Source organism: Arthrobacter sp. P1_H7, from assembly GCF_056405215.1.
The window spans coordinates 510,185-564,291 of sequence record NZ_JBFUCO010000004.1 but is presented as its reverse complement, the minus strand read 5'-3'; the positions used below and the strand labels follow the sequence as shown (position 1 = coordinate 564,291).

Below are 54,107 nucleotides of genomic sequence, written 5' to 3'. Positions count from 1 at the left end.
AGCGGGTGGCCCATGGCGATCGCGCCGCCGTGCCGGTTCACGATTCCCGCATCGATGCCCCAGGCGTTGATGCAGGCCAGGGACTGCGCGGCGAACGCCTCGTTCAGTTCGACGGCGCCGACCTGGTCCCAGCCGATCCCGGCCTTGGCGAGGGCCTTGTTCGCGGCCTCGACCGGGGCGTAGCCGAAGTACTGCGGATCGTTGGCGTGCGCGCCGCGGCCGGCGAGCCGGGCCAGCGGCTCCATCCCCAGGATCCCGGCGGCGGCCTCGGAGCCGAGCCAGGCCGCGGAGGCGCCGTCGGAGAGCGGGGAGGCATTCCCGGCCGTGACGGTCCCGTTCTCGGCCCGGAACACGGTCTTGAGCCCGGCGAGCTTCCCGGCCGAGGACCCGGGCCGGATGCCCTCGTCGCGGACCAGGTCCGTGCCCGGGACCGGGGCGACCAGGTTGTCGTAGAAGCCCTCGTCCCACGCCGCGGCGGCGAGGTTGTGGGAGGCGGCGGAGAACTCGTCCTGCGCCTCACGGCTCACGCCGTATTTTTCGGCCAGCCGTTCGGTGGCCTCGCCCAGCGAGATGGTCCAGTCCGCGGGCATGGCCTGGTTCACCAGGCGCCAGCCCAGCGTGGTGGAGGCCAGGGTCAGGTCCCCGGCCGGGTAGGGCTTCTCGGTCTTGGGCAGCACCCACGGGGCGCGGGACATCGATTCGGCCCCGCCGATCAGCATCAGCTCGGCGTCGCCGGTGGTGATCTGGCGGGAGGCGATGATCGCCGCGTCCAGGGAGGACCCGCAGAGCCGGTTGACCGTGGTGCCCGGGACCGAGACCGGCAGCCCGGCCAGCAGGGTGCCCATCCGGGCGATGTTGCGGTTTTCCTCGCCCGCGCCGTTCGCGTTGCCGAACACCACCTCATCGATCCGCTCGACGTCGAGGGCCGGGGCGCGCTTCACGGATTCGCGGATCACGTGCGCGGCAAGGTCATCCGGGCGGACCCCGGCGAGGCCGGCACCGAACTTCCCGAACGGGGTCCTCACGGCGTCATACACAAAAGCCTGATTCATGGGTTCTTGTCCGTTTCTGCCTCGTCCCTGGCCGCCTCGTCCATGGAATGGAAGACGTGCTGGGCGGTCTTGAAGGCGGTATTGGCGGAGGGGACCCCGCAGTAGATGGCGGTCTGGAGCAGGATTTCCTTGATCTCATCCCGGCTCAGGCCGTTGGTGATGGCAGCGCGGATGTGCATGGCCAGTTCTTCCCAGTGCCCGTGGGCCACCATGGCGGTCAGGGTGACGGCTGAGCGCATCTGGCGGCTGATCCCGGGCCGGGTCCAGATGCCGCCCCAGGCGATCCTGGTGATCATGTCCTGGAAGTCCTCGGTGAAGGAATCCTTGTTGGCGTTGGCGCGGTCCACGTGCGCGGCGCCGAGGACCTCGCGGCGGACTTTCATGCCGCCGTCGTAGATTTCCTGGCTGGTCGCGCCGGGCTGGACCACACCGTTGCGTTCGGGCCCGTGGAATTCGGCACTGCTGGTTTCGGAGCGAGTCATGCTCCCGCTCCCTGGGTTTCGGTCCAGGCGATGAGGCCCTTGAGCAGCTCGGCTACGTGGCCCGGCGCCTCGAACGGCGCCAGGTGTGCCACGCCCTCCAGGCTGACGGCCGTAGCTGTGCCGCCGCCGGAGGTGATGCCCGCGGCGACTTCCCCGGCCATCGACGGCGGGGCGACGGCGTCCAGGGCGCCGGCCACTACCTGGGTGGGCACGCGGATGGTGCCGAGCTGGTCCCGCACGTCGAAGCCGGCCAGCGCCTCGCAGCAGAAGGCGTAGCTGAAACGGTCTGCGTCCCGAAGGCTGTGCAGGAGCCGGCTGCTGAGTTCCGGGTGGCTCTCCATGAATCCCGGGGCGAACCAGCGCTGCGCGGAACCCTGGATCATCACCGGGGTGCCCTGCGTGCGCACGGTTTCGGCACGTTCCAGCCAGCCCTCGGCAGTGCCGAGCTTCGCGCCGGAGCACTGCACGGAGAGGCTCTTGAGCCGGTCGCCGTGCTTGATGCCAAGCTGCAGTCCGGTGGCGCCGCCCAGGGACACCCCGGCGTAGTGGAAGCGCGCGCCCGGGGCGATCGACTCGACCAGGCCGATCACGGCATCCGCGAGGTCGGCGACCGTGAAGGCCTCCTCCGCCGCGGGCGAGACGCCGTGCCCGGGCAGGTCCCAGGCGATGACGTCGACGTCGGGGCCCAGCAACGTGCCGGCCTGGCTCCACAACAGGGACGATGTTCCGAGCGAGGGCCCGACGATGAGGAGGGGTTTGTCGCCCAGATTGCGCTGGGGCGAAAGCAGAACTGCTTTGACGGTGGGTCTAGCCACGGGAGGCTCCGTTCTGGAGTTGGTGGGCAATGGCGCCGGTCTGGCCGGTGTATTCCGGATACGCCGCGAGGATGCGGCGGGAGATCTCGACCGCCTGGCCGAGGTAGTTGGCCGGGTTCAACAGCTCCTCGAGGCGGGCTTCCGTGAGCAGCTCTTCAGGGACAGCCGCGCGGAGCAGTGCCCGGTAGGTGTCCGCCTGCTCCGCAGCCGGGGCCCGGAGCGTTTCGTCCACGACGGCCTGCAGCCGCTGTTTCCCGGTCCGGCCCGCTCCCGTCCCGGCGCCGCGGCCGTCCAAAAGTGGTGCGACGACGGCGTTGACGGCTTCGGAGAGCAGCAGCGGGCCGCCGAGCCCGAGGTTGCGGCGCATCGCCCCGGGGAAGACCGCCATCCCTTCGGCCAGTTCCCGCAGTTGTCCCGCGGCGCCGAGGGCCAGGCGGAGTAGCTGGCGCAGGGCGGCCCATTCGCTGTGCCAGGCGCCGTCGGGGCGTTCGTCGTTGAAATTGGCGGCCGCGAGATGCAGCTGGGCGGCCAGTGCCGGTGCCTGCAGGGCGGCGCTGCGGATCAGCACGGAGAGCACGGGATTCTGCTTCTGCGGCATGGCCGAGGACACGCCGCGCCCCGCGACGCGCGGTTCCGCAATCTCGGCAACTTCCGGCCGGCTCAGGAACAGGACGTCGGCGGCCATCTTTCCGGCCGCGTCCGTCACCGCCGCCAGCGCGTCGCCGAGCGCGGTCACTGCCAGCCGGTTGGTGTGCCAGGGGGCAGGAACGGGCGTGAGGCCCAGCCGGGCGGCCAGCCGGTCGGCGAGATCAAATGGGGACAGCGGCTCCGGGGTCAACCCAGCGCCGTCTGTAAGTCCAGTGCGGTCAGTAAGTGCAGCGCCGTAAGTAAGTACAGTGCCGGAGGCGAGCGTCCCGGCGGCGCCGCCGGTCTGTACCGGCAGTTCGAGGGCCTCGAGCCGGCTGGCCGCGGCAGCCAGCCCGCTGAACCACTGCGCGGCCCGCAGCCCGAAGGTGTAGGGCAGCGAGTGCTGGGTCAGGCTCCTGGCGACACAAAGCGTGTGCGCATGGGCTTCGGCGAGGCCCGCGAGGGCGGCCGTTGCCGCGCGAAGCTCCGCGAGCAGTTCGCGGATGGCCCCGGCGGCCAGCACCATCAGGGCCGAGTCGAGCACGTCCTGGCTGGTCAGCGACGTGTGAATGGCCTGGACGGCGCCGAGTCCGGCGGTGTCCAGGTTCCTGACCTGTTCACGGAGGTCGGCGAGCAGCGGGATGACGGGGTTGCCGCCGCCTTGGGCCCGCACGGCGATGCCTGCAACGTCGTACCGCTGCACGTCCGCGGCGGCGGCCACCACTGCGGCGGACCCCGACGGGGCCAGGCCAGCCTCGTCCAGGACCGCCGCCCACGCGGCCTCGACCTTGAGGATGGCGCCGAGCACTGCACGGTCCCCGGTCAGCGCCGCCACAAGCGGCGACGCCGACACGGGACTCAGCAGGCCCAAGTCGCCGTGCAGGCCAATGTCACCGTGCAGTCCCAAGTCGCCGTGCAGGCCGGCGTCGCCGTCGGTTTCGAAGAAGGTCACTTCGAGGCACCCTCGGCGCCGCTGAAATCCAGGAACACCGTCTCGCCCTCGCCCTGGAGGCGGATGTCCCAGGTCAGGCCGCCGTCGGAATCCCGGCGCGCGATGAGGGACCGGCGGCGGTCCGGTTCGAGCGAGCTGAGCAGCGGATCCTTGGCCAGGGCCTCCTCGTCCTCCGGCAGGTAGACGCGGGTAAACAGGCGGTTCATCAGGCCCCGGGCAAAGACGGCGACGGCGATGAACGGCGCCGCGCCCTCCTCGGTGGGGCCGGGGTTCACCGTGGTGAAGGTGAAGACGCCGGTGTTGCCGACCGCGCTGCGGCCAAAGCCGGTGAAGGTGTAGCCGTCCCGGACGAGGGAGCCTGTACGGTGCGGAACGTTGCCGTCCGCGTCGGCCTGCCAGATCTCCAGGATCGCGTCCGGGATCGGGTGCCCGGCGCCGTCATAGACGGTGCCCTGGAGCCGGATGGAGCCCGGGGAGCCAGGAGCCAGGAGCTCGCGGTCCTTGGTGTAGGGCAGGGCGTAGCCGTAGAACGGCCCCACGGTCTGGCCCGGTGTCGGGGTGAGTTTACTCATGGCGCTCCTATTCATTTTCGTCGCCTCCTGCGCCCAATGCCTCGTTTTCGGTCCAGGTCCGCTTGGAGCCGGTCAGCACGATGTCCCAGTTGTACGCCAGAGCCCATTCAGGCTTGGTCTGCTCGTGGTTGTAGGTGGCCACGAGCCGGTCGCGGGCATCCTGGTCCACGATCGACTGGTAGATCGGGTCCAGCGGGAACAGCTGGTCACCGGGGAAGTACATCTGGGTGACGATCCGCTGGGTGAACTCCTGCCCGAACAAGGAGAAGTGGATGTGGGCCGGGCGCCAGGCATTGAGGTGGTTCTTCCACGGGTAGGCGCCGGGCTTGATGGTGGTGAAGCTGTAGGAGCCGTCCGCGCCCGTGATGCAGCGGCCGACGCCGGTGAAGTTGGGGTCCAGCGGTGCCGGGTGCTGGTCCCGCTTGTGGATATAGCGGCCGGCGGAGTTCGCTTGCCAAATTTCCACAAGCTGGCCCGCGACGGGGCGGCCGTCGCCGTCGAGCACGCGGCCGGAGACCACGATGCGTTCGCCCAGCGGTTCGCCGTTGTGCGCGATGGTCAGGTCCGCTTCCAGCGCGTGCACGTCCATGTGCCCGAACGCCGGCGAGTAGAGCTCGATGGTTTCCGGGTCCGCGTGGTGCAGGTCCTTGGTGGGATGGCGCAGGACGCTGCTGCGGTACGGCGCGTAGTCGAGACGCGGCTGGGTTTCGGCGGGGGCTCCGCTCTTGAGGGCCTGCGCGTAGGCGTCGCCGATCGCCTTCATCTCGGCGCTGAGGTCCGCCTGCGACTCCGCGGCAGTATCCAAGGCAGGGCCAGCGGGCGCATACGTGGCTTCGTCGGACACGTCCTCGGTGATCGGGTCGGCGTTGAAGATGTCGAGGCTGATTTCTTCAGGCACAGCAGCCTCCTTTCGTTGGTGTGTTTGCTATTCGAATGGGGTCAGGAAGTGCGGGTCAGCTGGTGAAGGTGGTCGTATTGGACGGCGTGCCGGACCGGGGCGTTCGGAGCGCCGTAGCCGTCGTAGGCGCCGCGGCGTTCCACCATTTCAAAGAACACACTGCCCACGGTGGCCGTGTAGAAATGCAGGAATTCGCCGTCGGCGTCGCGGTCATAGAGCAGGTTGAGTTCGCGGAGCGTGGCCAGGAATTCCGGGTCAAGGGCGAACCGGGCGTCGAGGTCCTCGTAGTAGTTCGCCGGGATCTGCAGGAAGTCCAGTCCGCGGTCCCGTGCGGCCCGGGCCGTGGCCACGAGGTCATCCACGGCGAACGCCACATGCTCCTGGTACGTGCGGCGGTGGCCGGGCCCGGCAGCGCCGGGTTCTTTTGTTCCGTCGGCGGCTTCCTGCTGCAGCAGCGGCGCCAGGTTCAGCACCAGGCGGACGCCACGGTCCTCGGTGAGCATCACCTGGGACCGGACCAGGCCGGTGGGGCTGGCCACCTCGGCATACGGCTGCGGTTCCAGCGCGAGGGCGCTCGTGTAGAACAGCACGGCTTCGTCAAAGTGCTGCCACGGCTGGGCGAGGTTCACGTGGTCGATCACGGCGCCGGCCGCGGCACCCGCGCCGGGAACGGGGCCGGCCCCTGGAGCGGCGTGAGGCAGTTCCTCGCCGGATTCGTGTGGCTCGCCGAATTCACCGACCCAGGCCGCGGTGCCGTCGGGGCTGCCCTGGCAGAGGAAGATTTCGGTGGAGTCCGGCGCGGCGAAGCCCTGGAAGACTTCCTCGTTGGCCTGGCTCTTGCGCGGTACGGCGGGGGCCTTGAGCTGCTGGGCGCGGGCTGCGGCGATGACGGGAGAGTCGACGTCGAAGCCCAGGGCGGAGATGGCAGGGGCGGCGGGAGCCGGCTGGCCGCTACCGGCAGCAGGGACGCCGCCGGCAGTGGTCGCTGCGCCGAAGGGTGCGGGTTCCTCGTTGATGATCACGCGGGCGTGGCCCATGGTCCACAATTGCACATCCTTGGTCCGATGGCGCCCGTTGAACGCAAAACCCAGCTGGCCGAGCAGGGTTTCCAGGCCGGCGGTGTCCCCGGCCCGGACCTCGGCGAAGTTGAAGCCGGCGGGCTCGGCCACCCGGGGCAGCGTGGCGAGCTCCATCGGGTACCGGCGACGGGCCGCCGCCCCGGACGACTTGCCTGCGGCGGGGGCCGGATTTGCCTCCAGCCAGCGGGCGCTTTGCTCTTCGAGCCAGATCAGCGACCGCATGGCGTCGACGGCGGTGCGTTCGACGTCGGACTGGCGGAAGACGTCGTTGAACACCTCCAGCGACACCGGGCCCGCGTAGCCGGCGCGGACCACGTGGCCCATGAACTTGGCGAGTTCGAACTGGCCCTCACCCGGAAACACCCGGTAGTGCCGGCTCCAGGACAGCACGTCCATGGACAGCTTGGGGGCATCGGCGACCTGGACGAAGAAGATCTTCTCCGGGTTGAAGGCTTCGATCGGCGCGGTGTCCCAGTCCCGGGAGAGGATGTGGAAAGAGTCCAGGCAGGTGCCCAGGTTGGGGTGGTCCACCAGGTCAACCAGCCGGTGGGCGTGCTCGTAGTCGTTGACGTACTTGCCCCAGGCCAGGGCCTCATAGGCGACCTTGACGCCGTGGTCACCGGCGAGGGCCGCGAGCCGGGAGAGCTGGGCGGCCCGGAGCTCGTCATCGTCAATCGTGGCGGTGCCGACGTTGGAGCAGAGCAGCATGGTGTCCATGCCCAGGCGGGACATCAGCCGGAACTTGGCGTCCGCGCGGCGCAGGTTGGCGGCGAGCAAGTCCTCGGGAACGCTGTCGAAGTCGCGGAACGGCTGGTAAAGGTCCAGGGTGAGGCCCAGGTCGGCAGCCAGTTTTCGGACGTCTTCCGGGCTCAGCGGGGACGTCACGAGGTCCTGTTCGAAGATTTCGATCCCGTCGAACCCGGCGACGGCGCAGGCCTGCATTTTTTCCCGCAGGGTGCCGGAGAGGCAGACGGTGGCGATTCCGGTGCGCATCAGGCTGCCACTTCTTCTGCGGCCACAAGTTCCAGGAAGTGGGAGCGCATGCGGTCGGCGTCTGCCTCGCGTCCGGTGAAGATCCGGAAAGCGTCCGCCGCCTGGCCCACGGCCATCCGTCCGCCGTCGAGCACCTCGCAGCCCTTGGCCCGGGCGGCGCGGACGAGCTCGGTTTCGATCGGCCGGTACACGATGTCGGCCACCCAGTGCCGGGACTCCACGAGGGACATGTCCAGCGGCACGCCCGGGTGGGCGGCCATGCCCACGGGGGTGCAGTGCACCAGGCCGTCGGCCTGCGGCATGAGCTGCGGCAGCTCCGCTGTGGTCCGGGCGGTGACGGTCCGGTCCGGGAAGAACCCGGCGAGTTCGGCTGCCCGGGCGGTGCAGCGGGCCGCGTCGGTGTCTACAAGGTCCAGCTCGCGGACCCCCGCGGTGAGCAGGGCGTAGGCGACGGCGGATCCGGCGCCGCCGGCTCCCAGCTGCACCACGCGGTCCAGGGTGGCGCCGGGGAGCCCGGAGGCCAGCGCCGCCGCGAACCCGGAGAAGTCGGTGTTGTGGCCGATGAAGCGGCCGTCGCGGATGACCACGGTGTTTACGGCGCCGAGGCGCCGGGCGTCGGTGGAGACCTCGTCGAGGTGCTCGAGCACGAGCTGCTTGCAGGGGTGCGTGATGTTCAATCCGTTGAACCCGAGGCTCCGGGCGCCGGAGAGCAACTCCCCCACGGCCTGGCCGGGCAGGCCGAGTTCGATGAGGTCGATGGGGCGGTAAAGGTACCGGAGGCCCTGCACGTCGCCCTCGCGTTCATGCATATAGGGCGTGAGGGAGGGCATGACGCCGTCTCCCACGAGGCCCACGAGGAAGGACTCTGCTCGATTGCTCATCCGGTTAGCTCCTTTGACAACGGCACTCGGCGGGGGCGACGCCTGCGGCGTCTGCGGCGGACCGGGTGACAGGGGTTACATTACAGATTTTGTTCACATGTTGCACTGTTGTTCGAATGACGAACATACTATTACGACGGCGGCTTGTTACGACGGCGGCTTGTTTACGACGGCGGCGCGTGTCAGTTCCCGCCGGCGTCACCGCTGGGGCAGCCGGGCCGACAGCTCCGCGGCCGCCGCCTGCAGCAGCGGCACGAGCGCCACGAGGGCCTCCAAGCTCAGGCGAAAGACCGGGACCGCCGTGGCCAGCGAGGCGAAGGCGTGCCCCTGGGCATTGAAGACCGGGACGGCGACGGCGCGCATGCCGAGCTCGTTTTCCTCGTCCATGGTGGCGAAGCCCTGGCGCCGGACCTGCTCGATTTCGGCCCGGAAGGCCTCGCGGTCCGTGATGGAGAGTGCCGTCAGCGGCTCCAGGGGCAGCTCTTCAACGAGCTGGGCGCGCGTGGCGTCGTCGGCGAACGCCACCAGCGCCTTGCCCACCGAGGTGGTGTGCAGTGCCCCGAGATGCCCGGGATCGCTCGTGACCCGGAAGGTCTGCGGGCCGTCCACCTTGTTCACCGTCAGGTGGTGGATGCCGTCGCGCACGGAGAGGATAGTCGCCTCGCCCGTCTCCTCGGTCACGCGCCGCAGGATGGGCAGCGCCGTGCCCGCGAAGCCGTGGTGGTTGGAGACGCGCTGGCCCAGCTGGAAGACCCGCAGCCCCAGGTGGTAGCGCCGGCCGTCCGGCTCGTAGTCCACGAACCCGTCCCGGGTCAGGGAGCCGAGCAGGCGGTAGGTGGTGCTGAACGGCAGGTCCGCGCGGCGGGAGATCTCCGCGGCGCTGGCGCCGCGCGGCTCGTCGCCCAGGAGGACCAGCAGGCCCAGGGCCTTGCCCACCATGTCCGTCCGCGAGTCCTCCCTGGCGGCCTTGGCAGGCTTCGAAGGGGCCTCCGCGGGATAGCCGGAAGCGGCAGGAACGTCTGTGGTTTGATTCACACTCATGCATTGATGTTCCCACATAGTGAGAGCTATTTCTAGATGGTGAATATTTTTGTTGACAAGTGACTGTGCTCACAGTCATGATTGCTACATCGCACAAGTAGCTTCCACCATGTGGCTACTAGTCCGGGTCTTTCCACGGACCTCCGGCTGCACCACACTTAAGCAAGCGGCAGCCGAGACCTTCCTGATCCATCCGCGACAACGTCGTCACACCAAAGGAACACCATGAGCCACACTGTCCCGTCCACGACGCCGGGTATAACCACAGGAGGGACGCCGAAGAAGGCGGCCCTTGCCAGCTTCCTGGGCAGCGCCGTCGAGTATTACGACTTCTTCATCTTCGGTTCCGCAGCCGCGCTGATCTTCCCGCATGTCTTCTTCCCCGATGCGGACACCAACGCGGCGATCATGTCGTTCGCCACCTTCGGCTTTGCCTACGTGGCCCGTCCTGTCGGCGCCGTGGTCCTCGGCCACTTCGGCGACAGGGTGGGACGCCGGAAGGTCCTCATGTTCACGCTGCTGCTGATGGGCGCCTCGACGTTCGTCATCGGCTGCCTTCCGGACTTCAGCACAGTCGGCTGGTGGGCCCCTGCGCTGCTGGTGCTGGCCCGGCTCTGCCAGGGCCTGTCCGCAGCCGGCGAGCAGGCCGGCGCCTCGTCCATGACGCTCGAGCACGCCCCCGACAACCGCCGCTCCTTCTTCACCTCCTGGACCCTGACCGGCACCCAGGGCGGCCAGATCCTCGCCGCCCTCGTCTTCATCCCGGTCCTCGCCCTGCCCGATGAGATCAAGTACACGATCGGCTGGCGCATCCCGTTCTGGCTCAGCGCCGTGGTGGTGCTGGTCGCGTTCTTCATCCGCCGCACCCTGCACGAGCCGCCGGCGTTCGAGGAGGCCCAGAAGACCAAGCAGATCTCCAAGCTCCCCGTCGCGGACCTCCTCAAGAGCCACTGGCGCGATGTCGTCCGTGTCATCGCCTGCGCCTTCATCGCCGCCGTGTCCACCGTCTTCGGCACCCTGGCCATCAGCTACGCCAAGAACGTCGCCGGCGTGGACGGCACCACCACCCTCTGGCTCGTCGTCGGCGCCAACTTCCTGGCCCTGGGTACCCAGCCGCTCTTCGGCATGCTCGCGGACAAGATCGGCCGCAAGCCGGTGTTCATCTACGGCGCACTGTCCAGCGCGGTCCTGACTCCGGTCTTCCTGCTGAGCCTCGAATCCGGCAACGTCGCGCTGATGTTCCTGGCCGCCATCGCCTTCTTCTCCTTCGGCTACGCGGCAGCGAACGCGGTCTGGCCCTCCTTCTACGCCGAGATGTTCAGCACCAACGTCCGCTTCTCCGGCCTCGCAATCGGCACCCAGCTGGGCTTCCTGATGGCCGGCTTCGCTCCCGCAATCGTGGCGGCCATGGGCGGCATCCAGCCCGGCGGCTGGGTCCAGATCTCCATCTTCACCGGCATCATCTGCCTGATCGCCACGGTCTCGGCGCTGACTGCCAAGGAAACATTCCGGGTCCCCACCAAGCAGCTCGGCCAGCACTAGCTAGCCCGGCAGCGGATTTCAACCGCGCGCCCGTCCCTTTGGGGGCGGGCCGCCGTCGTTAAGGCGCTAATCCTTTGAGGCATCGAGGCGTTGAGGCGTTGCGGTGGTTGGCGGGCTAGGGTGCGGCGCCCAGAACTGCGGCGAGATCGAACTTCACCGGTTCCTCCAGCTGGTCGTAGGTGCAGGAGCGCGGATCACGGTCAGGACGCCAGCGCAGGAACTGGGCAGTGTGCCGGAACCGTTCGCCCTCCATGTGGTCATACTTCACTTCCACCACGCGCTCGGGCCGCAGCGGGGTGAAGGACAGGTCCTTGCCGCCGCTCCACCGGCTTCCTTCGGCTTTCCGCGGAGTCCGCGCCCCCTCCTCCTGCCGGGCCCAGGCCCAGGGGTGGTCGTCGAAACTGGTGACCAGTTCCTGCAGCTCGGCAAAGAGCTCCGCGCGCCGGGCCATCGGGAAGGCTCCCACTACGCCGACGTTCGCCAGCACCCCGGCGTCGTCGTAGAGCCCTAGGAGCAGCGAGCCGATCCGGTCGGGACCGGAGGTGTGCACGCGGTATCCGGCGAGCACGCAGTCCGCCGTCCGTTCGTGCTTGACCTTGACCATCGCGCGCTTGTCCGGCTGGTAGCTGCCCTCCAGCTTCTTGGCCACAATCCCGTCAAGACCGGCGCCCTCGAACTGCCGGAACCAGCGCTGCGCCGTGTCCCGGTCGGAGGTCGCGGCCGTGAGGTGGACCGGCGCCGCGCTGGCTGCGAGTGCGCGTTCGAGCTGCCGGCGGCGCTCGGAGAAGGGTTTGCCCGTGAGATCCTCGTCGCCCAGGGCCAGCAGGTCGAATGCCACGAAGCGCGCCGGGGTCTGTTCCGCGAGCAGCTTCACCCGGCTGGCGGCCGGATGGATGCGCTGCTGGAGCGCGTCGAAGTCCAGCCGGTCCCCGGAGGCCGCCACCAGGATGATCTCGCCGTCCATCACACAGCGTTCCGGCAGCTCCGACTTCAGCGCCTCGACAAGCTCGGGGAAATAGCGCGTCATCGGCTTGCCGTTCCGGCTGCCGATCTCCACCTCGTCGCCGTCACGGAAGATGATCGAGCGGAACCCGTCCCACTTCGGTTCAAAGAGCCAGCCCGTTCCGGCGTCCGGCGACGGCAGTGCCGGGAGTGCTTTGGCCAGCATGGGCGCAATGGGAGGCATCAACGGCAGTTGCATAGCGCCCATTCTTGCGCCGCGGACCCGGCACCGCCACCCCCACGCGGTGGTTGCCCGTTGAGGGTGTCCTCAACGGGGTTCCTCGACACGGGCCCGCCCCGGCGGTAAACATGGGTGATGGCTACCATCGGGTTCCACGCCTCGCATGAACAGATCAGCCCCCGCCGCCTCCTGCAGGACGTGCAGCTGGCCGAGCAGGCCGGCTTCGATGCCGCCATGTGCTCGGACCATATTGAGCCGTGGTCCGCCCGGCAGGGCCACTCCGGTTTCGCCTGGTCCTGGCTCGGGGCAGCGCTGGCCACCACCGGTCTGCGCTTCGGGGTGGTGACGGCGCCCGGACAGCGCTACCACCCGGCGATCATCGCGCACGCCTCAGCCACCCTGGCGGACATGTTTCCCGGCCGCTTCTGGATGGCCCCGGGCAGCGGCGAGTACATGAACGAGCACGTCACGGGTGAGGCCTGGCCGCCGAAGGAGATGCGGCAGCGCCGGCTGGAGGAGTGCGTGGACATCATCCGCCGGCTCCACGCCGGCGACGTGGTCACGCACCACGGGCTCGTCACGGTGGAGCAGGCCCGGATCTGGGATGTGCCGGAGACCAAACCGCCGCTGATTGCCCCGGCCGTGAGCGTGGAAACAGCGCGCCGGGCAGCTGCCTGGGCGGACGGACTCGTCACCGTCAACCAGCCGCCGGGAAAACTGAAGGACATGCTGGCGGCCTACCGGGACGCCGGTGGCCGCGGGAAGGCTGCCCTCCAGGTCCACCTGTCCTGGGCGCCGACGGAGGCAGAGGCCGTCGCGATCGCCGAGGACCAGTGGCGCACCAACGTCTTTGCGCCGCCGATTCCCTGGGACCTGCCCACGGCGGCCCATTTCGACGGCGTCAGCACCGGTGTCCAGGAGGACCAGGTGCGGGCGGCCGTCAACGTCTCCGCCGATGCCGGGCAGCACGCCCAATGGCTGGCCGCCTACCTGGACCTCGGATTCGATGAGCTGTACCTGCACTTTGTCGGCCAGGAGCAGACGCCCTTTATCGACGCCTTCGCCGAACATGTCCTCCCCCAGCTCCGCCCGGCCGGGCAGACCCAGGCCGGAACGGACGGTGCGCTGTGAGAATCGCCGAGACCTCGGACCTCTGGTGGAAGAACGCGGTGATCTACTGCCTGGATCCGGAGACGTTCTTCGACGGCGACGGCGACGGCACCGGGGACTTCGGCGGGCTGATCCAGCGGGTGGACTACCTTGCCGCGCTCGGCGTCACATGCATCTGGCTCATGCCCTTCTATCCCTCCCCGGACCGCGACGACGGCTACGACGTCACCGACATGTACGGCGTGGATCCCCGGCTCGGCAGCCTGGGGGACCTGGTGGAATTCATCCGCACCGCCCACGACCGCGGCATCCGGGTGATCGCGGACTTTGTCATCAACCACACCTCCGACCGGCACCCGTGGTTCGTCCAGGCGCGGAAGTCCGTGGACAACCCCTACCGCGACTACTACGTCTGGCGGAAGGACACGCCGCCGGACACCTCGGACCAGGTGGTGTTTCCCGGCGAGGAAACGTCCATCTGGACCCAGGACAAGGCCACCGGCGAGTGGTATCTGCACATGTTCGCCAAACACCAGCCGGACCTGAACGTGATGAATGCCAAGGTGCGGGACGAGATTGCGAAGTCGATGGGATTCTGGCTGCAGCTGGGCCTGGACGGCTTCCGGCTGGACGCGGTGCCCTTCTTCCTGGAGCTGCTCGGCGAGCCCAAGGATGAAGCCGCAAAAATCGACCCGCACCAGTACCTGAGCGCCCTGCGCAGCTTCCTCAACCGCCGCCATGGCAGCGCGGTGCTGCTGGGCGAGGTCAACCTTCCGTACAAAGAGCAGCTGAAGTACTTCGGCGGCCCGGCCGGCCACGAGCTGAACATGCAGTTTGATTTTCTCTCAATGCAGAACATGTACCTGTCACTGGCCCGGCAGGACGCCCGGCCGCTGGCCCGGACGCTCAGCAGCCGTCCGAAGATCAATCCTGACAACCAATGGGCCATGTTCGTCCGGAACCACGATGAACTCACCCTGGACAAGCTCAGCGATGCCGAACGAGAGGAGGTCTTCGCCGCCTTCGGCCCTGATCCCGACATGCAGATGTACGGCCGTGGACTGCGGCGGCGGCTGCCCACCATGCTCGGCGGCGATCCGGCCAGGATCCGCATGGTCTACTCCCTGATGTTCTCGCTGCCAGGCACCCCGGTGCTCTTCTACGGCGAAGAGATCGGGATGGGCGAAGACCTGCGCGCGAAGGGCCGCTCGGCCGTCCGCTCCCCCATGCAGTGGGACCACACCGGGAACGGCGGTTTCTCGACCGCCCCTCCCGGGGACCTCGTGGCCCAGCCCGTGGACGGACCGTTCGGGCCGGCGCACATCAACGCCGCAGCCGCCAAACGGGATCCTGATTCGCTGTGGAACTTCATCGCGACGCTGATCCAGCGCTACCGGGAATGTCCCGAGCTCGGCTGGGGCAGGTTCGACCTCATCAAGCAGGCCGCACCGGCGGTGCTGCTGCACCGCTGCACGTGGGATGGCTCCACGGTGGTGGCCGCCCACAATTTTGGCGCCGACCCGGCGTCTGTGACGGCCGCGCTGGGGGCGGCATCGCCGCAGGAGCGCGAGGAAGGCGGGCCAGGGGGTCAGGACGGAAAGGCCAGCACGGGGCGTTCGTACGCCGGGGCCGTGCTCCGGGACCTGCTCGGCGGCGAGGAAATCCCGCTCTCCGACGACGGCGCCTTCGAAGTCCCGCTGGACCGCTACGGGTACCGGTGGTTCCGGGTCGAGCGCCCGGGCGAACGCCACCTCCCCTGAGGCGCCCCCGCCCTGACAGGGGGACGGTATGGGCCGCGCCCCCGAGATCTAACGGGCCCCTTACCGCGCCGAAACGCGGACGCAACATTGGCGCAGGAGACTGGAAGTGCCAGCAAGAGCAGGCACCAGCTCCAGTCCAGGAGGCCCCGCCATGTTGAAGGAAGCGAAAGCCCATGTAACCCGCGTCCGCGCCCTTGACCAGCTGCACCGCGGCGATGAGATCGAGGCCCGCTTGCGGGTGGGCCCGAACTACGATGACGTCGTGATCCGCCGCGGCAGCGTTCAGGAAACAGCCCCCGGAATCGGCGTCGTCTGGATCATGGACCGCCACACCGGCATGCGCAAGGCCATCAACGCTGACGAATGCAGCGTCTGGCGGGTCGCCTGAGGGGTCAGCCTCCCGCCACCGACTGGATGATGAGGACTTCCTGGCCCGGTGCCACGGCAGTCACCAGACCCTGCAGCCGCCGGATTTCATTCCCGTTGACGTATATATTCACGTAACGGCGAACACTTCCGGTCTCGTCCCGCAACCGCCGCGACAGCGCCGGATAGTCCCCGGTCACCGTATCCAGCACCCACTCCACCGTCACCGCCGCCTTGGCGGGCGCAGTCAGGATGGACTGCCCGCCGGCGAGCGGTTGGAGGACGCTGGGCAGGACCACACTGATCGCCGAGTCTGCCGGCATGGTTTCGCCGCTGATCACACCGCTGGTCATGCGCTTCTACCCCTTCATGGCTGTGCCGGGAGCAGGGCCGCGGAGACCACGGCTGCCCGCACGCACAGGACATCCGGCAGGTGCGAGGCGACCTCGGTGAAGTGTTCCCCCTCGTCCGCACTGGCGTAGACACTGCCGCCCCGGGTCCCGAAGTAGACGCCCGCGGGCTCCGCACCGTCGACGCTGGCAGCATCACGCAGCACGGCGTTGTACTCGGCCTCCGGCAGCCCGGCATCGAGCCGTTTCCAGCTGGCGCCGGCGTCATCGGTCCGGTGCACGGCCAGCTTCCCGTCCGGCGGGATACGTTCGCCGTCAGCCTTCAGCGGGACCACCCAGGCGGTGCCGGCGCGCCGCGGATGCGTCAGCATCACAAAACCGAAGTCCGCCGGCAGCCCTTCGGCAATCGACTCCCACGATTCGGCATCGTCGTCGCTGCGGTACACGCCGTGGTGGTTCTGAGCGTACAGGCGGCCGTCGACGGCGGCGTCGGCCGCGATCTTGTGGACGCACTGGCCGAATTCCGGATTGGGATCCGGCATGAAGTACGCGGAAATTCCCTTGTTGCGCGGCTCCCAGGAGGCGCCGCCGTCGAGCGAGCGGTAGACCCCTCCGGTACTCATGGCAACGTGGACTTTCTCGCCCGTGGGGTCGACGACGATTGAGTGCGCCGCAGCGCCGCCATAGCCTGCGCCCCATTCGCTGCGGTGCGGATGCTCCCAGAGGCCGCGGTTGAGCTCGAAATGCTCGCCGCCGTCGGTGGATTTCCAGACCGAGATCGGCTCGCAGCCCGCCCACACGACGCCCGGGCGGGAGTCGGCGTCGGGGTGAATCTGCCAGATCCGTTCCAAGGCGGCGTCGGTGCCGTCAGGGAACGTGATGGCGCCGTTTTCGGGTTCGGTCCAGGATCCGCCGAGATCATCCGAGTGGAAAACCGTGGGACCCCAGTGCTCGGAGCGGACCCCCACCAGGATCCGGGTCCTGCCATCGCGGGTATCGATGGCGATGCTCGGCACCTCACTCATCAGAAAATGCGGTCCGGACAGGGACCAATCTTTCCGGTCCGGGCTGGTCGCCAGCCAAAGGCCTTTCTTGGTCCCGATCGCCAGGACGTAACTCTCTGCAGTAGCCATGCGTCCCATGCAACCATCCCCGCCGGAAGGCCGCAACGGTTTTCTACCGGCAGGTTTTCTACCGGCGCTGCCGGGGTGCGCTACCGCGCCGGTGGCATGTGGGTCAGTCGACGAACTCCGACTGCGTCTCGATGAAGTCCCAGTCCGCGGCCGTCAGTATGGCCGCGCCGGCGGCGGACGGTTCAGCCGGACGGGGCCCGCCGGCGTCCGCGATTCCCCGCTGCACGGCCTCGGGCAGTTCGATGGTCCGCAGGTTTTCCCGAAGCCATTCCTTGCTCGCCAAATCCAGATCCAACCACCACATGTAGATCTCCACGGCGGCCACCTCCTCCTGTGTCCTTCAACCGTAGGCCCCACCCGCGGGCTGTTCAAGGGAGGCCGCGGCATTCGGCGCCGGTACCGTCCCTGGACGGGCAAACGGGAAGTAAGCCCCTGTTCAGGACCGCACCCCGGCGCCAGAATGAAGTATGCCTGACGACTCCGCCAACGGCCCGGCGCCTCTCGTAGTGGGTGTGGTTCCGGGACAGCATCCGGAAGTGCTGCAGACGGCGGCATCCCTCGCGAAGTCCCTCGCCGCGCCCGTGATCTGCGCCTACGTGGACGAGGCCAGCTACCTCGTGGAATGGGATCCGGGGCGGTCCGCACACCGCCTGTCCCTGCACCCGGACGCCGACGAGGCCCGGATCCGGGCCACCACCCAGGAGCTGCGTTCCGTCGTTGAGGCACTCTGCGCACCCCTGGGGATCGACTGGACGCTGCGCATCCTGGCCGGGGACCCGGCCCGGGCGATCGGCAGGCTGGCCGCGGACACCAACGCGTCCGTGATCGTGGTGGGGACCCCCGAACGCGGCCTCGGCCACCGCATCTCCGCCGCGCTCAATGGCTCCGTGGCGGCATGGCTGAGCCACCATCAGGAGCGTCCAATCCTGATCGTTCCGGCGGCCGCTCCGGCGGGAAGAAAATAAAGCGAAAGTACTTATTCGGACCGCTGGTGTTATCCCACTACCGGCGAGTAAGCTCGATCTGTAGGCCGGACGAACGGCCTACCCCAAAGCTGCTCCGGAGTGCGTATCCCCCAATAACGCACTCCGGAGCTCTTTGTTTTGCGCAACGTTCCACATCGGCGCCGTCCCGGACCGCAGGCTTGAAACATACCCCTGGGGGGTATATGTTGAGGGCATGAGCGAGTCAGAAGATCCCGGCACGGCGAGTCTGGACACCGTTCCCCTTGACGCCCGGCCCCCTGTGCACGGCTACACCTCCAACAAGGACGCCTACCTTCGCCGGCTCAAGCGGATCGAAGGACAGGTCCGCGGCATCGCCCGAATGGTCGACGAGGACAAGTACTGCATCGACATCCTCACCCAGGTCGCCGCCGTCACCAAGGCCCTGCATGCCGTGAGCCTGGGGCTCGTCGAAGAGCACATCGGCCACTGTGTTATTGGCGCCGCCGCCGAGCCGGATCCGGAGCTCCGTGCGGAGGCCGTCGACTTCAAGGTCAAGGAGGCCACCGATGCCATCGGACGCCTGCTCCGCTAGGACCCGTACCACCCACCACACCACCGGGCCGGGGAACCACACCCGGCCCAGCGACAAGGAGCACTCCATGGCCACCGTTTCCACCACCGTCAACGTTTCCGGCATGACCTGCGGCCACTGCGTGTCCTCCGTCAGCGAAGAACTTGAGGCGCTCTCCGGCGTCGAAAAGATCGACGTCGACCTCAACGCCGGCGGCATCTCCACCGTCACGATCACCTCCAGCGAAGCACTGTCGTCCTCCGAAATCGGCGAGGCAGTCGCCGAGGCCGGCTACCTCGTGGTCGCCAGCGAAGCCTGAGGGACAACCGCGCCGGGCGCGCAGACGGCGGAACGGCAAACGCCGTCGGGCGCAGACAACGGAACAGCAGACGACCAATCGAGCGGGAAAAGAAGGGCGCCGTGAGCAGCGAGCAGTTGTTGGACCAGGCCGGGAGCCGCGTCATTGACCTCGATATCGAGGGCATGACCTGCGCCTCCTGCGTCAACCGGGTCGAGCGCAGGCTCGGAAAGCTCGACGGCGTCGAGGCCAGCGTCAACCTGCCTCTGGAGTCCGCCCGCGTCAGTGTCCCCGCGGACATCACCGACGACCAAATCACCGCCACGGTCGCGGCCGCGGGCTACAAGGCCACCATCCGGTCCGCCAGGTACCCGGGCACGCCGGTGGAGCCTGCAGAACTCGCGGCCGGCACCGGGTTTCCGACCAGCACAGCAGCACCCTCGCTCCGCCCGCGGCTGGTTGTGGCGGCCGCGCTCACCGTCCCTGTCCTCGCGATCTCGATGATCCCGGCGTTCCAGTTCCCGAACTGGGGCTGGGTGGCCGCGATCCTTGCCCTGCCGGTGGTTGCCTGGGCGGCGTGGCCGTTTCACCGCGCCGCGGCCATCAACGCGCGGCATCTGGCCTCGACGATGGACACCCTGGTGTCCATCGGCGTGCTTGCCGCCTACGCGTTCTCGGCCGGGCAACTCCTTGCCGACCCGGGCATGACCGAACATCCCGCAGCGGAGGGCATGGGCTCCGGCGGCCTGTACTTCGAGGTCGCATCCGTGGTCACCACATTCCTGCTGCTCGGCCGCTACCTCGAGGCGAACGCCAAACGGAAGGCGGGGGACGCCCTCAAGGCCCTCTTGGACCTGGGGGCCAAAGACGCGACGGTCCTGCGCGGCGGCACCGAACACAAGATCCCTGCCGATCAGCTGGGCCTCGGCGACGTGATCGTGGTCCGCCCCGGCGAGAAGATCGCCACCGACGGCGTCGTCATCGAAGGTTCCTCGGCGGTGGACGCCTCCCTCGTGACCGGCGAATCCGTACCCGTGGAAGTCGGCCCGGACAGCCAGGTCACCGGGGCCACCATCAACACCTCCGGCCGGCTCCTGGTCCGTGCCACCCGCGTCGGGTCCGAGACCACCCTGGCCCAGATGGGCAGGCTCGTCTCCGCGGCGCAGACCGGAAAGGCGCCGATCGCCCGGCTCGCAGACCGCATCAGCGCCGTCTTCGTACCGGTCGTCCTGGCCATCGCCGCCCTCACCTTCGCGGCCTGGCTGATGGCGGCCGCACCGGACGTCAGCGCCGACGAGGTCCGGAGCGCCTTCACCGCCGCCGTCGCCGTGCTGGTCATCGCCTGCCCCTGCGCCCTCGGGCTGGCCACCCCGGTCGGGCTGCTCACCGGGACCGGGCGGGGCGCCCAGCTGGGGATCCTGATCAAGGGTCCGCAAGTCCTCGAGGACACCCGGACGGTGGACACGATCCTGCTGGACAAGACCGGGACCGTCACCACCGGCCGCCTTGCCGTGGACGGCGTCCAAAGCTTCGGGCGGTACAGCGAAGCCGACGTCCTGCGCCTGGCGGGGGCTGTGGAAAACGCCTCCGAGCACCCGATCGCCCGGGCCATCGCCGCTGCCGCATTGGCCGCGGCGGCGGAGCGCGTGAACAACGACGGCGCCGGCCTCCCCGCCGTCGCCGGCTTCCGCTCCGCACCCGGCGGCGGCGTCCGGGGCACCGTTGACGGCCGGCTCGTGGTCGCGGGGCGCACCGGCTGGCTGCTGGAGTCCGGCGTGGCCCCGGCCCCGGCGCAGCGCGAGGCACTGGGTGCTGCCGAAGACTCTGGCGCCACGGCCGTCTGGGTTGCCGTGGACGGCGAAACCGCCGGTCTCATCAGCCTGCGGGACACCGTCAAGCCCGGCTCCGCGGCCGCGGTCACCCGGCTCAGGGAGCTGGGGCTCCGGCCGATCCTGCTGACCGGCGACAACGCCGCTGTGGCCGCCCAGGTGGCGGCCGCCGTCGGGATCAGCCCGGATGACGTCTTCGCAGGTGTGCTCCCGGCGGGCAAGGTTGAGGCCGTGCGGAAGCTGCAAGCGGCCGGCGCCACTGTGGCCATGGCCGGGGACGGCGTCAACGACGCCGCGGCGCTGGCGCAGGCGGACCTGGGCATCGCCATGGGCTCCGGCACCGACGTCGCCATCGAGGCAGCCGATCTGACGGTGATGGGCAACGACCTCGGGCAGGTGGCGCAGGCGATCGAGCTGTCCCGCCGGACGCTCGGCACCATCAAGACGAACCTCTTTTGGGCCTTCTTTTACAATGCCGTGGGCATCCCGGTGGCGGCCCTGGGCCTGCTCAACCCGATGATCGCCGGCGCCGCCATGGCCGCCAGCTCCGTGCTGGTGGTGGCCAACTCGCTGCGGCTGCGCAGCTTCGGGAAGTAAGCCGGCCTTAGCCCGGGCGCTCCCGCCTCAGGCCGCGCCATAGCGGATGGCAGCCCTGGCTTTGGCCTTGGCCGCTTCCTCCCCGCGGTCCTTTGCCGGGGCGTGGGTCACCAGGGAGGCGAGGAGGTGCTGCGTCGCATGGGCAATCTCATGCACAGCCCGGTTGAAGGCCTCCTCGTTGGCCTTGGAAGGCTTGGTGCTGCCGCTGATCTTGCGTACGTATTGCAGCGCGGCGGCCTCCACCTCCGCGGTGGTGGCGTGGGGTTCAAAATTGTGGAGGGTCCGGATATTTCGGCACATATCTCCATGCTAAGGGCCTTCGGGCCCGGGAACGAGGGGCCCGGGCCCGAACGGACAACCGCCTACGGCACGGGCTCGCAGTCGTTCGCGTGGTCCAGCGCTGCCGCGCCGGTGCCGGACGGGGCCCGGAGCTCGTCCAGCCGGACCAGCACCACCCCGCCGACAATCAGCAGTCCGCCCAGGAGCTGGATGAGGCCGGGCAGTTCGCCGAGCAGCAGCCACGCCCAGACGACGGCGAACAGCACCTCGGTGAGGGAGACAAAGGACGCGACTTTCGAGCCAAGCGCCCGCGCGGCGACAATTCCGGACACGTACGCCACCACCGTGGCCAGGACCACGAGGCCGCCCAGCGCCACCCACCACGGGGTGATCCAGGGCCCCAGGCGGGTGTCGGCGGTGCTGAAGGCCATCGGCAACAGCCCGGTTGCCGCGGTCAGCCACATGACGACGGCGCCCACCATGAGCCCGCCGGAGGCCAGAAGGATGGGCGGCAGGGTGTCGTTTTCCTTGGCCGTAATGAAGAAGTAGATGGCCAGGCACACCGCGGCCGCGATCCCCCACAGCACCCCGATGAGGTCGACCTTGACGGCTCCGGTGAGGTCCAGGACCAGGACCAGCCCGCCGAGGGACAGGAGAGTGCCGGCAATGGTCAGTGGCCGCGGCCGTTTCCGGCTGGCGGCCCACAGCCAGAGGACTATGAGCACCGGCGCCAGGTACTCCAGCAGCAGGGCGACGCCGACCGAGAGCCGGGATACGGCATTGAAATAGAACAGCTGGCAGGCGGCGACGCCGATGAATCCGAACAGCAGCACGGTCAGCCAGTTGTCCCGGAGCTGGTGCCAGCGCCCGCGCAAGGAGGGAAGAGCAAAGACGGCCAGAATCAGGGCCGCACCGGTGAGCCGGGCCGTGACGGCCGCCCCGGGAGTCCAGCCCGTTTCCAGGAGCGCCTTGGCGAATGATCCGGAGAGCCCGAACACCGCGGACGAAAACAGGGCGACGCCCAGACCTGATGCCATGAACCCGGATGGCGCGCCGGCCCGCGTGGTGCCCTGCCTGGCGGCCTGCTTGCCTTCGAGTTTGCCTTCGAGTTTGCTTCCCTGCAGGGTGCCGCCCGGTTCGGAGGCAGGCCGCTGGGCGGCAAGGTCTCGGAGCGGCGTGGCGACGGGGCGCTGGGGGGCAGACACGGGCATTCTCCTGTCAGGAGTAAAGTAGGGTTATGCTCATGACATTACGCCCCGGCGAGGTAAGGAGTCAAGATGGTTTTTGCCCCTGACACGGAAGTTGCCCTGCGTTCTGTGGTCAACCTCATCAACACCGCGGCCAACGGTGAGGAACATTTGGCCACGGTCAGGGATCTGGACGACTTCCTGGAGGCCGAGGGCTTCACCGGTTCCCGCACCCGGGACGGGGCCGAGCTGGCCAGCGTGCGGCGGCTGCGCGGCGAGCTCGCCGAGCTCTGGCAGGCCGGGGAGTCCGCCGCCGCGGAGACCGTAAACCGGCTGCTCCGCGAGGCCCGGGCGCTGCCCCAGCTGGTCAAGCACGACCCCTGGGACTGGCACCTGCACGCCACCACCCCGGAGGCGCCGCTGGCCGACCGGATGAGCACGGAGGCGGCGATGGCGATCGTGGACGTGATCCGCAGCAAGGAAATGGACCGCCTGCTGGTGTGCGCCGCGGACGACTGCGACGCCGTCGTGCTGGACCTGAGCCGCAACCGTTCGAAGCGCTACTGCGACACGGGAAACTGCGCGAACCGCGCGCACGTGGCCGCGTACCGGGCCCGGAAAGCAGCGTCCTGACGCCGAGGGCGCCGCTGTGAGGCCTAGGGTGTTAAGCCCCGCTGTTAGGCCCGTGGCCCGTTGTCGCGGGAATCGCCGGGGCCGACCTCGGGGCGGGGCTGCGCTGACGGGCCGCCATGGCCGGAGGGCGTGCGCTTGGAACTGAGGTTGACGCCGGAGCCTTTCCCCAGGTCGGCGGGGTTCTCCTTGTGGCTCATGGCCAGCATGGCGGCCACCACCAGGATCACAATAAAGGCGATCCCGGCGCCGATGAGCGCCAGATCGAAGCGGGGTGAGCGGGCGCTGCCGCCCGAGGCGAAGATCAGGACGCCGAAGAATACCACCACGGCCCAGAAGGCGGAGAACATGAGCGGTCCCTTGACCGAGGTCCGCAGGCTGCGGGGCGCTCCGGGTTTCTGCTGTGCCAAGGTGTTTTCCTCCTGCAGCCCGCGCAAAAGCGCGGCTGTCTTGTTACCGCAATTGTTCTACGCCGGGTAGAACCTGTCGGTACTAGTTTACGGCCTCCGCGGAATCGCCCGGAGCATCATGGCGCAGGGTCAGTCCGGACAGCATCCACAGGACGCCGCTGATGATGGCCCCGCCGCCGGCAACACCGAGGAGGGCGTGCGGGCCGAGGCCGATAAAGAACGGCAGCGCGATCGCAGTGCCCAGCCCGATCACACCGGAGGCGATCCAGTCGCGGGCCAGCACGGACCGGCCGCGGCCACGAATGCCCGCGAACAGCTCCGCGGCGCCGGCCACGCCCAGGCCGATGGCCGCGACGGTTCCGAAGACGAGCGGGGCGGGGATCAGGGCCACGGCCGCGCCGGCTCCGGCCAGGGCTGCTCCGCCGGCGGAGAGGACCCTGCCGGCGCCTTCCTGCGGGCGGAATCCGGTCTTGGGAACGGTCCAGATCAGCACCACACCCGTGGCCAGCAGGTACAGGCCGCCGGCCCAGCCCATTCCCGACTCCGGGGGCGCCGCCCAGAACACGGTGACCGCGCCAAACACGAGCGCAACGGCCGCCCTGACAAGCACGGGCTTGAAGAGGTCGGCCGCGGCGCGGATGGCAGGGGTCGCGTCAGGCGCTGCGGGAAGAGTCACCCGTCCAGTTTAGTGCGAAGCCGCCGCTGCGCGCGTCTGCCGGCCGGGCCGGCCCAGTGCGCACCCGCCGGCGGTTCCGGCTCAGCGGGTGCTCAGTGCACACCCAGCCTGCACTCACCGCGCGCCGAGGACCATCCACCGGTCCGTCCGGGCCCGGAGACCCAGCGTCAGCGCCCGCGCCGCCATGTAGCCGAGTGAGAAGGCGGCCCACAGCCAGAGCAATCCCGTTCCGGCGCCGGAAGACAGCACGGCCAGCAGCAGCGGCAGGTAAGCGGCGAGATTGACGACCCCGGCGATCGCCAGGTAGCGGGCGTCGCCCGCGCCGATGAGGACGCCGTCGAGGACAAAGACGTACCCGGCCAGCGGCTGCCCGGCGGCGAGCACCCAAAGGGCGACGGTAAGCGCCGCCTGGACTTCGGCGTCGGGCGTGAAGAGGGCGCCCGCCCACGGTGCCGCGGCAGCCAGAAGGACCCCGGTCAGGACGCCGAAGCCGAGCCCCCACCGGGTCATGGTGCGCGTCAGCGCACGTGCCTCCACCGGCCGGGCCGCGCCGAGTTCCTTGCCGATCAGGGCCTGGGCCGCGATTGCGAGGGCGTCGAGGGCGAAGGCGAAGAACGTGAAGATAGTCATGGCCAGCTGGTGCGCGGCGAGATTGACCGGCCCTTGGGCGGTGACCACCACCACCGTGGCGAGAATCGCGATCCGCAGGCTGAGCGTGCGCAACATCAGCCAGGAACCCACTCCGGTCAGGGCCCGGATGCCATGCCAGTCCGGCCGCAAAGACACGCCGTTGGTGCGGGCGTTGCGCCGGATGATCAGCACATAGACGGCCGCCATGGCCCACTGCGCGATGCTGGTGCCCACGGCCGAGCCGGTGACGGACCAGCCCAGCCCGTAGACGAGGACCAGGTTCAGCGCGATGTTCAGCGTGAACCCTGCGGCGGCGACGATCAGCGGGGTCCGGGTGTCCTGGAGTCCGCGCAGCACTCCGGTGCCCGCGAAGATGAGCAGCATCGCCACGAGGCCGGGCATGGACCCGCGCAGGTAGTCCACGGCAAACCCATGGACCTCGCCGCGGGCGCCCATCAGGTCCAGGAGGGGCCCGGCGGCCAGGAATCCCGCGACCGCAAGGACGAGTCCGAGCAGGAGCGCCAGCCAGATGCCGTCGCGTCCGGCGGCGAGGGCCTTGGACAGCTGGCCGTTGCCGATGGCCCGCGCCACTGCCGGCGTCGTGGAGTACGCGAGGAACACCATCAGTCCGACTGCCGTGTGCAGGACCGCCGATGCCAGCCCGACGCCGGCCAGTTCGGCCACGCCGAGATGGCCGACAATGGCCGAATCCGCGAGCAGGAACAGCGGCTCGGCGATCAGCGCGCCGAAGGCCGGCACTGCCAGGCGCAGGATCTCCCGGCGCTGCCCGGTGGACGGCGGCGGGGCGGTGGACAGCTGCGGGGAAGGTTGCACGGCTTAACCCTAGCCGGGCCAACGAATCGACCCAGCCCGACATTTAGTTGACATTTCAACTAAATGTCGGGGAGACTTGATGTTGAACGCAACCGAAGCCGCGGCGGCAGAGAGCCGCGACGCCCCCTACTTACGAAACGGTATTTCCCATGGACCAGCCCGCCCTGACCACCTCCGCCCGAACCATCCTGCGCGTCATCGCCGGTTTCCTGTTCGCCGCCCACGGCTGGCAGAAATTCAACGAATTCACGATCGCCGGCACCCAGGCCGCCTTCACCCAGATGGGTGTTCCGGCAGCCCAGGCGGTGGCTCCCGTCGTCGCCACCCTTGAGCTCGTCGGCGGTGTCGCGCTGATCCTGGGCTGGCTCACCCGCGTCTTTGCGGCCCTCCTCGCACTGGACATGCTCGGCGCCCTGTTCATGGTCCACGCCTCCGCCGGCGTCTTCGTCGCAACCGGCGGCTACGAACTCGTCCTGATCCTGGCGGCAGCCGCCGCAGCCGTGGCACTCGTCGGCGCCGGCAAGCTCTCCGCCGACCGCGGGGCCCCCCCCCCGTCGTTTGTGTCTTCGGGTTATGGCCGCGTTATGGCGTCCCGGACAGCCATTGTGTCGCCGGCCGGCGGCACCTGCCGGGCCAATCAGTAAACTCACAATATGAGCGAGAACGCGCCCAATTCCGTGACCCTGCGCTTCCTGGCGGCCCCCACCGATGTCGGCCACAGCGGCTCGGTCGACGCCGGCACCGTGCTCGAGTGGGTGGACAAGGCCGCCTATGCCGCCGCCGTCGGCTGGGCAAAGTCCTACTGCGTGACGGCCTACGTGGGGAACATCCACTTCGCGGACCCGGTCAACAGCGGCGACATGGTGGAGGTCGAGGCCACGATCGTGTACACCGGGCGGTCCTCGATGCATATCCGCACCGTGGTGTCCTCGGGCGATCCGAAGGGCGGCCCCGCCACCATGCGCAGCCAGTGCATCGTGATCTTCGTGGCCGTGGGCGCTGACGGTAAGCCCATACCGGTGCCGCAGTTCGTCCCCGTGACGCCGGAAGAAATCGAACAGCGGGACCACGCGCTGGCCCGGATCAAAGTCCGCGAGGACATCGTGGAGGCCATGAGCGGACAGGAATATACCGACGCCGGCACGGCCGAGCGTGTGGTGCTGCGGTTCATGGCGGCACCCACGGACGTGAACTGGGGCGGCAAGGTGCACGGCGGCATCGTCATGAAATGGATCGACGAGGCTGCCTACGTCTGCGCCTCCCGCTACTGCGGCAAGGACACCGTGGCCGTATTCTCCGGCGGCGTGCGGTTCTACCGGCCGCTGCTGATCGGCCACGTCGTGGAGGTGGAGGCCCGGCTGGTCTACACCGGAACGAAGGGCATGCACATCGCCGTCCACGTCCGGTCCGGAGACCCCAAGGGGCGCGAGCTGAACCTGACCACCTACTGCCTGACCGTCATGGTCGCCCGCGACGAGACCGGCACCTCGGTTCCGATTCCGCAGTGGGTGCCGGTGTCCGCTGAAGACATCCGGCTCCACGCCCACGCCCGCGAACTGCTGGAAATCCGCGGCCGGGCCCCGGGGAACCGGCTGCCCAACCACCTGCTCGCGGCCGGCGACCGCTAGGGCCAGGCAGGGGCCAGGGGGCTAGAAGCCGCCGCCACCGCCGGCGTCGGCGGCCATGTTGGCAAACCGCGAGTAGTGGCCCTGGAAGGCCACCACAATGTCTTTTGTGGGGCCGTTACGGTGCTTGGCGATCAGGATGTCCGCCTCACCGGCGCGCGGGGACTCCTTGTCATAGACGTCTTCGCGGTGCAGCAGGATCACCATGTCGGCATCCTGCTCGATGGAGCCCGATTCGCGCAGGTCCGAGACCATAGGGCGCTTGTCCTGGCGCTGCTCGGAGCCACGGTTCAGCTGCGACAGCGCGATCACGGGCACCTGCAGCTCCTTGGCCAGGAGCTTCAGGGCACGGGAGAACTCGGAGACTTCCTGCTGGCGGGACTCCACCTTCTTGCCCGAGCTCATGAGCTGCAGGTAGTCCAGGATCACCAGCTTGAGGTCATGCTGCTGCTTCAGGCGCCGGCACTTGGCCCGGATTTCCATCAGCGACATGTTGGGGCTGTCATCGATGAACAGCGGCGCATCGTTCATCCGGCCCATGGTGGTGGCAATCTTGGACCACTGCTCGTCCTTGATAGTGCCCTTGCGGAGGTCCTGGAGGCCGATCGTGGCCTCGGCGGACAACAGGCGCATGGCGATTTCGTTGCGGCCCATTTCGAGGGAAAACATGACGGTCGCGAGGTTGTTCTTGATGGCGGCCGAGCGGGCGAAATCCAGCGCGAACGTGGATTTGCCGACGGCCGGCCGGGCGGCGATGACGATCATCTGGCCCGGATGCAGGCCGTGGGTGAGTTCATCGAGCTCGTAGAAGCCCGTGGGGACGCCCACCATGCCCTCGCCGCGGTGGCCCGAGGCCTCGATCTCGTCCACGGTGGATTCCATGACGTCCTTGAGGACCACGTAGTCCTCGGCGGTCCGGCGTTCGGCGACGGCGTAGACCTCGGCCTGGGCCTGGTTGACCAGGTCTTCGACCTCGCCGTCCTGTCCGTAGCCGAGCTGGACGATCTTGGTGCCGGCGTTAACCAGGCGGCGCAGCACCGCGCGTTCGCCCACGATTTCGGCGTAGTAGCCGGCGTTGGCGGCCGTGGGGACGGTCTGAATGAGTTCGTGCAGGTAGGCGGGTCCGCCGATCCTGTTGATTTCGCCGCGCTTGGTCAGCTCGTCCGAGACGGTCACGGCGTCCGCGGGCTCGCCGCGGCCGTAGAGGTCGATGATGGCCTCGTAGATGGTTTCGTGCGCCGGACGGTAGAAGTCCTGGCCACGCAGGATCTCGACGACGTCGGCGATGGCGTCCTTGGACAGCATCATGCCGCCCAGGACTGACTGCTCCGCAGGGATGTCCTGCGGAGGCTTGCGGCTGCCTTCGGCTCCCCGCGTACCCTCGACTGAGTCCAGATGCGTAACTGACAAAACTGCCGTCCTTCATTGTGTGATGCCGAATCGCTGTGACGCCGAACCGCAGTGACGCCGAACTGCCGTGATGCCGAATCGCTGTGATGCCGTGATGCCGGCGGCAAACCCCGGCACATGCCGGCCGCTCTATTCTTACCAGTCAGCTCCGACAGTTAGCGCCGGTCCGACAACCGCCGATATCCACAGTGTTGGTGCGGCCGTGGGCCGTCGGGCCCCGGGGTCGGTGGCCCGGTAGGCACCACCCGGCGACCGCAGGTTTTCCGCTTCCCACGCCCGATATCCTGCAACGTTATCCGCCGATGGGGCAGGCACCAACCCGGCCACTCCGCTGCCCTGTGGATAACCTGTGCACTAGTGCCTGATGCTTGTGCACAGTCTGTGGGTAGAGCTGTGGATAGAAAAAAAGTTAGGCCTGTAATCTGTACTTGACCTGCGGAAATGTTGGATTCATCTTGTGGACACAAAACAATTTCCGCCAAGCTTCATCCACAGCCTGCACCTTGGGGCTGGGGATACGAGGCAGCACAGGAGGCCACATTTGCCGCCCGATTTGCACATTTTGTGACCGGATTCATCCCACCGAAGCGAATTGACGCCCGCCGCCGCGCACTGTACGCGGGGTGCGGAACATGCTGTGGATAACGGCAATCTGGCATAAGCTCTAAACATGGGCGATGTACTGATAGTCATGTTGCCTGCCCTCATCCTCACGGCGGTGCTCTGGGCGGCGGTCACGGCGCTGAAGCCGCGGAACCACGGCATCTCAGAGGCCGAGCGCTACCAGCAGGAACTGGCGGTTAAGTCCCAGGCCCACTACGCGGCGCAGGTCCATGCTGCCGAGGCCTCCCGCGCCCGCATTGAAGCGACCACGCGCCCCAGCCAGAACTCCCAGCAGCAATCGCAACAGGCCGACCACGCCCGCTCCGCCCTGCTGGGCCGGGGCGGCGCCGGCCACGAGGACGCGCTGTTCGCCATCGGACACCTGAGTCCGCAACTCCTCCTGCAGCTGCAGTCGCTGGCCCGCGACGGCCAGAAGACGAAGGCCGCCCGGCTGCTGCGTCAGTCGACCCACTCGGATCTGAAGACCGCAAAGAATTACGTAGATCGGCTCTAGCACATGGACTCCCTGCTCATCCCCGTACTGATCCTGGTGCTCGTGGCCGCCGCTGTGCTGATCGCCGTCCGGGCGTGGAGCCGCCGCGGTGAACGCTCGGGTCCGGCACCCATGCCGCAGCCGGACCACGACTCCGCGGAGCTGGCCCGGACCGCGGCCGCCAGGCTCACCCAGGAACAGCACCGGCAGCTCTACGCGCTAATCGCGCAGGGGCAGGCCATGGCCGCCATCAAGGTCTACCTCGAGGCAACAGGCGAGGGCCTCCGGGCGTCCCGCGACGCCGTCGCGGCACTGGCAGCCCACCCCCAGCCGTTCCGCGCCCCGGAGCCCGCGCCGGCGGCCGTTCCGGACGACGACGACGTCCCGCAGCGGTTCTCGTACCGCTACCGCGCGATCGCCAGCAAGGGCGATGTCACCCGCGAGGTGAGCAGCAACATGCTCAATGATGAGATCTACGGGAGGATCCGCACCCTGGCCAAGAGCGGCGACACCGAGGCCGCAGCGACCGCCCTGACCCGCCACTCGGATATTTCCATGAAGCAGGCCCGGGAATTCATCGCACTGCTCGGCGACTGAGCACCGCGGGCCCCACGCCCAGTCCGGGCCACTTTACGGGCCGGGGAATCCGCAGGGCTAGAAGTCGAACAGGTCCCCCAGCCAGCTTTCCTTCTTCTTGGGACGGCGCCGGTCATCGTAACGCGGCTGCTCATACCTCGACTGGTCGGGGCGGGGGCGGTCGCGGCGCTCATCGTACCGGCGGTCGTCATAGCGGCGGTCATCCGGACGCCGGTCATCCCGGCGCGGGTCGAGGTTGTACAGCGGGGGCGGTATGTGACCGGGTGTAGTAGGTGGCATCGCTGCCGGCGGCAACGGCGCGGCGGGGCCCGCAGCTGCCGGGCCCAGTGACTCCGCCGCACGGTCGATGATCTTGTCCAGCTCTCCCCGGTCCAGCCACACCCCGCGGCATTGGGGGCAATAGTCGATCTCCACTCCGCTGCGTTCACTCATGATCAGGTCAATAGAATCCACGGGACACTTCATGTCCCGGACAACGAGCGGGCGGCCGAAAAGGTTCGGACGGACGCCGGGCCGAGCCTACCGCTGGCCGGAGATTCCGGCGAGCAGCTGTTCAAACGGCAGCGACTCCAGCGCGGCCGGCTTCTGCTGCGGCCCTGAGTCCTGCAGCAGGGCGACAAACTCCCCCGCCGCCCGGTCCACGCGAACCGAGAGCGGCGAGCCGCCGTCGTCGTCGTTGTTTCCCCAGTCCTGCGGCCCGGCGAAGACCGCGGTGGCGGCGATCCGTGTGCGCAGGTAGGTGAAGAGCGGCCGCATCGCGAAGTCCAGCACCATCTGGTGCCGGTCCGTGCCGGCGGTGGCCCCGAGCAGAACCGCCTTGCCTTCGAGCGCCTTGGGGTCGAGCACGTCGATGAAGGACTTGAATAGCCCGCTGTAGGACGCGCTGAACACGGGGCTGACGGCGATCAAGCCTTCAGAGGCCTCGACGCCGGCGATCACTTCGGCCAGCCGCGGCGCCGCATATCCGGTCACGAAGTTGTTGGCGATGTCCACGGCGAGGTCCCGCAGCTCCACGACCTCGACGTCCACGGCGTAGCCGGCCGCGGCAAGCTGCCGTTCGGCCGAGGCGGCCAGCTGGTCCGCCAGCAGGCGGCTCGAGGAGGGGACGCCGAGTCCGGCGGAGATAACGGTGATGCGGCGGGTTTCCACGGAGTGCTCCTAAGTTGAATCCTGGTCAGCAACACGACTACATGCGTTTGCATCTACCTTTAGAAGCGGCGGCCGCGGGGATTTATTCCCGGGCACCGTTGCCCTATCACTCTTGGTCCCTATTGGGCCGGAATAACAGCCACAACCGATAGGGCAACGAGTCAGAGCAGCACCCACCCTTCGATGCAGCTCACGGAGTCTCCGCCCACCCAGATGTCCTCGCCGGCGGCGTCGACATGGATCCGGCCGGCTCGGCCCAGGGCGGTCCCCTGGGCCGCGAGGTAGGACTCCGGGGCCCGTCCGCTGCGGATCAGCCATTGGGCCGCCCCGGCGTTAAAGCTGCCCGTGACGGGGTCTTCCGCGGCGGCGTCGCCCGGGATGAAGGTGCGCACTTCGAAGTCGACGGCGGATCCGGCAGGGTGCGGCCCGATGACGCCGGCCTTGAGGCCCGTCATGGCCACATAGTCCGGGCGGATGCCCAGCACCTGTTCCGCCGATTCCAACAGCACACCAATCCAGTCCGGGCCGTTGACCAGCCAGGACGCGTCCAGCATCGCTTCCCGGGGCAGCCTGAGGCCGGCGGCGATTCGTACCAGGTCCTCCCCAGCCACGGCTCCCGAGCGGGTCAGCGGCGGGGCCGCGAACGCAAGGCGTCCGCCGTCGCGCCTCAGCCTCGCCAGCCCAGCCCCGCACTCCTGGACCACCACACCGTCTGCTTCGGGATGCCGCCAGTCTCGAGCCAGACGTGGGCCGAACCCAGGGTGGGATGTCCGGCAAAGGGAAACTCCTCGCTGCCGGTGAAGATCCGCACCCGGTAGTCGGCATCGGGGTGCGTGGGCGGCAGCAGGAACGCTGTCTCCGAAAGGTTGGTCCAGTTGGCGAACCGCTGCATCGTCTCCGTCGCGAGGTCCTCGGCGTCGCCGACGACGGCCAGCGGGTTTCCGCGGTAGGGCTCGGCGGAGAAGACGTCCACCTGGTTGAAGGGACGAAGACGGGGCGCTGCGGCGGGACCGGGGTTCGCCGCAGCAGGCTATCACCGACGCCGCCGGCGGCGCCGTCCGAGGCTGACAGTACCGCCGGCGTCTGCCAGACTGCCCTCATGGCTGACAACAAAACGCAGGCAACCGGCGCGTCGGTTCAGGAGTTCCTGGCCGCCGTCGAGCATCCGGTCCGGCGCGCTGACGGGTTCCGCCTGCTGGCACTGATGTCCGAAATCACGGGGGAACCGGCGCAAATGTGGGGTCCGACGATTGTGGGCTTCGGCCGCTACCACTACAAGTACGCGAGCGGCAGGGAGGGCGATGCCGCGGCGGTCGGCTTCTCCCCCAGGAAATCCAGCCTGTCGCTCTACGGCCTGACGTATGGGCCGGCGGCCGCCGAACTCCTCGGCAGGCTGGGCAGGCACAAGCTCGGTGTCGGCTGCCTGTACGTCAACAAGCTCGACGACGTGGACGAGGCCGTGCTGGCGGAATTGGTCCGGCTCGGCTACCGGCATGTCACCACGGTGCTGCACCACGACTAGGCCCCGCGCGTTGGAGTTGTTGGAGTTAAAAGCAGAAGGCTCCCGCCGTCGGTCCCTCAGAGGGGTCCGGAGGCGGGAGCCTTCCAGCAGTTCAGGACCGCAGCCGGTGAGGGCTACTTGCCTGCGACTACGTCGAGTTCGATCACAGCGGAAACGTCGTCGTGGAGACGGACGTTTGCCTGGTAGGAACCGGTCGACTTGATGTGAGCCGGCAGTTCAACCTTGCGCTTGTCGATGCGGCCCAGGCCTGCGGCCTCAACAGCGTCGGCCACGTCGCCCTGCTTGACGGTGCCGAACAGGCGTCCGGTTGCGCCAGCCTTGACGACCAGCTTGACCGGCTTGGCGGAGAGTGCAGCAGCCTGCTTCTGAGCGTCTTCCAGGGAAGCGTGCTCGCGGGCAACGCGGGCAGCCTTGATGGACTCAACCTGCTTCTCGCCACCCTTGGACCAGGTCAGGGCGAAGTTGCGGGGCAGCAGGTAGTTACGTGCGTAACCGTCCTTGACCTCGACAACGTCGCCAGCAGCACCGAGACCGGTTACTTCGTGGGTCAGAATGAGCTTTGCCATTTTAGTTAATCCCTTCCTTAGCCGCGGCCAGCGCCGGAGTAAGGCAGCAGAGCAACTTCGCGGGCGTTCTTGATTGCCTGGGCGATCTTGCGCTGTTCCTGCACCGTGACGCCAGTGACGCGACGGGCGCGGATCTTTCCGCGGTCGGAGATGAACTTGCGCAGCAATGCTACGTCCTTGTAGTCGATGACAGTGATGTCAGCGGCCTTCAAGGGGTTGGACTTTGGTTTGGGCTTACGGAGTTCAGCCTTAGCCATCGTGGAGCTCCTATTCGATGGAGCCCGTGGATATTGATCCACGGGATGGTGGTGATCCGGCGCAGTCTGCACCAGGCCGCCTTGCGGCGGCCAGTCGGTTTTCGTTGCCGGACCTTAGATGTTGTTTAGAAGGGAGGTTCGGAATCCGGGCCGTTGCCCCAGCCGCCGCCCGCATTGCTGACCCCGGGCGTGGCCCACGGGTCTTCCTGCGCGGCGGGCTGGTTGCCGCCCCATGTCCCACCGGTGTTGCCGCCCTGGTTTGCACCCTGGCCGCCACCGAATCCACCGCCGCTGTTGCCGCCGCCGAAGCCACCCTGGCCACCCTGACCGCCGGAGCGCTGGGTGCGGTTGACCTTGGCGTTGGCGTAGCGCAGGCTCGGGCCGATTTCATCGACCTCAAGCTCGATAACGGTGCGCTTCTCGCCTTCTTTTGTTTCGTAGGAACGGCTCTTCAAGCGGCCGGAGACGATCACGCGCATGCCCTTGGTCAGGGACTCGGCGACGTTTTCGGCTGCTTCGCGCCAGACCGAAGCGCGGAGGAACAGGGTTTCCCCGTCCTTCCACTCATTGGACTGCCGGTCGAAGGTGCGGGGAGTAGAAGCGATGGTGAAATTCGCTACGGCCGAACCGGACGGTGTGAACCTGAGTTCGGGGTCATTGGTGAGGTTACCGATAACCGTGATAGTGGTTTCGCCTGCCATCTACTGCCTCCTTGTGCGTTCCTGCGGGGATGAAGATTGAAGGTTGGCCGCTGAATTACTCAGCAACAACTTTCTGCTCTTCGGGGCGGGTGATCTTGGTGCGCATGATGGTCTCGTTGAGACTCAGCTGGCGGTCAAGTTCCTTGGCGGTAGCCGGCTCAGCGGTGAAGTTCACCACGGCGTAGATACCTTCGGACTTCTTCTGGATTTCGTAAGCCAGGCGACGACGGCCCCAGATGTCAACCTTTTCGATGGTTCCACCATCGTTGGTGATGACGTTCAGGAACTTCTGAAGCGACGGCTCAACGGCACGCTCTTCGACCTCGGGGTCGATGATTACCATCAATTCGTAAGGACGCATATGTGAACCCACCTCCTTTGGGCTAAGCGGTTACGGCATTTCCGTAACAGGAGGTTCATTTGCGGTGCCATGCAATGCCCGGCCGCCGGAACGGAGGCAGGGCGCAGCACAGACTTCAATATCTTAGTGCATCGGGGCTGGTTTCGACGATTCCTGATGGGGCCACGCTAGACCCGGGCGCCCGGCGCCGGAAGCGGGCGGGACGCTCATGTGGAAAACCGCCGCACCGAGCGCGGCGGGGCGGGTTCCCGGGCCATGGTCTGTGCCATGATCTGAAAATGGACACCGACACCGATTCCACCTCCGTGCCGCCACCGGTACGCCGCAGCCGGCTGCGCTTCGCGGCCATGATGATGGTCGGCGTGATCGCCGCCGCGGTGACCGGGCTGGCAGGGTACTGGGTGGAGGCGCCGGCGGTCGGCTGGACCTGCGCCGCGGCCTGCTATGTGGTCTGGGTCTGGCTGGTGGTCGGCCGGCTGGACCCCACCCAAACCAGGGCCCACGCCACGGCCGAGGACCCGTCCCGCAGCGTCACCGACCTGCTGATCCTGACCACGAATGCGGCGAGCCTCGTCGCGGTGGCCGCCGTCGTTATCGATTCCCACAGCACTGACACCTGGGCGCGCTTCGGCGGCGGGCTTTTGGTGCTGTCCTCGGTGGCGATGTCCTGGCTGCTGGTCCAGACCTTGTTCACGCTGCGTTACGCCGAGCTGTACTACAGCACCGACGTCCGCGCGGGGGCGGCGGTTGGCGGCATCGACTTCAACCAGGCCGGCCCCCCGCAGTACACGGATTTCGCCTACCTCGCCACGAGCCTCGGTATGACCTACCAGGTCTCGGACACTGCCCTGGAAAACCACAGTGTGCGCGCCGAGGCGCTCAAGCACAGCCTGTTGTCCTATATTTTCGGGACCATCATCCTGGCCGCCACTCTCAACCTCGTGGTCGGGCTGACCGTCTAGGCCCGGCTAAGGCCCGTCCACGCCCGTCAAAGGGCGCCGCCCGGCGTTAGGCCGCCGTCCGGAAAAACGTCCGTGTCACCTCGGCCAGCCGGTGCGGGTCCTCGACACCGCAAAGCTCGCGTGCCGAATGCATCGACAGCAGGGCGACGCCGACGTCGACCGTCCGGATTCCCAGCCGCGTGGCGGTCAGCGGGCCGATCGTTGACCCGCACGGCATCACGTTGTTGGAGACGAATTCCTGGTACGGAATCCCGGCGTCGGTGCAAAGCCGCGCCCAGAGGGCAGCCCCGGCGGCGTCGGTCGCATAGCGCTGGTTGGCGTTGATCTTCAGCAGCGGACCGCCGTTGAGGACCGGCCGGTTGGCGGGATCGTGCCGCTCGGGATAGTTCGGGTGTACGGCGTGGCCCGCGTCCGCGGAGACGCAGAACGAGGCTGCGAAGGCCTGCCGCCGCTGGCTTGCCGAGGCACCGAGTCCGTCCGAAATCCGCACGAGGACATCTTCGAGGATGGGCCCGCACGCCCCGGACCGGGACGCCGAGCCGATTTCCTCGTGGTCGAAGGCGGCCAGCACGGCGATGGGAGCACCGTCCGGCAGCGGCGTGGCGGCGTGCGCGACCAGGGCCGTGAGCCCTGCGTGCGTCGCGGAGAGGTTGTCGAGCCGGCCGGAGGCGAAGAATTCGCCCCTGGCGCCGAACACCGCCGGGGCCTGAGTGTCCGCGATGACGACGTCGTACCCGCCGATCTGCGCCGGATCCACCTCGGCGTCGGCAACCCGGTCCGCGAGGAGTCCGAGCAGGTCCTCGCCGGCGGGATCGCCCAGGCCAAAGACCGGATTCATGTGCTGCTGCTTGTCCAAGGCCAGACCCTCATTGACGGCCCGGTCCAGGTGGATGGCGAGCTGCGGGAAGCGCAGCAGCGGGCCGGTGGCCGTGAGGTGCTGGGTGCCGTCGCGCATGACGAGCCTGCCGGCGAGCTGAAGTTCGCGGTCCAGCCAGGAGTTCAGGAGGGGTCCGCCGTAGACCTCGACGCCGGCCTGCAGCCAGCCGAACTTGCCGGTGGTGGGCTTCGGCTTGAGTTTGAAGGACGGCGAGTCCGTGTGTGCGCCGAGGATGTTGAAACCCGTGGTCGGTCCGGCGCCTGCCGGCACCACCCAGGCGATGAGGGCGCCGTCGCGGATCACGTAGAACTTGCCGGCAGTGGCGGCCGCGGGCTCCGGCCAGGGCTGCAGTTCGTCCAGGCCCGTGAAGCCCGCCGTGTCCAGCCGGCGCGCGGCTTCGTGGACGGCGTGGAAGCTCGACGGCGACGCGCTGACGTACGCGCCGAGGTCCTGGATGTGCTCTGCGGCAGTGCTCGGTGTTGGCATGGTTCCGAGTCTAGCCCGGCTCGCACGGGCCCCCGGGAGACGGGCGACGCCGAGCCTAGACGGTGACGTTGAGACCGGCGGCGTAGCCCGCGGCTACCGAGCCGGTCATGGTGGCCAGCTGGTAGATGCCGCCGTCGTTGCCGAAGACGTTGTCGGACTTCAGCGTGGTGCGGGGGAAGTTTTGAGCGCTGGATTCGTAGCCGGCCGACGCGTAGACCTCCTTGCAGGCCGCCTCGGTCAAGGCGATCTGTGACACCGCCAGGACCTGGCCGGCCGCCGTCGCATTGTTCATGGACTCGAACACTTCGAAGTGGATGTGCGGCCAGCGGCCGTTGTAGGCGCCGGGGTAGATGGTCTTGAACGTGACCTGGCCGTTGGCGTCGGCCTCCTGGACGCCGCGGAGGTAGTTCTCGTTTTGAAGCCCGGAATCGTACATGGAGTATTTGCCCTCGCGGTCACAGTGCCAGGCGTAGACTGCGGCGCCGGCCAGCGGGGTGCAGCCGTTGGCGTTGTCGAGCAGGGTCAGCGTGACGGTCAGCGGTACGCCCTCGGCCGTGCTGGTGGAGGTCCCGAAGCTGGATGTGATGTCCTGACGGACCACACCGGATGCCTCGAGGACGTTGGGACCGTTGGAACCGTCACCGGGGTAGGGTCCGGCGGTTTCCTGCGGGATTTCGACCCCGCACTCGGCGATTGCCCGGGTCAGCGTCGGAGTGGCCGAGGCCGAAGTCGCTGCGGCCGACGTCGCCGCGGCCGACGTCGAACTGCCGCTGGTGCCGCTGGTGCCGCCCGGGCTGCAGGCCGCGAGGGCCGCGGCCGTTCCCGCACCGAGGAACATGCCCAGCGATCGGCGGCTCACGAGGGTGGAGAGATCGAATTCCAGGCCGCGGTCATGGTTGGGGTGCGGCTCGTGCGGGGGATGGGGAATTTTTGTCATGAGCCCATCGAACCCGGCCGCGCTATGGGCTGGCTAGTCCCTTCCTGTGATGCGGCTGTGCTCCCGCTGGACATGCCCTCCCCACGGCGCGGGGACTGGGCATGTCCCCCCGGCACGCATGGAGATGCCCTCCCCTCGGCCCGAGCAGTGGACATAATGGCGCTATGTCCACTGGTGGGCGCGGGGGGAGGGCATGTCCGGTGGTCCGGGACCGCCGCGGGGGGCCTTCCGGGCTACGAGACCGGGCGGGCGCCCACCGTGGCGTCCTCGGCGCCAGCCTCGGCGTCAGCCACCGTGGCGTCCCCGGCGACAGCCCCGGCGGCACCTGCTGCGGGAACAGCGGCCTTCGAACCGTTCCTGCGGTAACGGATGACCCCGATCCCCACGACGACGGCGGCGAGAGCCAGCGAGAGCAGCAGCGATTCCCGCGTGGATTCCAGGATCACCATGCCGATCAGCAGGGCCACGATGCTGACGATCGAGACCCAGGTCAGGTACGGGAAGAGCCACATTTTCAGCTGGAGGTCCTTGGCGGCGGCCCCCATGCGGCGGCGCAGGATCAGCTGGGAAGTCGCGATGACAAGCCACACGAACAGCGCGATGGCGCCGGAGGTGTTGACCAGGAACAGGAAGACCGTGTCCGGGGCGACGTAGTTCAGTCCGACGGTGACGAAGCCGACCACCGTGGAGGCCAGCACCGCGGCAGCAGGCACGCCGCGCTTGGAAATCCGCATCCACGACTTGGGGGCATCGCCGCGGCGGGACAGCGAGAACAGCATGCGGCTGGCGGTGTAGAGGCCGGAGTTCAGGCAGGAGAGCACCGAGGTCAGCACCACAATGTCCATGATGGTTCCGGCGCCGGGGATGCCGAACAGCTCAATGACCGCAACGTAGGGGCTCTTGGCGACGGAAGCGGAGTTCCAGGGCAGCAGGGTGACCACAATGGCGATGGAGCCGATGTAGAACACGAGGATGCGCCAGACGGTGGACTTCACGGCCTTCTTGACGGCATCGACCGGGTTCTCGGATTCGCCGGCGGCGATGGTGGCAATTTCGGCGCCGAAGAACGAGAACACCACCACGAGGATGCCGGCCAGGACGGCGCCGGGGCCGTTGGGCATGAACCCGCCGTTGCCAATCAGGTTGTCCAGGCCGGGCGCCGGAACGCCGGGGACGAGGCCCAGGATCGCGGCGGCGCCGAAGAGCAGGAAGAGCACGATTGCAGCGACCTTGATGGAAGCGAACCAGAACTCGAACTCGCCGTACGACTTCACGGACCCGAGGTTGGTCAGCGTCAGCAGCACCATCAGCACAAGCGCCCACACCCACTGGTCAATGCCGGGGACCCAGCGGTGCATGATCGCTGCCCCGGCCGTGGCCTCGATGCCGAGGACAATGATCCAGAACCATGCGTAGAGCCAGCCGATGCTGAACCCCGCCCAGCGGCCCAGGGCCTTGTCCGCGTAGGTGGAAAATGAGCCGGTTTCCGGGTTGGCCGCGGCCATCTCGCCCAGCATCCGCATGACGAGGATGACGACGAGTCCCGCCGCGGCATAGGCAACCAGGATGCCAGGGCCGGCCTGCTGGATCGCCGCACCCGAACCGACAAACAGTCCGGCGCCGATCACGCCGGCGATGGCAATCATGGACAGATGCCTGGGTTTCAGGGATTTTGAGAGCTGCTGGTCAGCGGGCATGGAAGCGCCGTCCTTCGTGGGGGGTTCAGGCCCGCTCTGTGCCGGCACGGAATCGAATCCATGCTGTGCGGCGGACCACAATGTCGTTTCACACTAGACCGCGCGGCGCACGGTCCGTCTTGTGCAGTCCCACAAATGACGCCGGGTGAGACCGGGCTATCCCCCAACGGGAAGGCCAAGGGGGCAACCAAAGTTGTCACATGGGCAATTCGGCAATGTGCCTGAAACCACTGCTTCAGGCACTACCGGCCGGTAGCCTGCCTCGCGGCCGCCGGGCGGCGTCCGTCAGTAGTCCGCGTTGCTCGGCACCACGAGGCCGGTCTCGTACGCGTACACCACGGCCTGGACGCGGTCGCGGAGGTGGAGCTTGGTCAGGATCCGGCGCACATGCGTCTTGACGGTGGCCTCGGACAGGAAGTATCTGTGCGCGATTTCGGCATTGGAGAGCCCCTCCGCCATCGCCCCGAGCATCTCGTTTTCGCGGGGTGTCAGGTCCTCCAGCAACGGATCCCGCGCCGGGCGTGCGGGGCTGCCGGCGCCCTGGCCGCCGGCACCGGCTGTCCCTGCAGGATCCATGCCGCCTGCGCCGCGGACATAGGTCTCCAGCAGCCGCTGTGTAACGCGCGGTGCCACCACGGCGTCGCCGCTGGCCACCACCCGCACCGCGCTGATCAGTTCCGCCGGCGCCACGTCCTTGAGCAGGAACGCAGAGGCCCCGGCCCGCAGGGCTGCAAAGGCGTATTCATCGAGGTCAAAGGTGGTCAGGATGATGATTTTGGCGTCGGACCCCGAGGCGGCGATGGCCCGGGTGGCCTCGATCCCGTCCAGCACCGGCATCCGCACATCCATCAGGACGACGTCGGGTGCGAGCTCCCGGACGTGGCGGACCGCTTCGGCACCGTTGGATGCCTCGCCCACGATGCTCAAATCGTCTTCACCCTCCAGAATGAGGCGGAAGCCCATCCGAAGCAGCGGCTGGTCATCCACCAGCAGGACGCGTACCGGTCTGTTGTCGGACATTGTTCCCCCTTGATTCCGTGGCATTCTCGCCGTTGCAGTTCAGTTCCGCGTGCACGCGCCAGCCGCGGTCACCGGCGCGCCCGGCGTACACGGTGCCGGCGTAGATCCTGGCCCGCTCCCGCATTCCGGCGATTCCATGCCCGGTGCCGAAGGAGTCCAGTGCGTCCGGCTTTGCCTGCGCGCCGGTCCCGGGAGTGCCGGAGTCAACGGTGCCCCTGCCGTCGTCGAGCACTTCAATGGTGACGCGGGTGCCGTTCCGGACAATGCTGACGTCCACCCGGCTGAGCGCGCGGCCGTAGCGCAGCACGTTGGTCAGCGATTCCTGCACAATTCTGTAAACGGTCAGCTGGAACGCCGCATCGGCTGGCAGGGACGGTCCGGTGTGCGTGTAATGCAGCGGCAGTCCCGCGGTGCGGAAGCCCTCGAGCAGTTTGGCCAGGCTGCCCCCGGCCACCAGCGGCTCGCGTGGGGCATGTCCTGTGGCGGCGTCCTCCCGCAGCACGCCAAGGACGCGCCGCATGTCGGCCAGCGCGGTGCGTCCGGTCCGGGAGAGTTCGGCCAGGACGCCGGCGGCGCGCTCGGGATCCTTCTTGACCACGACGGCGGCGCCGTCCGACAGGCTGATCATGACCGTGAGCGAGTGCGCGACGACGTCGTGCATTTCGCGCGCGATCCGGTTCCGTTCCGTGACCGAGCCCAACTGCTGGGCCCGGGCGGCCCAGGCCGCAATCTCGTGCTCGTGCTCGCGCCGCTGCCGCACCGAGATCCCGATCCCCGTGGCGATCACATTCGAGAGCGCGATGCCGATGCCCGCCGCGATGCCCGTGAGCAGCTGGAAATTCTCCGGTGTGCGGACCGCCATGTCCGGGAGCCGCCCGTCCAGCGGGCCGACGGCCAGCAGGAGGTACAGGAGCAGAAGCGGGGCCGTGGTCAGTGCCAGGGCGGCCAGGGCGAACCGCCGGGTGCGGACGACGGCGACGGCGTACAGCGAAAACCACAGCCCGGCGGAGACATTGGATCCCCAGGGATGCAGGAGGGTGACCGCCAGCTCCAAGGCCCCCACAACCGCCGCCACCGGGACCGGATACACCCGCCGGAAGAGCAGGACGGGCGCGGCGGCGGCGAGCAACACGGCCACCGGCCAGTCGCCATGGATGATCGACTCGACCGCCGTCGGCGTCACCAGGACCAGGTAGCAGAGCACCACCAGGACGTCCATGACCCGCGGGTTGGCCAGCAGGTAGCGCCGGAGCCGGCCACGGCGGCGGGCCGTGAGTTCAGCGAGGGACGCGTCGGCCGGTCCGGCCGGCGCGTCCCTGACAGGTACCGCATCGATCATGCTCTGAGCCTAGACTCTGGGGCCTGTGGCGCCGGCCTAGACGTCCCGCCTCTTGAGCAGAATGGCGGCCAGGAGCACCGGGATCACAACCCAGGCGCCCAGCACCAGGCCGGCCTGCCAGGCTTCAAGCGTGTCCGGGAGGTGCTCCACAGCGGTCAGCGGCTCCACGGTGTTGCCGGGCAGGTACTTGCGGGCCTCCACGAAGAAGTCGCCCGGGATGAGCTGGAAGGCGATGGGCGCCACGAAGAACAGGCCCACCAGGCTCATGATGCCGCCCGCCGAGTTGCGGATCAGGGTGCCCAGGGACATGCCGATCGCCGCGACTGCTGCCACGTAGATGCTGTTGACCATGAGCATCTTCAGCGACTGCGAACTGCCCAGGTCCAGGGCGAGGCCGTAGTTATCCAGGATGGGCACGGAGACGAACCCGGCGGCCAGGGTGGACGCGGCCGTGACGACGAAGGACGTCAGCACCACCACCACGAGCTTGGCCGCGAACGCGGGGATGCGTTTTGGCACTGCCGCGAACGTGGACCGCGCCATGCCGGTGGTGAATTCGGAGCTCATCAGCAGCACGCCGAGGGAGCCCAGGATCAGCTGGGCAAAGGCGATGCCGGAGGTGGGGACGCCGACGGCGAGGTCCCCGCCCTGCGCCGCGATCGTCGCGGCCGCCTGCGGGTCCTGGGCTGCGGCCTCGGAGAACTGGCCCGTCCCCCAGGCCGAAAGCGCCCCGAACCCCACCGTGACCACCACTGTGGAGCCGAGCAGGATCAGCGTGGAAAGCAGGGTGCGGAACTTGATGAATTCGGAGTTGAGGACCCGCAGGAAGCTGGGGCCGGGGCCGGAACTGCTGCCGTTTCCGGACCGCTGTGCGTCGGCGCCGCGGCGCGAGGGCGTGGATTCAACGGTTGTGGAGCTCATGGCTTAGTTGCCTCCGGCTTCGACGGGAACGGCGCCCGTGGTGATCAGCGAGTGGTATTCGACCTCATCCTTGGTCAGTTCCATGTAGGCCTCCTCGAGGCTGGCCTGCAGCGGGGTGAGTTCGTAGATCATGACGTGGTTCTCCAGCGCCGCAGTGGCGATCTGCCGCGGGTCCAGGCCTGTGACTTCGAGGAGTTCGCGCTCCTGGACCTCCACCGAGACGCCGGTCCCGGCCAGCAGCTGCATGAGCCGGTCCGGCTGGTCGGTGCGGACCCGTGTGCGGCCCTGGCCCTTGCCGGTGATGATCTCCTGGATCGGGGCATCCGCAATGATCCTGCCGCGGCCGATCACGATCAAGTGGTCCGCCGTGACGGCCATCTCGCTCATGAGGTGGCTGGAAAGGAAGACCGTGCGGCCTTCGGAGGCCAGGTACTTCACCAGGTTGCGGACCCACACCACGCCCTCCGGGTCAAGGCCGTTGACGGGTTCGTCCAGGATGACGGTCTGCGGGTCGCCCAGAAGGGCGGCGGCGATGCCCAACCGCTGGCCCATGCCGAGCGAGAAGCCGCCGACCTTCTTCCTGGCCACCTCGGCCAGTCCGGTCATCTCAATGACTTCGTGGACCCGTTTCTTCGGGATGCTGTGGGTCGCCGCCATGGCCAGGAGGTGGTTGTAGGCGGAGCGGCTCGTGTGGACGGCCTTGGCGTCCAGAAGCGCGCCGACGTCACGAAGCGGGGCGGCATGCGCGGTCAGCGGGGACCCGTTGACGGTCACTGAGCCCGACGTCGGCCGGTCCAGCCCCATGATCATGCGCATGGTGGTGGATTTTCCGGCCCCGTTCGGGCCCAGGAAGCCGGTGACCCTGCCGGCTTCGACGGTGAAGTTGACGCCGGCGACGGCGGTCTTGTCGCCGTAAACCTTGGTCAGGCCTCGTGCTTCGATCATGGAAGCGTTCCTTTGCGTAGCGGGAGATGGTCCCGGGCACCGCAGTCACGGGCCCGTCTGCACACCACGCTACCGAGGCCGGCGGCGTATTTCGCCGGTCTCAGGGATGATTCAGGGGCGAATCAGGGTAGTCCGCGAGGATGACAGGGTTCACCCGAGGGGCGAGTAGTAGGTCAGCGCGCCGGGGCGGACCGTGAATTCGACGTGCCGCACCCCGGGCATGACCTCTCCGTCGACGGCGAGGACCATGGGCCCGTTCCCGGGTTCCACCGTGATCCGGTCCGTTTCGCTCAGATGGGTGATCCCGGACGTGGCCACGGTGCCCGTGAGCACGGCCCAGATCAGCCGCAGCCGGGCGAACGGCTCATCGGCAGTAATCATCCGCAGGTCCAGGACACCGTCCGCCAGCACCGGGCGCACCAGCGGCGCGTGGTCGCGCGGGTAATAGCGGCCGCGGCCGATGTACAGGATCCACAGCCGGTGCCGCACCCCGTTGACGACCAGCGTGGTGGGGGTCCCGGCCGCGAAGGTCCGGACCATGGCCACTACTCCGGCCAGGGGTTTACCCAGCGCCGGCTGGAGCTGTTCGCGCCGGCGGACCAGGTTCGGGTAGAGGCCGATGCTGGCCGTGTTGAGCATGATCAGCTCGAGCTGCTCCGGGCTGTCGGGGAGCCCGCGTTCGACACTCACGTGGCCGACGTCGGCCACGGCGGCCTCGCCGCGCGACGCCGCCTGCACGGCATCCGCCAGGGTGGGGGTCCCGGCGTCGCGGGCGAAGTGGTTCAGCGTTCCGCCGGGGAGCACCAGCAGCGGGAGGGAACGTTCGACGGCGGCGGCCGCCGCGGCGCCCACGGTTCCGTCGCCTCCCCAGACGCCCAGGGCCGCAATGCCCGGCCGGGTCGCGACGTGGGCGATGCCCGCGTCGACGGACTCGTCGGACCCGATTTCCTTTATATACGCTTTGGGGAATACATTTTGCAGGGCGTCGACGGTCTCGTCAGCATAGGACCCGCCGAGGGTGTTGACTGCGATGCCGAGCCCCTGGCCGTCCGGGAGCTCCGCGGCCCGGGCGGCGCTGCGGCGGGTTTCCGGGAACGGCGGCCGGACGGGCCACCACTTCCGCGTCACCATGGCCGCGGCGGCGCCGATCGCGGAACCGAACAGTACATCCGAGGGCCAGTGGGCCCCGGTGTGGACCCGGGAGTAGGCCACTCCGGCCGCGACAGGGGCCAGCGCCACCCCGAGTGCCGGGCGGACCATGCCGACTCCGAGCGCGAAGGCCACCGCGGAGGCCGAGTGGCCCGACGGCATCGATGAACTCGTCGGCTGCGGGTTCACGAAGCGGAAGACCGGAAGGTGTTCGGGCAGGGGGCGGGTCCGGGGCAGGAGGGTCTTGAACACGAGGTTCGTGACCGCCGAGGCCGCGCCCTGCGCGATGAGTCCGTGCACCGCTGCCCTGCGTGTCTTCCCGGGCACCAGGGCCATGGCTCCGGCGACGCCGAACCACAGTTTGCCCTTGTTCGCGGCGGCGGACAGGCGGCGGAAGAACTCGTCATGGCCTCCGCCCGGCAGATTGGAGACGGCGCGCACCAGTTTGCGGTCGAATTTCGACAGGCGGCCGGGGGCCTTCCTCAGCATGGTTCGCATTGGACCACCATACTGCCGGATGCGGCCAGCGGGGGGCCGGTTCCGGCGGGCGCGGCGGGGCAGCTGCCTCGCAGGCACCTACTTCGCGGGCAGGGGCTTCGCGGCTCCGGCGAGCACCAGCGCCACCACAATCGGAATCCCGATCGCCAGCAGGGCGGTCCTGATGCCGGTGACGTCGCCCAGGTAGCCCAACAGGGGCGGCCCGGCGAGGAAGGCGATGTAGCCGAGCGTGGACACCACGGATACCCGGGCGGCCGCCTTCCTGGGGTCGTCCGCCGCGGCGGACATCCCGATCGGGAACGCGAGGGCGGCCCCTACGCCCCAGAGCACGGCGCCGGCGGCGGCCAGCCAGATGGTGCCGGCGAACACGAAGAGGCAGAGCCCAGCGGTGGCCGCCGCCATGCTGGCGCGCAGCACGGCCACGCGGCCGTAGGCGTCGATCGCACGGCCACCAAAGAAGCGCATGGCGGTCATGGCCAGCACGAAGGCGGCGAACAGCAGCGCCCCGGTCGATTGTTCAGCGCCGAGGCCGTCAACCGCGGCCTTGGCAATCCAGTCGTTGCCGGCGCCTTCGGTCAGGGTGGCGCCGAGAACGACGACGCCGATCAGCAGCGTGCGCCCGTCCCGCCAGGCCGAACCGGTCTTGCCGCGGTCCGCGTCCCCCGCGGCGGGTGTCTCGGCAGGCAGATGGGGCAGGAAATAGCGGGGGGCCACCGTGGTCAGGACGGCGACGACGGCGGCGATGACCAGCAGGTGCTCCGGGAGCCCGACCCCCAGGGTGGACAATCCGGCGCCGATCAGGGCGCCGACGAACGCGCCGCCGCTGAAGGCCGCGTGGAACTGCGGCATGATGGTGCGCCCGAGCCGGTGTTCGACGTCGGCACCTTCAATGTTCTGCGAAACATCCCACAACCCGACGCCGATCCCGAAGAAGAACAGGGCAATGGCAGTCCCCGGGACGGAGGCGGCCATCAGTGACAGCGCGACGCCGACACCGGCCACCGCAGCCACCAGTCCGGCGCTGCGGACGGTGTTGGCGGTGCCAATCCGGCCGACGACGAACCCGGCCGTCGGCAGGGCGATCAGCGAACCGACCGCCAGGCACAGCAGCAGGGTTCCCATCTGGCCCGCGGTGATGTGCAGGATCTCGGTCACGGCGGGGATGCGGGCTGCCCAGCTGGCGAAGACTAAGCCGTTGATCCCGAAGACAAGGAAAGTCGCCCCGGTGGCGGCCTTCAGTTGCGGGACGGTTGCGGTACTGGTCATACGATCACTGCTTCCACCGAGTGTTGCGCGAGTTGGTCAAGTTCTTCAGCGCTGAGCTGCCGGTCGGTCACGATGGCATCCACGGCGTCCAGGGAGGCGACGAGGGCGACGGCGCTGGCGTTCCATTTGGCGCCGGCACAGGCGACGATCACCCGGGCGGCAGATTCCAGGCCGGCGCGCTTGACCGCGGCGTCGTCGAGGTCGTGGGCCAACAGCCCGTCCTTGAGGTTCAGGGCGCACGGGGTGACGACGGCGGTGTCGAAGCGCAGCGAGCGGATGTTGGATTCCGTCATGGGCCCGCGGAAGGACAATTCACCGGGAACGAGGCTGCCGCCGGGCAGCAGGAGCTCGGGGCGGCGGCCGGCCGGACCGTCGTCCGGGGACAGCGCGGTGACGGCCCGCAGCGACATCGGCATGATCGTCATCTCCCGCTGGCGCAACAGGCGCGCGATCTCCGTGGCGGTAGTGCCGCTGTCCAGCCAGACGTGTCCTCGGTCCGCGAGCATGGCCGCCACCCCTGCGGCGATCCGCACCTTGGCGGTGTGGTCCTCAAGTTCGCGTTGTCCGTAGTGCGGGTTTTCACCGCCCAAAACCAGGCTCTTGGCTCCGCCGTGGACCCTCCGCAACACGCCGTGAAGGGCCAGTGTGTCGAGGTCACGGCGGATGGTGGCGCCGGAGGCGCCGCAGGCGGCCATCAGCTCGTCCACCGTCACATGCTCGCGGTCGCGCAGCAGTTCGCCGATCAGGCGGTGCCGCTCATCAGTGCTCATGCTCAAATGCTAGCGGCTTGTGATCATTTAATCACTTGTTGCGCAGATGAAGGATGACGCGGGATCAGCGGGCGCGCTCAACGCGCTTTTCGTCCCAGACCGGTTCGGCGGACTCGTAAACCCTGCCGTCGGAGCCGAAAACCAGGAACCGGTCGAAGGTGCGGGCGAACCAGCGGTCGTGGGTGACCGCCAGGACGGTGCCCTCGAAGTGGTCGATCGCCCGTTCCAGGGCCTCGGCCGAGTGCAGGTCCAGGTTGTCCGTGGGCTCGTCGAGCAGCAGCAGCGTGGCGCCGGAGAGCTGCAGCAGCAGGATCTGGAACCGCGCCTGCTGGCCGCCGGAGAGGGATTCATACTTCTGCTCGGACTGCGCCGCCAGCCCATAGCCGTCCAGCGCCCCGGCGGCGGCTTCGCGGCCCATCCCCGAGCGGTGCTCGTCACCCCGGTGCAGGATTTCAAGCAGGGTCTTACCCAGCAGGTCGGGCCGGACGTGGGTCTGGGCAAAGAAACCGGGCCGGATCCGGGCGCCGAGTTTCACAGTGCCCTCGTGCGGCACCTCCGCGATCTCGACGTCGGACACCGGCAGGTGCTCCCGCTCGGGATCCGAGCCGCCGGTCGCGAGCAGCCGCAGGAAGTGGCTCTTGCCCGATCCGTTGGAACCAAGGACGCCCACCCGGTCGCCAAACCAGATTTCCGTGGAGAACGGCTTCATCAGGCCCGTCAGTTCCAGCTTCTCGGCCACGACGGCGCGCTTGGCGGTGCGCCCGCCCTTGAGCCGCATCTGCACGTTCTGCTCGATCGGCAGGGCCTCTGGCGGGCCGGCCTCGAGGAACTTCGCGAGCCGGGTCTGCGCCGCGTGATAACGGTTGGCCATGTCGGAACGGAACGCGGCTTTGTTCTTGTACATGTTGACGAGTTCCTTGAGCTTGACGTGCTCCTCGTCCCAGCGCTTGCGCAGCTCCTCGAAGCGCGCGTTCCGGTCGGCCCGGGCGTCCACGTAGGAGCCGAAGCCGCCGCCGTGGATCCAGGCGCCGGCGCCGTTGATGCCCGGTTCCAGCGTGACGATGCGGCCTGCGGCGTTGTTGAGCAGTTCGCGGTCGTGGCTGATGAAGAACACGGTCTTCTTCGAGTCGTTCAATTTCGCCTCGAGCCAGCGCTTGCCCGGAACATCGAGGTAGTTGTCCGGCTCGTCGAGGAGCAGCAGTTCGTCGGGGCCGGCGAAGAGGGCCTCGAGGACCAGACGCTTTTGCTCGCCGCCGGAGAGGCTCGACGCCGGGCGGTGCTGTGCCCGGTCGAACGGCAGGCCGAGGGCGGCCATGCAGACCTCGTCCCAGACGGTTTCGACGTCGTAGCCGCCGGCGTCCCCCCAGTCCACAATCGCCTGGGCATAGGCCATCTGGGTGGGCTCGTCGTCGTGCTCCAGCATGGCGAGCTCTGCCTCGTCGACGGTACGCGCGGCGGCGGCAAGGGCGGGCGGGGCGGCGGAGACCAGCAGGTCGCGGACCGTGGAATCGTCCCGGACCTGGCCCACGAACTGGCGCATGATCCCCATGTTGCCGGAGCGGCCGATCACGCCTTCGTCCGGGACGAGGTCCCCGGAAATGATCCGGAACAGCGTGGTCTTGCCGGTCCCGTTGGGCCCGATCAGCGCTGTCTTGGTGCCGTCCGGGACCTTGAAGGTCACCCCGTTGAGCAGCTGGGTGCCGTCGGAGAGGAAGTAGTCGATGCCGGATACGTCAATATGAGCCACGCGTTCAATCTTCCCACGGCCGGGAAAGCGTCCGCTCAGCCGGCCCGGGTGAGGAACTCCTTGAGCAGCGGCCCGGAGGTGGTGGCCCCGAGTCCGCCGTCCTCGACGAACACGGCGACGGCGAGGTCACCGTGCACGGCCACGATCCAGGCGTGGGTCTTGGGCGGGGTGTCGTTGCCGAATTCGGCCGTTCCGGTCTTCGCGCCGACTGGCTCGCCCGGGACGGAGGCCAGGAACCCGGCGTGCCCGCTGGTGACGACGGCCCGCATCATGTCGGCCAGCGCCGCGGCTTCCGCTGCAGTTACCGGCTTTTCGGCGGCCGCGGCCGGTGCTGGGACGGACGGCGTAGCCGTGTCTGCCGTCGCGTCACCGAAGGGCGGGGTAGCCGGCGAAGCGCCGGTTGTATCCGTGCCCGTGGGGGCGGCGCCCTCGGCATCCGGGGAACTGACGCCCTCGTTCGGATTCAACACCAGCTGGGCGGCCACCGGGGATCCCTTGGCCACCGAGCCGGCCATGACGGCGGCGGCCAGGGGGGACAGGAGCACTTTGCCCTGGCCGATCATGGAGGCGGCATGTTCGGTTCCTTCGGCATCCCCGGGGACGGAGCCGAGGAATGCGGCCGCGCCGAGCGCGGGTGCTTCAACTGCCACGCCCAGCGAGGTCGCGGCGGATTCGAGCTGTGCCTGGCTGACGGTGTCGCGGGCGTTGATGAACGCTGTGTTGCAGGAGTGCGCAAAGGCGTCGCGCAGCGTCACGGAGCCCAGGGAGGACTCAGGGTATCCCTCGGCGTTCTTGAAGGTGCGGCCGTCCACCGTCAGGGTGGCCGGGCAGTCCACCTTGGAGTCGGGCGTCATGCCGTTGCGGAACATGGCCAGGGAATCGACCATCTTGAAGATCGATCCGGGGGCATACTGTCCCAGCATCGCGGTGTCGTAGCCGTTGCTGCCCGGCCCGGAGGCGGCCGCCAGGACGGCGCCACTGGAGGGCCGGAGCGCCACAATGGCCGACGCCGGGCCGACTTTGCCGAGGACGTCTTCCGCGAGCTGCTGCAGCTTCGGTTCCAGGGTGGTTTTCAGCGGGGTGCCTTCTTGTATTTCCGTCTGGAAAAGTACGCGACGTCCCTCATTGGGCAAAGCCTGCTTTTCGGCGTCGGTGAGGCCCGCCTTCCCGGCGAGGACCTGAATCCCGTCGCTGCCGCGAAGCTGCGCGTCGTATTGCTGTTGGAGACCACCGGTGCCCGTGGTGTCCCCGGCCTTGAGTGCCCCATTCGATTTCTCGATCTGTTCCGCATTCGCCTCCGCGGCCGTACCCAGCAGGGCGCGGGCGAAGGTGCGGTTTGGTGCCAGCGGAAGGGAGTCCCGGATGGCACGGGCGCCGGGAATCTCGCCGATCTGAGCGTCGGTGATGGTCCGCCCTTCTTCGCGCAAAGTGATGGCGGCAACGAACGCCTCGGGTCCGGCCGCCGCGACCTGCTGGCCGTACGCCGCAGGGTCGACCCCCACGAGTTGGGCAAGCTTGGTGGCGGAGTCGGCGGGGTCTGCGCCACCGAGTGTGGGCTTGTCGATGCCAACATTGACCACGGGCCGGTACGTGACCAGCGGGACCCCTCCGGCGCCCAGGATGTCGGCACGCGACGGGGAATGGGTTGCCGAGCTGACGAGCTCGCCTTCGGCCAGTTCGGGGACCAAGGTGGCCGGGTTCCAGACCGTCAGCCACTTGTCGCCGGACTTCTTGAACTCGGCGAAGGTGGTGTACTTCCACTCTTCGGAGCCGATCTTCCAGCTGTAGTTGAGCGGGACCGTGGCCTTGTCGGACTCCAGCGTCAGTTGGCCGCTTTCCACTGCGGGCCGGGCCGGGTCGAGCCCTTTGAATATTTCCTTGAGCTGGTCGTTGGCGGCGCCGGAGTCTTTGCCCTCAAAGGCGACGGATCCGACGTCGAGCGCGGACACCGCGGAGGCGAGCTGTTTGGCAGCGTTTTCGGCGCCGGCACGTCCGTCGCTGCAGGCGACCAGCGAGCCGCCAAGGACCAGGCCCACAAGGGCCAGTGCAAGTCTTGATGAGTTCCCCATGGCGCCCATTATGCCCCGGACCACCGACAAGTCCCTTGTCACATAACACTGGAACGGACTCCGGCGCCGGGCACGCCTAGGGCCGCCGGATGATCCTGCGCTGGGCTGCCACGGCGATCGCGGCAGTGCGGTTGTCCACGCCAAGCTTGCCGTAGATGTGCACCAGGTGCGTCTTGACCGTGGCCTCGGAAATGAACAGCTGCTTCGCGATCGCCCGGTTTCCCATCCCGGTGGCCAGCAATCCGAGCAGCTGGATCTCGCGGGCGGACAGGGCGGGCTCCGGATTCCTGATCCGGCCCATCAGCCGGGCCGCGACCTCGGGGGCCAGCGCGGTGCCGCCGGCCGCGGCGGAGAGCACCGCCTGGCGGATCTGCTCCGGCGGGGCATCTTTAAGCATGTAGCCGCTGGCCCCGGACTCGACGGCGGCCAGGATGTCCGCGTCGGAATCATAGGTGGTGAGGATGAGCACCGGCGGCGCCGGCTCGCCGGCCTCTCCTGCCTTGATCCGGCCGGTGGCGGTGACGCCGTCCATGCCCGCGCCCATCTGCAGGTCCATGAGCACCACGTCCGCGGGCTCGCCCAGGGTGTGGAGCCTGGCCAGCCCGGCCAGGGCGGCGCCGCCGTCGGCTGCTTCGGCCACCACGGTGATGCCTTCCAGATCACCCAGCATCGCCCGCAGCCCGGCCCGGACCACGGGGTGGTCGTCCACCAAGAACACCCGGATGTTGTTCATTTCCGGTCCCCTCTGGCCGGCGCCGGCGCGGCGTTGGAACCGGGTGCTTGGCCCAGTGGCAGCCGGATGGCCACCACGGTTCCCTCGCCCGGGGCAGACTCGATGTCCAACTGGCCATGGAGGGCGGCCACGCGGTCCCGCAGCGACGTCAGCCCGTAGCCGGATCCGTCCGGACGGGCCGGCAAGGCCGAGGGGTCGAATCCGGTGCCGTCGTCGTAAATGTCCATGGCCACGTCCGGGCCCAGGAAGGAAAGGGTGACGACGGCGGTGCCCGCCTGCGCATGGGCCTGCACGTTGGCCAGGCTCGCCTGGGCGGCCCGGAGCAGGACCGTCTGGTGGGCGGCGGGGAGTTCCGCCGGCACACCTTCGACGTCGAGGCGGCAGCGCAGCCCGGTGCCCCGCGCTGCGGTCTCCGCCTCGGTCTTTTCACACAGCCGGAGGAGTCCGGCCACGAGGGAGCCGTCCTCGAGATCGGGGGATTGGAGGGCCCGGACGAAGTTGCGGGCCTCTGCCAGATTGGCGGCGGCCGTGTCCCGGACAACGCGGAGCCTTTCCCGTGCCACGGCGGGTTCGCCGTCGTCCAGGGCCTTCTCGGCCGCGCGCCCCATCAGCACGATGCTGGACAGGCCCTGGGCGAGGGTGTCGTGGATTTCGCGGGCCAGCCGGGTGCGCTCGGCCAGGGTACCGGCGTTGTGCTGGGTCCGGGCGAGTTCGGCACGGGTCCGGCGGAGCTCTTCGGCCGCCAGCCGCTGGTTTTCCGCCTCCAGGAACAGCGCCCGGTAGGCCAGCCCCGTGACCACAGCGAAGGCCGCGCCGAACGCGGGCCCTAGCACCATGGGCAGCTGCGGCGTCACGCCGGCCGGCTCCGCAGCTGCCTGCGCCGAGGGTGCGCTACCGCCGTTGTGGAACCAGAGCGCCCCAATGACGAAAAGGGTGCTGAGTGCGATCGCCGGCAGCGCCAGCCGGCGCGGGAGCACGTGCAACTGCAGGAAGAACAGCGGGAAGGCCAGCCAGACGAAGTCGGCGCTGGTCCAGATCAGCAGCACCCACAGGAGGCTGACGCCGCCCAGCCACCAGGCCGAGTAGGGCCGCGGATCGAACCGGGTCCGGTGGGCGGCGTGCCGCTTCTCCAGGACGGTGCCCACGAGGTAGAAGGCGGCGAGCAGCACGGCCAGCAGCAGGGTGATCCAGCCCTGGCCCGTGATTCCGCCGGCCAGGAGCCGGACCAGCGCCACCAGGAGCAGCACCGCGAAGCCAACGTGCAGGCTCACGCGAAGGACGCGCAGAATGACGGCCGCCCCGGTGGGCTCCGTGCCCGGCGCCGGCGCGCCGGCATGCCCAGCGCCGGCGTGATCTGCGCCGGTGTGCGGTGCGCCCTTGTGTCCTGTGCCGTTGTGGACCGTGTTGCCGGCGTCGCCCTCCATGCTTCCAGCGTAGTGCCGGTGCGGCGGGGCTCCTGCGGGAAACTGCCCGCCCCCGGCGGAATCAACCTTTTGGTTGATCGCAGGCCCGTCCGCACGGTGCCGACGGTCCAACCGGGCGGCCGATGCCCCGGAGCCCGGCGGAGGGAAGGCTGGAAGCAACGCCACAAACGCCACAAAAAAGGACACCATGTATCTCGCCATCCGCGATATCCGCTTTGCCAAGGGACGGTTCGCCCTGATGGGCGCCGTCGTCGCCCTC

General features: G+C 68.5%; 55 protein-coding genes and 1 pseudogene (1 of these 56 cut by a window edge). 16 read left to right on the top strand and 40 right to left on the bottom strand.

Features of this window, described 5'->3' with window-relative positions:
• The 9 genes from AC1DXI_RS06385 to AC1DXI_RS06345 form a co-directional block, all read right to left on the bottom strand.
• Positions 1-1,052, bottom strand: a 1,052-nt coding sequence (locus AC1DXI_RS06385) for a thiolase family protein (RefSeq protein ID WP_476937899.1), incomplete at its 3' end; no start/stop codon positions are given.
• A complete protein-coding gene (gene pcaC / locus AC1DXI_RS06380; RefSeq protein WP_476937898.1) occupies positions 1,049-1,534 on the bottom strand; it encodes a 4-carboxymuconolactone decarboxylase in 486 nt (161 codons plus the stop codon). The genes pcaC and AC1DXI_RS06385, both read right to left, overlap by 4 nt.
• Positions 1,531-2,349, bottom strand: a complete 819-nt coding sequence (locus tag AC1DXI_RS06375) for an alpha/beta fold hydrolase (protein ID WP_476937897.1) — start codon at positions 2,347-2,349, stop codon at positions 1,531-1,533. The genes pcaC and AC1DXI_RS06375 overlap by 4 nt, the downstream gene beginning before the upstream one ends.
• Positions 2,342-3,883, bottom strand: a complete 1,542-nt coding sequence (locus tag AC1DXI_RS06370) for a lyase family protein (RefSeq protein WP_476937918.1) — start codon at positions 3,881-3,883, stop codon at positions 2,342-2,344. The genes AC1DXI_RS06375 and AC1DXI_RS06370 overlap by 8 nt, the downstream gene beginning before the upstream one ends.
• A 41-nt stretch (positions 3,884-3,924) precedes the next feature.
• Positions 3,925-4,500, bottom strand: a complete 576-nt coding sequence (pcaG, locus tag AC1DXI_RS06365; RefSeq protein ID WP_018775362.1) for a protocatechuate 3,4-dioxygenase subunit alpha — start codon at positions 4,498-4,500, stop codon at positions 3,925-3,927.
• 7 nt (positions 4,501-4,507) lie between these two features.
• Positions 4,508-5,344: a protocatechuate 3,4-dioxygenase subunit beta gene (gene pcaH, locus AC1DXI_RS06360; protein ID WP_476937917.1), complete on the bottom strand. Its 837-nt coding sequence runs from the start codon at positions 5,342-5,344 to the stop codon at positions 4,508-4,510.
• Positions 5,345-5,439: 95 nt separating this feature from the next.
• Positions 5,440-7,470: a bifunctional sugar phosphate isomerase/epimerase/4-hydroxyphenylpyruvate dioxygenase family protein gene (locus AC1DXI_RS06355; protein WP_476937896.1), complete on the bottom strand. Its 2,031-nt coding sequence runs from the start codon at positions 7,468-7,470 to the stop codon at positions 5,440-5,442.
• Complete coding sequence (locus AC1DXI_RS06350) at positions 7,470-8,351, bottom strand: shikimate dehydrogenase (RefSeq protein ID WP_018775359.1); 882 nt, start codon at positions 8,349-8,351, stop codon at positions 7,470-7,472. Before AC1DXI_RS06350 ends, AC1DXI_RS06355 begins: the two co-directional genes overlap by 1 nt.
• A 198-nt stretch (positions 8,352-8,549) precedes the next feature.
• Positions 8,550-9,392: an IclR family transcriptional regulator gene (locus AC1DXI_RS06345; protein ID WP_476937895.1), complete on the bottom strand. Its 843-nt coding sequence runs from the start codon at positions 9,390-9,392 to the stop codon at positions 8,550-8,552.
• A 225-nt stretch (positions 9,393-9,617) separates the two neighbouring features.
• Between AC1DXI_RS06345 and AC1DXI_RS06340 the strand changes: the two genes are divergently transcribed.
• Positions 9,618-10,934 (top strand): MFS transporter, encoded by a 1,317-nt coding sequence (locus AC1DXI_RS06340; protein WP_018775357.1) that lies wholly within the window; start codon positions 9,618-9,620, stop codon positions 10,932-10,934.
• 115 nt (positions 10,935-11,049) lie between these two features.
• Here AC1DXI_RS06340 and AC1DXI_RS06335 read toward each other — a convergent pair whose 3' ends face one another.
• Positions 11,050-12,135, bottom strand: a complete 1,086-nt coding sequence (locus AC1DXI_RS06335; protein WP_476937894.1) for an ATP-dependent DNA ligase — start codon at positions 12,133-12,135, stop codon at positions 11,050-11,052.
• 117 nt (positions 12,136-12,252) lie between these two features.
• Here AC1DXI_RS06335 and AC1DXI_RS06330 point away from each other — a divergent pair, with 117 nt between their 5' ends.
• From AC1DXI_RS06330 to AC1DXI_RS06320, 3 genes are all read left to right on the top strand, one after another.
• Positions 12,253-13,248, top strand: coding sequence for a TIGR03885 family FMN-dependent LLM class oxidoreductase (locus AC1DXI_RS06330; protein ID WP_476937893.1), 996 nt, complete (start codon positions 12,253-12,255; stop codon positions 13,246-13,248).
• Positions 13,245-14,987 (top strand): alpha-amylase family protein, encoded by a 1,743-nt coding sequence (locus AC1DXI_RS06325; RefSeq protein ID WP_476937892.1) that lies wholly within the window; start codon positions 13,245-13,247, stop codon positions 14,985-14,987. The genes AC1DXI_RS06330 and AC1DXI_RS06325 overlap by 4 nt, the downstream gene beginning before the upstream one ends.
• A gap of 151 nt (positions 14,988-15,138) precedes the next feature.
• Positions 15,139-15,375 (top strand): hypothetical protein, encoded by a 237-nt coding sequence (locus tag AC1DXI_RS06320; protein WP_018775353.1) that lies wholly within the window; start codon positions 15,139-15,141, stop codon positions 15,373-15,375.
• A 4-nt stretch (positions 15,376-15,379) separates the two neighbouring features.
• Here AC1DXI_RS06320 and AC1DXI_RS06315 read toward each other — a convergent pair whose 3' ends face one another.
• The 3 genes from AC1DXI_RS06315 to AC1DXI_RS06305 all read right to left on the bottom strand — a co-directional run bounded on the left by AC1DXI_RS06315 (position 15,380) and on the right by AC1DXI_RS06305 (position 17,152).
• Positions 15,380-15,706 (bottom strand): MoaD/ThiS family protein, encoded by a 327-nt coding sequence (locus AC1DXI_RS06315; protein ID WP_476937891.1) that lies wholly within the window; start codon positions 15,704-15,706, stop codon positions 15,380-15,382.
• A 14-nt stretch (positions 15,707-15,720) separates the two neighbouring features.
• Complete coding sequence (locus AC1DXI_RS06310) at positions 15,721-16,845, bottom strand: WD40/YVTN/BNR-like repeat-containing protein (protein WP_476937890.1); 1,125 nt, start codon at positions 16,843-16,845, stop codon at positions 15,721-15,723.
• 94 nt (positions 16,846-16,939) lie between these two features.
• Positions 16,940-17,152, bottom strand: coding sequence for a hypothetical protein (locus tag AC1DXI_RS06305; RefSeq protein ID WP_370116672.1), 213 nt, complete (start codon positions 17,150-17,152; stop codon positions 16,940-16,942).
• A gap of 151 nt (positions 17,153-17,303) precedes the next feature.
• Here AC1DXI_RS06305 and AC1DXI_RS06300 point away from each other — a divergent pair, with 151 nt between their 5' ends.
• The 4 genes from AC1DXI_RS06300 (at position 17,304) to AC1DXI_RS06285 (ending at position 21,078) form a co-directional block, all read left to right on the top strand.
• Complete coding sequence (locus AC1DXI_RS06300; protein ID WP_476937889.1) at positions 17,304-17,801, top strand: universal stress protein; 498 nt, start codon at positions 17,304-17,306, stop codon at positions 17,799-17,801.
• Positions 17,802-18,015: 214 nt separating this feature from the next.
• On the top strand, positions 18,016-18,375 hold the full coding sequence (locus AC1DXI_RS06295; protein ID WP_476937888.1) for a metal-sensitive transcriptional regulator: 360 nt from the start codon (positions 18,016-18,018) through the stop codon (positions 18,373-18,375).
• A gap of 67 nt (positions 18,376-18,442) precedes the next feature.
• Positions 18,443-18,673, top strand: coding sequence for a heavy-metal-associated domain-containing protein (locus AC1DXI_RS06290; protein ID WP_476937887.1), 231 nt, complete (start codon positions 18,443-18,445; stop codon positions 18,671-18,673).
• A 101-nt stretch (positions 18,674-18,774) separates the two neighbouring features.
• Entirely contained in the window at positions 18,775-21,078 is a 2,304-nt protein-coding gene (locus AC1DXI_RS06285; protein ID WP_476937886.1) for a heavy metal translocating P-type ATPase, read from the top strand.
• Between the two features lie 27 nt (positions 21,079-21,105).
• Here AC1DXI_RS06285 and AC1DXI_RS06280 read toward each other — a convergent pair whose 3' ends face one another.
• Positions 21,106-21,378, bottom strand: coding sequence for a DUF2277 domain-containing protein (locus AC1DXI_RS06280; RefSeq protein ID WP_476937885.1), 273 nt, complete (start codon positions 21,376-21,378; stop codon positions 21,106-21,108).
• 62 nt (positions 21,379-21,440) lie between these two features.
• The gene (locus tag AC1DXI_RS06275) at positions 21,441-22,394 is read right to left on the bottom strand and encodes an EamA family transporter (protein WP_476937916.1); all 954 of its coding nucleotides are present in this window, start codon (positions 22,392-22,394) and stop codon (positions 21,441-21,443) included.
• Between the two features lie 240 nt (positions 22,395-22,634).
• Here AC1DXI_RS06275 and AC1DXI_RS06270 point away from each other — a divergent pair, with 240 nt between their 5' ends.
• The gene (locus AC1DXI_RS06270) at positions 22,635-23,177 is read left to right on the top strand and encodes a CGNR zinc finger domain-containing protein (RefSeq protein WP_018775343.1); all 543 of its coding nucleotides are present in this window, start codon (positions 22,635-22,637) and stop codon (positions 23,175-23,177) included.
• 44 nt (positions 23,178-23,221) lie between these two features.
• On the opposite strand, the gene AC1DXI_RS06265 is transcribed toward AC1DXI_RS06270, so the two are convergent.
• From AC1DXI_RS06265 to AC1DXI_RS06255, 3 genes are all read right to left on the bottom strand, one after another.
• Complete coding sequence (locus tag AC1DXI_RS06265; protein WP_476937884.1) at positions 23,222-23,584, bottom strand: hypothetical protein; 363 nt, start codon at positions 23,582-23,584, stop codon at positions 23,222-23,224.
• Between the two features lie 82 nt (positions 23,585-23,666).
• The gene (locus AC1DXI_RS06260; protein WP_476937883.1) at positions 23,667-24,260 is read right to left on the bottom strand and encodes a hypothetical protein; all 594 of its coding nucleotides are present in this window, start codon (positions 24,258-24,260) and stop codon (positions 23,667-23,669) included.
• Between the two features lie 114 nt (positions 24,261-24,374).
• Entirely contained in the window at positions 24,375-25,724 is a 1,350-nt protein-coding gene (locus tag AC1DXI_RS06255) for an MATE family efflux transporter (protein WP_476937882.1), read from the bottom strand.
• A 149-nt stretch (positions 25,725-25,873) separates the two neighbouring features.
• On the opposite strand from AC1DXI_RS06255, the gene AC1DXI_RS06250 reads away from it, so the two are divergent.
• Both AC1DXI_RS06250 and AC1DXI_RS06245 read left to right on the top strand, forming a co-directional pair.
• Entirely contained in the window at positions 25,874-26,368 is a 495-nt protein-coding gene (locus AC1DXI_RS06250; RefSeq protein ID WP_476937881.1) for a DoxX family protein, read from the top strand.
• Between the two features lie 9 nt (positions 26,369-26,377).
• A complete protein-coding gene (locus AC1DXI_RS06245; RefSeq protein WP_476937880.1) occupies positions 26,378-27,352 on the top strand; it encodes an acyl-CoA thioesterase in 975 nt (324 codons plus the stop codon).
• A gap of 21 nt (positions 27,353-27,373) precedes the next feature.
• On the opposite strand, the gene dnaB is transcribed toward AC1DXI_RS06245, so the two are convergent.
• Positions 27,374-28,759: a replicative DNA helicase gene (dnaB, locus tag AC1DXI_RS06240; RefSeq protein WP_018775337.1), complete on the bottom strand. Its 1,386-nt coding sequence runs from the start codon at positions 28,757-28,759 to the stop codon at positions 27,374-27,376.
• A gap of 670 nt (positions 28,760-29,429) precedes the next feature.
• Here dnaB and AC1DXI_RS06235 point away from each other — a divergent pair.
• Entirely contained in the window at positions 29,430-29,876 is a 447-nt protein-coding gene (locus tag AC1DXI_RS06235) for a hypothetical protein (RefSeq protein WP_476937879.1), read from the top strand.
• Between the two features lie 3 nt (positions 29,877-29,879).
• Complete coding sequence (locus tag AC1DXI_RS06230; RefSeq protein ID WP_476937878.1) at positions 29,880-30,452, top strand: hypothetical protein; 573 nt, start codon at positions 29,880-29,882, stop codon at positions 30,450-30,452.
• A 57-nt stretch (positions 30,453-30,509) separates the two neighbouring features.
• Here AC1DXI_RS06230 and AC1DXI_RS06225 read toward each other — a convergent pair whose 3' ends face one another.
• The 3 genes and pseudogenes from AC1DXI_RS06225 to AC1DXI_RS06215 form a co-directional block, all read right to left on the bottom strand.
• Positions 30,510-30,917, bottom strand: a complete 408-nt coding sequence (locus tag AC1DXI_RS06225) for a TFIIB-type zinc ribbon-containing protein (RefSeq protein ID WP_476937877.1) — start codon at positions 30,915-30,917, stop codon at positions 30,510-30,512.
• Positions 30,918-30,971: 54 nt separating this feature from the next.
• The gene (locus tag AC1DXI_RS06220) at positions 30,972-31,601 is read right to left on the bottom strand and encodes an FMN reductase (protein ID WP_476937876.1); all 630 of its coding nucleotides are present in this window, start codon (positions 31,599-31,601) and stop codon (positions 30,972-30,974) included.
• 161 nt (positions 31,602-31,762) lie between these two features.
• Positions 31,763-32,574 (bottom strand): annotated as a pseudogene (locus tag AC1DXI_RS06215) (PhzF family phenazine biosynthesis protein).
• A 126-nt stretch (positions 32,575-32,700) separates the two neighbouring features.
• Here AC1DXI_RS06215 and AC1DXI_RS06210 point away from each other — a divergent pair.
• Positions 32,701-33,123 carry a DUF1801 domain-containing protein gene (locus tag AC1DXI_RS06210; protein WP_476937875.1) on the top strand — a complete coding sequence of 141 codons (423 nt, stop codon included), beginning with the start codon at positions 32,701-32,703 and terminating at the stop codon, positions 33,121-33,123.
• Between the two features lie 113 nt (positions 33,124-33,236).
• On the opposite strand, the gene rplI is transcribed toward AC1DXI_RS06210, so the two are convergent.
• The 4 genes from rplI to rpsF form a co-directional block, all read right to left on the bottom strand.
• On the bottom strand, positions 33,237-33,689 hold the full coding sequence (gene rplI / locus AC1DXI_RS06205) for a 50S ribosomal protein L9 (protein ID WP_018775331.1): 453 nt from the start codon (positions 33,687-33,689) through the stop codon (positions 33,237-33,239).
• A gap of 17 nt (positions 33,690-33,706) precedes the next feature.
• Positions 33,707-33,946, bottom strand: a complete 240-nt coding sequence (rpsR, locus tag AC1DXI_RS06200; protein ID WP_003800144.1) for a 30S ribosomal protein S18 — start codon at positions 33,944-33,946, stop codon at positions 33,707-33,709.
• A 125-nt stretch (positions 33,947-34,071) separates the two neighbouring features.
• Positions 34,072-34,647, bottom strand: a complete 576-nt coding sequence (locus AC1DXI_RS06195; RefSeq protein ID WP_018775330.1) for a single-stranded DNA-binding protein — start codon at positions 34,645-34,647, stop codon at positions 34,072-34,074.
• 55 nt (positions 34,648-34,702) lie between these two features.
• Positions 34,703-35,008: a 30S ribosomal protein S6 gene (rpsF, locus tag AC1DXI_RS06190; RefSeq protein ID WP_026266755.1), complete on the bottom strand. Its 306-nt coding sequence runs from the start codon at positions 35,006-35,008 to the stop codon at positions 34,703-34,705.
• Positions 35,009-35,286: 278 nt separating this feature from the next.
• Between rpsF and AC1DXI_RS06185 the strand changes: the two genes are divergently transcribed.
• Positions 35,287-35,970 carry a DUF1345 domain-containing protein gene (locus AC1DXI_RS06185; protein ID WP_476937874.1) on the top strand — a complete coding sequence of 228 codons (684 nt, stop codon included), beginning with the start codon at positions 35,287-35,289 and terminating at the stop codon, positions 35,968-35,970.
• 46 nt (positions 35,971-36,016) lie between these two features.
• Here the strand turns inward: AC1DXI_RS06185 and AC1DXI_RS06180 are convergent, their stop codons facing one another.
• From AC1DXI_RS06180 to AC1DXI_RS06115, 14 genes are all read right to left on the bottom strand, one after another.
• Complete coding sequence (locus AC1DXI_RS06180; RefSeq protein ID WP_476937873.1) at positions 36,017-37,333, bottom strand: M18 family aminopeptidase; 1,317 nt, start codon at positions 37,331-37,333, stop codon at positions 36,017-36,019.
• 55 nt (positions 37,334-37,388) lie between these two features.
• Positions 37,389-38,270 (bottom strand): intradiol ring-cleavage dioxygenase, encoded by an 882-nt coding sequence (locus AC1DXI_RS06175; RefSeq protein WP_476937872.1) that lies wholly within the window; start codon positions 38,268-38,270, stop codon positions 37,389-37,391.
• A gap of 233 nt (positions 38,271-38,503) precedes the next feature.
• On the bottom strand, positions 38,504-39,967 hold the full coding sequence (locus AC1DXI_RS06170) for an amino acid permease (protein ID WP_476937871.1): 1,464 nt from the start codon (positions 39,965-39,967) through the stop codon (positions 38,504-38,506).
• Positions 39,968-40,252: 285 nt separating this feature from the next.
• Positions 40,253-40,987, bottom strand: coding sequence for a response regulator (locus AC1DXI_RS06165; RefSeq protein ID WP_476937870.1), 735 nt, complete (start codon positions 40,985-40,987; stop codon positions 40,253-40,255).
• Positions 40,947-42,326 carry a sensor histidine kinase gene (locus AC1DXI_RS06160; RefSeq protein ID WP_476937869.1) on the bottom strand — a complete coding sequence of 460 codons (1,380 nt, stop codon included), beginning with the start codon at positions 42,324-42,326 and terminating at the stop codon, positions 40,947-40,949. Before AC1DXI_RS06160 ends, AC1DXI_RS06165 begins: the two co-directional genes overlap by 41 nt.
• Positions 42,327-42,362: 36 nt before the next feature.
• A complete protein-coding gene (locus AC1DXI_RS06155) occupies positions 42,363-43,247 on the bottom strand; it encodes an ABC transporter permease (protein WP_476937868.1) in 885 nt (294 codons plus the stop codon).
• A gap of 3 nt (positions 43,248-43,250) precedes the next feature.
• Positions 43,251-44,192 (bottom strand): ABC transporter ATP-binding protein, encoded by a 942-nt coding sequence (locus tag AC1DXI_RS06150; RefSeq protein WP_476937867.1) that lies wholly within the window; start codon positions 44,190-44,192, stop codon positions 43,251-43,253.
• A gap of 150 nt (positions 44,193-44,342) precedes the next feature.
• Positions 44,343-45,839, bottom strand: coding sequence for a phosphatase PAP2 family protein (locus AC1DXI_RS06145; RefSeq protein ID WP_476937866.1), 1,497 nt, complete (start codon positions 45,837-45,839; stop codon positions 44,343-44,345).
• Between the two features lie 78 nt (positions 45,840-45,917).
• Positions 45,918-47,105 (bottom strand): MFS transporter, encoded by a 1,188-nt coding sequence (locus AC1DXI_RS06140; protein ID WP_476937865.1) that lies wholly within the window; start codon positions 47,103-47,105, stop codon positions 45,918-45,920.
• Complete coding sequence (locus tag AC1DXI_RS06135; RefSeq protein WP_476937864.1) at positions 47,102-47,875, bottom strand: DeoR/GlpR family DNA-binding transcription regulator; 774 nt, start codon at positions 47,873-47,875, stop codon at positions 47,102-47,104. Before AC1DXI_RS06135 ends, AC1DXI_RS06140 begins: the two co-directional genes overlap by 4 nt.
• A gap of 64 nt (positions 47,876-47,939) precedes the next feature.
• A complete protein-coding gene (locus AC1DXI_RS06130; protein ID WP_476937863.1) occupies positions 47,940-49,622 on the bottom strand; it encodes an ABC-F family ATP-binding cassette domain-containing protein in 1,683 nt (560 codons plus the stop codon).
• A gap of 35 nt (positions 49,623-49,657) precedes the next feature.
• Positions 49,658-51,691: a penicillin-binding transpeptidase domain-containing protein gene (locus AC1DXI_RS06125; protein ID WP_476937862.1), complete on the bottom strand. Its 2,034-nt coding sequence runs from the start codon at positions 51,689-51,691 to the stop codon at positions 49,658-49,660.
• Between the two features lie 76 nt (positions 51,692-51,767).
• On the bottom strand, positions 51,768-52,424 hold the full coding sequence (locus AC1DXI_RS06120; protein ID WP_476937861.1) for a response regulator: 657 nt from the start codon (positions 52,422-52,424) through the stop codon (positions 51,768-51,770).
• Positions 52,421-53,848 carry a sensor histidine kinase gene (locus tag AC1DXI_RS06115; RefSeq protein WP_476937860.1) on the bottom strand — a complete coding sequence of 476 codons (1,428 nt, stop codon included), beginning with the start codon at positions 53,846-53,848 and terminating at the stop codon, positions 52,421-52,423. The genes AC1DXI_RS06120 and AC1DXI_RS06115 overlap by 4 nt, the downstream gene beginning before the upstream one ends.
• A 187-nt stretch (positions 53,849-54,035) precedes the next feature.
• On the opposite strand from AC1DXI_RS06115, the gene AC1DXI_RS06110 reads away from it, so the two are divergent.
• A protein-coding gene (locus AC1DXI_RS06110; protein ID WP_476937859.1) for an ABC transporter permease crosses the window boundary here: on the top strand, positions 54,036-54,107 show its beginning. The gene runs 1,038 nt beyond the window's last position; only the first 72 of its 1,110 coding nucleotides appear in the window; the start codon lies at positions 54,036-54,038; its stop codon lies off the right edge, out of view.

Excerpts from the sequence above, each read along its gene's own strand:
- AC1DXI_RS06120 (WP_476937861.1), bottom strand. The coding sequence starts at position 52,424 with ATGAACAACATCCGGGTGTTCTTGGTGGACGACCACCCCGTGGTCCGG.
- AC1DXI_RS06140 (WP_476937865.1), bottom strand. The coding sequence starts at position 47,105 with ATGACCAGTACCGCAACCGTCCCGCAACTGAAGGCCGCCACCGGGGCG.
- AC1DXI_RS06250 (WP_476937881.1), top strand. The coding sequence starts at position 25,874 with ATGGACCAGCCCGCCCTGACCACCTCCGCCCGAACCATCCTGCGCGTC.
- AC1DXI_RS06210 (WP_476937875.1), top strand. The coding sequence starts at position 32,701 with ATGGCTGACAACAAAACGCAGGCAACCGGCGCGTCGGTTCAGGAGTTC.
- AC1DXI_RS06170 (WP_476937871.1), bottom strand. The coding sequence starts at position 39,967 with ATGCCCGCTGACCAGCAGCTCTCAAAATCCCTGAAACCCAGGCATCTG.
- AC1DXI_RS06180 (WP_476937873.1), bottom strand. The coding sequence starts at position 37,333 with ATGCCAACACCGAGCACTGCCGCAGAGCACATCCAGGACCTCGGCGCG.
- pcaC (WP_476937898.1), bottom strand. The coding sequence starts at position 1,534 with ATGACTCGCTCCGAAACCAGCAGTGCCGAATTCCACGGGCCCGAACGC.
- AC1DXI_RS06225 (WP_476937877.1), bottom strand. The coding sequence starts at position 30,917 with ATGAAGTGTCCCGTGGATTCTATTGACCTGATCATGAGTGAACGCAGC.
- AC1DXI_RS06315 (WP_476937891.1), bottom strand. The coding sequence starts at position 15,706 with ATGACCAGCGGTGTGATCAGCGGCGAAACCATGCCGGCAGACTCGGCG.
- AC1DXI_RS06345 (WP_476937895.1), bottom strand. The coding sequence starts at position 9,392 with ATGAGTGTGAATCAAACCACAGACGTTCCTGCCGCTTCCGGCTATCCC.
- AC1DXI_RS06310 (WP_476937890.1), bottom strand. The coding sequence starts at position 16,845 with ATGGGACGCATGGCTACTGCAGAGAGTTACGTCCTGGCGATCGGGACC.
- AC1DXI_RS06245 (WP_476937880.1), top strand. The coding sequence starts at position 26,378 with ATGAGCGAGAACGCGCCCAATTCCGTGACCCTGCGCTTCCTGGCGGCC.
- AC1DXI_RS06290 (WP_476937887.1), top strand. The coding sequence starts at position 18,443 with ATGGCCACCGTTTCCACCACCGTCAACGTTTCCGGCATGACCTGCGGC.
- AC1DXI_RS06270 (WP_018775343.1), top strand. The coding sequence starts at position 22,635 with ATGGTTTTTGCCCCTGACACGGAAGTTGCCCTGCGTTCTGTGGTCAAC.
- AC1DXI_RS06330 (WP_476937893.1), top strand. The coding sequence starts at position 12,253 with ATGGCTACCATCGGGTTCCACGCCTCGCATGAACAGATCAGCCCCCGC.
- AC1DXI_RS06125 (WP_476937862.1), bottom strand. The coding sequence starts at position 51,691 with ATGGGGAACTCATCAAGACTTGCACTGGCCCTTGTGGGCCTGGTCCTT.
- AC1DXI_RS06175 (WP_476937872.1), bottom strand. The coding sequence starts at position 38,270 with ATGACAAAAATTCCCCATCCCCCGCACGAGCCGCACCCCAACCATGAC.
- AC1DXI_RS06145 (WP_476937866.1), bottom strand. The coding sequence starts at position 45,839 with ATGCGAACCATGCTGAGGAAGGCCCCCGGCCGCCTGTCGAAATTCGAC.
- rplI (WP_018775331.1), bottom strand. The coding sequence starts at position 33,689 with ATGGCAAAGCTCATTCTGACCCACGAAGTAACCGGTCTCGGTGCTGCT.
- pcaG (WP_018775362.1), bottom strand. The coding sequence starts at position 4,500 with ATGAGTAAACTCACCCCGACACCGGGCCAGACCGTGGGGCCGTTCTAC.
- AC1DXI_RS06340 (WP_018775357.1), top strand. The coding sequence starts at position 9,618 with ATGAGCCACACTGTCCCGTCCACGACGCCGGGTATAACCACAGGAGGG.
- AC1DXI_RS06300 (WP_476937889.1), top strand. The coding sequence starts at position 17,304 with ATGCCTGACGACTCCGCCAACGGCCCGGCGCCTCTCGTAGTGGGTGTG.
- AC1DXI_RS06195 (WP_018775330.1), bottom strand. The coding sequence starts at position 34,647 with ATGGCAGGCGAAACCACTATCACGGTTATCGGTAACCTCACCAATGAC.
- AC1DXI_RS06320 (WP_018775353.1), top strand. The coding sequence starts at position 15,139 with ATGTTGAAGGAAGCGAAAGCCCATGTAACCCGCGTCCGCGCCCTTGAC.
- AC1DXI_RS06165 (WP_476937870.1), bottom strand. The coding sequence starts at position 40,987 with ATGTCCGACAACAGACCGGTACGCGTCCTGCTGGTGGATGACCAGCCG.
- AC1DXI_RS06280 (WP_476937885.1), bottom strand. The coding sequence starts at position 21,378 with ATGTGCCGAAATATCCGGACCCTCCACAATTTTGAACCCCACGCCACC.
- AC1DXI_RS06160 (WP_476937869.1), bottom strand. The coding sequence starts at position 42,326 with ATGATCGATGCGGTACCTGTCAGGGACGCGCCGGCCGGACCGGCCGAC.
- AC1DXI_RS06275 (WP_476937916.1), bottom strand. The coding sequence starts at position 22,394 with ATGGCATCAGGTCTGGGCGTCGCCCTGTTTTCGTCCGCGGTGTTCGGG.
- AC1DXI_RS06350 (WP_018775359.1), bottom strand. The coding sequence starts at position 8,351 with ATGAGCAATCGAGCAGAGTCCTTCCTCGTGGGCCTCGTGGGAGACGGC.
- rpsF (WP_026266755.1), bottom strand. The coding sequence starts at position 35,008 with ATGCGTCCTTACGAATTGATGGTAATCATCGACCCCGAGGTCGAAGAG.
- AC1DXI_RS06150 (WP_476937867.1), bottom strand. The coding sequence starts at position 44,192 with ATGATCGAAGCACGAGGCCTGACCAAGGTTTACGGCGACAAGACCGCC.
- AC1DXI_RS06185 (WP_476937874.1), top strand. The coding sequence starts at position 35,287 with ATGGACACCGACACCGATTCCACCTCCGTGCCGCCACCGGTACGCCGC.
- AC1DXI_RS06115 (WP_476937860.1), bottom strand. The coding sequence starts at position 53,848 with ATGGAGGGCGACGCCGGCAACACGGTCCACAACGGCACAGGACACAAG.
- AC1DXI_RS06335 (WP_476937894.1), bottom strand. The coding sequence starts at position 12,135 with ATGCAACTGCCGTTGATGCCTCCCATTGCGCCCATGCTGGCCAAAGCA.
- AC1DXI_RS06155 (WP_476937868.1), bottom strand. The coding sequence starts at position 43,247 with ATGAGCTCCACAACCGTTGAATCCACGCCCTCGCGCCGCGGCGCCGAC.
- AC1DXI_RS06355 (WP_476937896.1), bottom strand. The coding sequence starts at position 7,470 with ATGCGCACCGGAATCGCCACCGTCTGCCTCTCCGGCACCCTGCGGGAA.
- AC1DXI_RS06235 (WP_476937879.1), top strand. The coding sequence starts at position 29,430 with ATGGGCGATGTACTGATAGTCATGTTGCCTGCCCTCATCCTCACGGCG.
- AC1DXI_RS06135 (WP_476937864.1), bottom strand. The coding sequence starts at position 47,875 with ATGAGCACTGATGAGCGGCACCGCCTGATCGGCGAACTGCTGCGCGAC.
- rpsR (WP_003800144.1), bottom strand. The coding sequence starts at position 33,946 with ATGGCTAAGGCTGAACTCCGTAAGCCCAAACCAAAGTCCAACCCCTTG.
- AC1DXI_RS06295 (WP_476937888.1), top strand. The coding sequence starts at position 18,016 with ATGAGCGAGTCAGAAGATCCCGGCACGGCGAGTCTGGACACCGTTCCC.
- AC1DXI_RS06230 (WP_476937878.1), top strand. The coding sequence starts at position 29,880 with ATGGACTCCCTGCTCATCCCCGTACTGATCCTGGTGCTCGTGGCCGCC.